Origin of the sequence: Sphaerotilus natans, from assembly GCF_900156335.1 — a bacterium.
Classification (GTDB): domain Bacteria; phylum Pseudomonadota; class Gammaproteobacteria; order Burkholderiales; family Burkholderiaceae_C; genus Sphaerotilus; species Sphaerotilus natans.
In genome coordinates, this window is the sequence record NZ_FTMZ01000010.1 from 1 (window position 1) to 57,671 (window position 57,671).

General features: G+C 70.4%; 42 protein-coding genes (1 of these 42 running past the window's edge). 18 read left to right on the forward strand and 24 right to left on the reverse strand.

The annotated features are described in order from the left end of the window. From BW996_RS10415 to BW996_RS10430, 4 genes are all read right to left on the reverse strand, one after another. Window positions 1–976: hypothetical protein (locus BW996_RS10415; protein ID WP_217694721.1), on the reverse strand; the 976-nt coding region annotated here is incomplete at its 3' end. Further along, window positions 930–2,294 (reverse strand): hypothetical protein, encoded by a 1,365-nt coding sequence (locus BW996_RS10420; protein WP_037485290.1) that lies wholly within the window; start codon window positions 2,292–2,294, stop codon window positions 930–932. The genes BW996_RS10415 and BW996_RS10420, both read right to left, overlap by 47 nt. A 13-nt stretch (window positions 2,295–2,307) precedes the next feature. Further along, on the reverse strand, window positions 2,308–3,624 hold the full coding sequence (locus tag BW996_RS10425) for a homoserine dehydrogenase (protein ID WP_037485293.1): 1,317 nt from the start codon (window positions 3,622–3,624) through the stop codon (window positions 2,308–2,310). A 113-nt stretch (window positions 3,625–3,737) separates the two neighbouring features. Continuing rightward, window positions 3,738–4,967 (reverse strand): pyridoxal phosphate-dependent aminotransferase, encoded by a 1,230-nt coding sequence (locus BW996_RS10430; RefSeq protein ID WP_037485296.1) that lies wholly within the window; start codon window positions 4,965–4,967, stop codon window positions 3,738–3,740. A gap of 129 nt (window positions 4,968–5,096) precedes the next feature. Here BW996_RS10430 and BW996_RS10435 point away from each other — a divergent pair, with 129 nt between their 5' ends. From BW996_RS10435 to BW996_RS10450, 4 genes are all read left to right on the forward strand, one after another. Then, a complete protein-coding gene (locus tag BW996_RS10435) occupies window positions 5,097–5,480 on the forward strand; it encodes an Mth938-like domain-containing protein (protein ID WP_037485300.1) in 384 nt (127 codons plus the stop codon). 104 nt (window positions 5,481–5,584) lie between these two features. Next, window positions 5,585–6,061, forward strand: a complete 477-nt coding sequence (locus BW996_RS10440) for a peroxiredoxin (protein ID WP_037485303.1) — start codon at window positions 5,585–5,587, stop codon at window positions 6,059–6,061. A gap of 170 nt (window positions 6,062–6,231) precedes the next feature. Beyond that, the gene (locus BW996_RS10445; RefSeq protein WP_037485304.1) at window positions 6,232–7,965 is read left to right on the forward strand and encodes a PhoH family protein; all 1,734 of its coding nucleotides are present in this window, start codon (window positions 6,232–6,234) and stop codon (window positions 7,963–7,965) included. Window positions 7,966–8,300: 335 nt separating this feature from the next. Then, a complete protein-coding gene (locus BW996_RS10450) occupies window positions 8,301–9,953 on the forward strand; it encodes a GGDEF domain-containing protein (protein WP_081838285.1) in 1,653 nt (550 codons plus the stop codon). A gap of 240 nt (window positions 9,954–10,193) precedes the next feature. Here the strand turns inward: BW996_RS10450 and argG are convergent, their stop codons facing one another. Further along, entirely contained in the window at window positions 10,194–11,537 is a 1,344-nt protein-coding gene (gene argG / locus BW996_RS10455; protein ID WP_037485308.1) for an argininosuccinate synthase, read from the reverse strand. 235 nt (window positions 11,538–11,772) lie between these two features. On the opposite strand from argG, the gene BW996_RS10460 reads away from it, so the two are divergent. Together BW996_RS10460 and BW996_RS22155 are read left to right on the forward strand one after the other, a co-directional pair. Beyond that, a complete protein-coding gene (locus BW996_RS10460; RefSeq protein WP_037485310.1) occupies window positions 11,773–13,053 on the forward strand; it encodes a putative Na+/H+ antiporter in 1,281 nt (426 codons plus the stop codon). Between the two features lie 81 nt (window positions 13,054–13,134). Further along, window positions 13,135–14,670: a subtype B tannase gene (locus tag BW996_RS22155; RefSeq protein WP_241462052.1), complete on the forward strand. Its 1,536-nt coding sequence runs from the start codon at window positions 13,135–13,137 to the stop codon at window positions 14,668–14,670. A gap of 79 nt (window positions 14,671–14,749) precedes the next feature. Here the strand turns inward: BW996_RS22155 and BW996_RS10470 are convergent, their stop codons facing one another. Continuing rightward, entirely contained in the window at window positions 14,750–15,424 is a 675-nt protein-coding gene (locus BW996_RS10470) for a DsbA family protein (RefSeq protein ID WP_037485312.1), read from the reverse strand. Then, complete coding sequence (locus BW996_RS10475) at window positions 15,421–15,843, reverse strand: disulfide bond formation protein B (RefSeq protein WP_037485314.1); 423 nt, start codon at window positions 15,841–15,843, stop codon at window positions 15,421–15,423. Before BW996_RS10475 ends, BW996_RS10470 begins: the two co-directional genes overlap by 4 nt. An 863-nt stretch (window positions 15,844–16,706) precedes the next feature. Between BW996_RS10475 and nirB the strand changes: the two genes are divergently transcribed. Both nirB and nirD read left to right on the forward strand, forming a co-directional pair. After that, window positions 16,707–19,244: a nitrite reductase large subunit NirB gene (gene nirB, locus BW996_RS10480; protein ID WP_037485316.1), complete on the forward strand. Its 2,538-nt coding sequence runs from the start codon at window positions 16,707–16,709 to the stop codon at window positions 19,242–19,244. Window positions 19,245–19,260: 16 nt separating this feature from the next. Next, window positions 19,261–19,602, forward strand: coding sequence for a nitrite reductase small subunit NirD (gene nirD / locus BW996_RS10485; RefSeq protein ID WP_037485318.1), 342 nt, complete (start codon window positions 19,261–19,263; stop codon window positions 19,600–19,602). 117 nt (window positions 19,603–19,719) lie between these two features. Here the strand turns inward: nirD and BW996_RS21285 are convergent, their stop codons facing one another. Beyond that, window positions 19,720–20,631, reverse strand: coding sequence for a hypothetical protein (locus BW996_RS21285; RefSeq protein ID WP_139330830.1), 912 nt, complete (start codon window positions 20,629–20,631; stop codon window positions 19,720–19,722). Window positions 20,632–20,925: 294 nt separating this feature from the next. On the opposite strand from BW996_RS21285, the gene BW996_RS10490 reads away from it, so the two are divergent. From BW996_RS10490 to BW996_RS10500, 3 genes are all read left to right on the forward strand, one after another. After that, window positions 20,926–22,404 carry an NAD-dependent succinate-semialdehyde dehydrogenase gene (locus BW996_RS10490; protein ID WP_037485320.1) on the forward strand — a complete coding sequence of 493 codons (1,479 nt, stop codon included), beginning with the start codon at window positions 20,926–20,928 and terminating at the stop codon, window positions 22,402–22,404. A 252-nt stretch (window positions 22,405–22,656) separates the two neighbouring features. Beyond that, window positions 22,657–26,343 carry a response regulator gene (locus tag BW996_RS10495; protein WP_076458882.1) on the forward strand — a complete coding sequence of 1,229 codons (3,687 nt, stop codon included), beginning with the start codon at window positions 22,657–22,659 and terminating at the stop codon, window positions 26,341–26,343. After that, complete coding sequence (locus BW996_RS10500; protein ID WP_083701047.1) at window positions 26,340–28,469, forward strand: putative bifunctional diguanylate cyclase/phosphodiesterase; 2,130 nt, start codon at window positions 26,340–26,342, stop codon at window positions 28,467–28,469. The genes BW996_RS10495 and BW996_RS10500 overlap by 4 nt, the downstream gene beginning before the upstream one ends. Window positions 28,470–28,478: 9 nt before the next feature. On the opposite strand, the gene BW996_RS10505 is transcribed toward BW996_RS10500, so the two are convergent. Then, window positions 28,479–29,420, reverse strand: a complete 942-nt coding sequence (locus BW996_RS10505; RefSeq protein ID WP_037479058.1) for a GGDEF domain-containing protein — start codon at window positions 29,418–29,420, stop codon at window positions 28,479–28,481. A gap of 243 nt (window positions 29,421–29,663) precedes the next feature. On the opposite strand from BW996_RS10505, the gene BW996_RS10510 reads away from it, so the two are divergent. Continuing rightward, the gene (locus BW996_RS10510) at window positions 29,664–30,122 is read left to right on the forward strand and encodes a YeeE/YedE family protein (RefSeq protein WP_037479075.1); all 459 of its coding nucleotides are present in this window, start codon (window positions 29,664–29,666) and stop codon (window positions 30,120–30,122) included. Window positions 30,123–30,135: 13 nt separating this feature from the next. Next, on the forward strand, window positions 30,136–30,579 hold the full coding sequence (locus BW996_RS10515; RefSeq protein ID WP_139330831.1) for a DUF6691 family protein: 444 nt from the start codon (window positions 30,136–30,138) through the stop codon (window positions 30,577–30,579). Between the two features lie 4 nt (window positions 30,580–30,583). Here the strand turns inward: BW996_RS10515 and BW996_RS10520 are convergent, their stop codons facing one another. Continuing rightward, a complete protein-coding gene (locus tag BW996_RS10520) occupies window positions 30,584–31,717 on the reverse strand; it encodes an aminotransferase class V-fold PLP-dependent enzyme (RefSeq protein WP_037479055.1) in 1,134 nt (377 codons plus the stop codon). 133 nt (window positions 31,718–31,850) lie between these two features. Here BW996_RS10520 and BW996_RS10525 point away from each other — a divergent pair, with 133 nt between their 5' ends. Continuing rightward, entirely contained in the window at window positions 31,851–32,180 is a 330-nt protein-coding gene (locus BW996_RS10525; protein WP_037479052.1) for a DUF2322 family protein, read from the forward strand. Window positions 32,181–32,185: 5 nt separating this feature from the next. On the opposite strand, the gene BW996_RS10530 is transcribed toward BW996_RS10525, so the two are convergent. Both BW996_RS10530 and BW996_RS22400 read right to left on the reverse strand, forming a co-directional pair. After that, window positions 32,186–33,877 (reverse strand): putative bifunctional diguanylate cyclase/phosphodiesterase, encoded by a 1,692-nt coding sequence (locus tag BW996_RS10530; protein WP_051631644.1) that lies wholly within the window; start codon window positions 33,875–33,877, stop codon window positions 32,186–32,188. Between the two features lie 220 nt (window positions 33,878–34,097). Beyond that, window positions 34,098–34,736: an ABC transporter ATP-binding protein gene (locus BW996_RS22400; RefSeq protein ID WP_175619112.1), complete on the reverse strand. Its 639-nt coding sequence runs from the start codon at window positions 34,734–34,736 to the stop codon at window positions 34,098–34,100. A gap of 94 nt (window positions 34,737–34,830) precedes the next feature. On the opposite strand from BW996_RS22400, the gene BW996_RS10540 reads away from it, so the two are divergent. Continuing rightward, window positions 34,831–37,068 (forward strand): helicase-related protein, encoded by a 2,238-nt coding sequence (locus tag BW996_RS10540; protein WP_081837984.1) that lies wholly within the window; start codon window positions 34,831–34,833, stop codon window positions 37,066–37,068. 6 nt (window positions 37,069–37,074) lie between these two features. Here BW996_RS10540 and BW996_RS10545 read toward each other — a convergent pair whose 3' ends face one another. Next, entirely contained in the window at window positions 37,075–38,793 is a 1,719-nt protein-coding gene (locus BW996_RS10545) for an alpha/beta hydrolase family protein (protein ID WP_037479046.1), read from the reverse strand. Between the two features lie 173 nt (window positions 38,794–38,966). Here BW996_RS10545 and BW996_RS10550 point away from each other — a divergent pair, with 173 nt between their 5' ends. Further along, on the forward strand, window positions 38,967–39,941 hold the full coding sequence (locus tag BW996_RS10550; RefSeq protein ID WP_051631646.1) for a 5'-nucleotidase: 975 nt from the start codon (window positions 38,967–38,969) through the stop codon (window positions 39,939–39,941). Here the strand turns inward: BW996_RS10550 and BW996_RS10555 are convergent. The 6 genes from BW996_RS10555 to BW996_RS10580 all read right to left on the reverse strand — a co-directional run bounded on the left by BW996_RS10555 (window position 39,901) and on the right by BW996_RS10580 (window position 46,461). Beyond that, window positions 39,901–40,398, reverse strand: coding sequence for a CreA family protein (locus tag BW996_RS10555; RefSeq protein WP_037479061.1), 498 nt, complete (start codon window positions 40,396–40,398; stop codon window positions 39,901–39,903). The two genes, BW996_RS10550 and BW996_RS10555, sit on opposite strands and share 41 nt — an antisense overlap. A gap of 8 nt (window positions 40,399–40,406) precedes the next feature. Next, a complete protein-coding gene (locus tag BW996_RS10560; RefSeq protein WP_076458884.1) occupies window positions 40,407–41,201 on the reverse strand; it encodes a histidine kinase in 795 nt (264 codons plus the stop codon). Between the two features lie 154 nt (window positions 41,202–41,355). Then, a complete protein-coding gene (locus BW996_RS10565) occupies window positions 41,356–43,335 on the reverse strand; it encodes a B12-binding domain-containing radical SAM protein (RefSeq protein WP_037484805.1) in 1,980 nt (659 codons plus the stop codon). A gap of 102 nt (window positions 43,336–43,437) precedes the next feature. Continuing rightward, complete coding sequence (locus tag BW996_RS10570; protein ID WP_037484803.1) at window positions 43,438–43,812, reverse strand: response regulator; 375 nt, start codon at window positions 43,810–43,812, stop codon at window positions 43,438–43,440. Between the two features lie 320 nt (window positions 43,813–44,132). Then, window positions 44,133–45,518, reverse strand: coding sequence for an FAD-dependent monooxygenase (locus tag BW996_RS10575; RefSeq protein WP_037484801.1), 1,386 nt, complete (start codon window positions 45,516–45,518; stop codon window positions 44,133–44,135). A 100-nt stretch (window positions 45,519–45,618) separates the two neighbouring features. Further along, window positions 45,619–46,461 carry an HDOD domain-containing protein gene (locus BW996_RS10580; protein WP_051632211.1) on the reverse strand — a complete coding sequence of 281 codons (843 nt, stop codon included), beginning with the start codon at window positions 46,459–46,461 and terminating at the stop codon, window positions 45,619–45,621. 328 nt (window positions 46,462–46,789) lie between these two features. Here BW996_RS10580 and BW996_RS10585 point away from each other — a divergent pair, with 328 nt between their 5' ends. Continuing rightward, window positions 46,790–47,626: a hypothetical protein gene (locus BW996_RS10585; protein ID WP_037484799.1), complete on the forward strand. Its 837-nt coding sequence runs from the start codon at window positions 46,790–46,792 to the stop codon at window positions 47,624–47,626. A gap of 109 nt (window positions 47,627–47,735) precedes the next feature. Here BW996_RS10585 and BW996_RS22475 read toward each other — a convergent pair whose 3' ends face one another. From BW996_RS22475 to BW996_RS10610, 5 genes are read right to left on the reverse strand one after another with little or no spacing between them, the layout of a single operon-like run. Beyond that, window positions 47,736–49,913 (reverse strand): putative bifunctional diguanylate cyclase/phosphodiesterase, encoded by a 2,178-nt coding sequence (locus BW996_RS22475; RefSeq protein ID WP_076458885.1) that lies wholly within the window; start codon window positions 49,911–49,913, stop codon window positions 47,736–47,738. A gap of 52 nt (window positions 49,914–49,965) precedes the next feature. Continuing rightward, window positions 49,966–50,838, reverse strand: a complete 873-nt coding sequence (asd, locus tag BW996_RS10595; protein ID WP_037484797.1) for an archaetidylserine decarboxylase — start codon at window positions 50,836–50,838, stop codon at window positions 49,966–49,968. Window positions 50,839–50,884: 46 nt separating this feature from the next. Further along, window positions 50,885–53,782 (reverse strand): Hsp70 family protein, encoded by a 2,898-nt coding sequence (locus BW996_RS10600; RefSeq protein WP_037484795.1) that lies wholly within the window; start codon window positions 53,780–53,782, stop codon window positions 50,885–50,887. 4 nt (window positions 53,783–53,786) lie between these two features. Next, entirely contained in the window at window positions 53,787–55,646 is a 1,860-nt protein-coding gene (locus BW996_RS10605) for an Hsp70 family protein (protein ID WP_037484793.1), read from the reverse strand. Next, on the reverse strand, window positions 55,643–56,239 hold the full coding sequence (locus BW996_RS10610) for a DUF2760 domain-containing protein (protein WP_037484791.1): 597 nt from the start codon (window positions 56,237–56,239) through the stop codon (window positions 55,643–55,645). The genes BW996_RS10605 and BW996_RS10610 overlap by 4 nt, the downstream gene beginning before the upstream one ends. Before the next feature lie 194 nt (window positions 56,240–56,433). Between BW996_RS10610 and BW996_RS10615 the strand changes: the two genes are divergently transcribed. Further along, window positions 56,434–57,671 carry the 5' portion of an Ig-like domain-containing protein gene (locus BW996_RS10615; RefSeq protein ID WP_139330834.1) on the forward strand. 805 nt of this gene lie beyond the right edge of the window, so the window shows 1,238 of its 2,043 coding nt (coding positions 1–1,238); its start codon is at window positions 56,434–56,436; the stop codon falls past the right edge of the window.

Consider the following 57,671-nt stretch of genomic DNA (forward strand, 5'->3'; position numbering starts at 1 on the left):
CCCGCAGCGCCTCCGGCGTCCCGCCCAGCCTCTCCACCAGCTCCCGGCGAATCCCGAGGCTTTCCCGGTACGCCCCTTCCGCGCCCGTCCAGTCGCCCTGCGCCTGCGCCACCGCGCCCACCTTGTTGAGCGACACCGACACGTCTCGTAGATGCAGAGGCTGGTCCGACTCAGCCTGAGCACGCCATCTCGACACGCTCAACAACTCTTGCGCCACCATGCTGGCCTGATCCAGGCGGCCGTATTGCAGACAGACGTCCAGTGCCCGCCCGCCATCCCACAGCGCGATGTCCCAGAGCCGGGGATGATCGGGCCGTAGCTCGTAAGCGGACAAGCCATCGAAATTGAGGCGCCACTGATCAACCCAGTACCCCAGCGCGGCTTCAACCTCTGCCGCGGCTTCCGGCGTCAGCGGCTGATCGACCGCTTCGACAGCCTGGTCGATGCCGTCGGGTCGAATCACTGGCAGCGCTGCCGCCAGCTCGGTGGATTGCAGCCGGATGTGCCACAGGTCGGGCGCCAGACGGGCCATGTCGGCCACGCCCCCCGCCGGCAGCAGCAGGATCAGCGGCGCATGGTGCTCGGCCTCCAGGATGCTGCGCCGTTCGTTGAGTCGCAGCAGCAGTTCGCGCCGCTCGGCGTCCCAGAGGGCGCGACCGGCGCCGCGATGCGCTTCCAGCCAGTACGCTCCGGTGTCAACCGACTCGGGAACGCCGAGCAGCGTCTTGAGCGACAGCTCGGCAAACTGCTCCGGATGAGGCGACGAGATGACGACCAGTCGACGCTGCTGACCACGCAGGTGTTCGGCCAGACGTGCCTTCAGCGCATCGGCCAGCGCCGGCGTGCGCACGCTGTAGACCAGCAACCCGAAGCCGTGCAGCAGCCGCAGACGGCGTTCCAGCAGCTGCCAGGCCTGCTGCGCCGCAGCCTCAAGCGGCGGCAGTGCCCGTGTCGGAGGCAGCGGCGCGGACGTCATGACCCGAGGCCCCGACCTTGTCGATCAGCGGCCACAGCAGCGGATTGAGGTCGAGCCACTCGACACCGTTGCGGTAGTTCAGCACCGCACGGATGTCGAAGAAGCGCGCCACGGTCGGCCAGTCGCTGCGCTTGGGCAGGTCAAGCGCGTTCTCGGCCCCGATCCCGTGCAGCAGCGCGTACTCGTCGCGGGTCACCATGCTCTCGAACTCGACGCGGTGCTTGTCGATCACCATCGCGATGATCGGGTCGTCGGCCTGGAGCGGCAGCCGGTCCAGCGCGAAGTAGCCCTGATCGAGCGCGTCGAGCAGGAAGCGCCGCAGCAGCTGCCGCAGATCGCCGCCCGAACGCAGCGCCAGCAAGTCGAGCGCCTCCGGGCTGATCAGCTCGGCCCAGCGTCCAAAGCGCTTCTCCAGAACGCGGCGCATGGTCTGCAGCCCCTGCTCGCGCGGTTGCCGCCGCGCCTTGGCCGGCGGCTCGCAGACCCGCACCGACGCCAGCATCGACAGGCTGACGTACTGGCCAACATTCGTCAGGTAGGGCAGATACGGCGGCACCGCATAGACCACCTGCAGCTCGGGCAGGCGCAGATGATCCCGATCGGCGTCGAACAGCTTGACGACGCGGTTGAACATGTCCGCCGCCGCATCGTCACCGACACCGCGCAGGCGCTCCAGCGAGTCGACAAGCAGCACCACCTTGTCCACCTGGAAGCGCTGCCGCACCGCCACGGCCATCTCCCGGATGTACTCGCGGCACTGCGCCATCGTGCGCTCCTCGCGGGCCAGGTCGAAGTCGCGGATGTGCTGCAGGATGCTCTGCTGCAGTCGCTTGAACTCGGCCTTGGCGCCGCCCAGCGTCAGGCTGGTGATCTGGACATCCGACTGCAGCCACTGTCCGAAGCGGCTGGCCACCGATTCGCTGCGGAAGTCGGCCCCGAAGGCATCCCCGGCACTCAGTCGATCGGCAAAGGCCAGTGCCGTCACCAGCAGCAGGTCGATCGTGCGGATCGGGTGACTCTCGCCGATGTACTCCAGCACATCGACGACGAAGGCCTTCGTGCGCGGCAGGCCGTTGAGCTCGACCGCCAGCCGACGCAGCTCCGTGCTCTTGCCGGTGCCGCGCTGACCGCTGAAGTAGTAGAGCTGCGAGCCGGTCGTGCGACGGATCGATCGCGCCAGGGTGAGGACGACATCCTCGGCCCCCGTTCCGTGAAGCCCCGGCACATAGCGCGAATCGGTGGCGTCGAGCGCACCGGGGTCGTTCTGCAGGATGGTGGCCAGCTCGTCCAGCAGCACTTCACGGGGATCGATCGTCATGGCCGCCTCCCGCTCAGGCCAGCTCTTCCTTGCGCAGCGACACGATCGGCGCCAGCACCGTCGGCAGCGCCTGCATCTGCGCCAGCGCGGCGCGCATCGCGCCCTCGGCGGTCTCGTGCGTCAGGATGATGACGTCGGTCTGGTTCTCGCCGTCATTCGACTCGCGCTGCAGCACCGCATCGATCGAGATGTCGGAGGCCGCCAGGATCGAGGTGATCGCCGACAGCACGCCCTTCTGGTCGGCCACGCGCAGGCGCAGGTAGAAGGCGGTGCGCACCTGGTCGATCGGCAGCACCGGCGTGTCGCGCAGCTCGCCCGCCTGGAAGGCCAGGTGCGGCACGCGGTGGTCCGGGTCGGCGGTGTGCAGGCGGGTGATGTCGACCAGATCGGCGATCACGGCCGAGGCGGTCGGCTCGGAGCCGGCGCCCTTGCCGTAGTACAGCGTCGTGCCCACGGCGTCGCCCTGCACCATCACCGCGTTCATCGCGCCCTCGACGTTGGCGATCAGGCGCTTGGCCGGCACCAGCGTCGGGTGCACGCGCAGCTCGATGCCGCCGACGTCGTCGCGGCGCTTGGCGATGCCCAGCAGCTTGATGCGGTAGCCGAGCTGCTCGGCGTAGCGGATGTCCACGGCCGACAGCTTGGTGATGCCCTCGACGTGCGCCTTGTCGAACTGCACCGGGATGCCGAAGGCCAGCGCGCTCATCAGCGTGGCCTTGTGCGCGGCGTCCACGCCCTCGATGTCGAAGGTCGGGTCAGCCTCGGCGTAGCCCAGGCGCTGCGCCTCCTTCAGCACGACGTCGAAGTCCAGGCCCTTGTCGCGCATCTCCGACAGGATGAAGTTGGTCGTGCCGTTGATGATGCCGGCCACCCACTGCACCTGGTTGGCGGTCAGACCTTCACGCAGCGCCTTGATGATCGGGATGCCGCCGGCCACCGCCGCCTCGAAGGCCACCATCACGCCACGGGCGCTGGCGGCGGCGAAGATCTCGGTGCCGTGCACCGCCAGCAGCGCCTTGTTGGCGGTGACCACATGCTTGCCGGCGTTGATGGCCTCTAGCACCAGCGCGCGGGCGATGCCGTAGCCGCCGATCAGCTCGATGACGATGTCGATCTCGGGATTGGCGATGATCTCGCGCGCATCGGCCACGACACGGGCCTGGTCGCCGACGATCTCGCGGGCGCGCTCGACGTTCAGGTCCGCCACCATCGTGATCTCGATGCCGCGGCCCGCACGGCGGCGAATCTCTTCCTGGTTGCGAGTGAGCACGTTGAAGGTGCCGCTACCGACAGTACCGATGCCCAGCAGGCCGACTTGGATGGGTTTCATGCGAACGGGTGGCGCTTGTGACTGCGCCGTCTCTTGGGTGAGAAACTGCACCGGAGTTCCGACGGTGCAGGCGAGAGAGAAACGGAAAACGGGAAGTGGAAACCGCAGCCGGCTCAGCCGGCGTGCCGCCGACGGTAGCCGTCGAGGAAGCGGGCGATGCGCCCGATCGCGTCGGTCAGGTCGTCGGAATTCGGCAGGAAGACGAGACGGAAATGGTCCGGCGTCGGCCAGTTGAAGCCGGTGCCCTGCACGATCAGCACCTTCTCCTCGGCCAGCAGCTCGTAGGCGAACTGCTGGTCGTCCTGGATCGGGTACATCTTCGGGTCCAGGCGCGGGAACATGTAGAGCGCCGCCTTGGGCTTGACGCAGGTGACGCCCGGGATCTCGGTGAGCAGCCGGTGCGCCAGATCGCGCTGGCGGCACAGCCGTCCGCCCGGCGCCACCAGGTCCTTGATGCTCTGGTAGCCGCCCAAGGCGGTCTGGATCGCCAGCTGGCCCGGCGTGTTGGCGCACAGGCGCATCGAGGCCAGCATGTTCAGGCCCTCGATGTAGTCGCGCGCATGGCGCTTGTCGCCCGAGACCACCATCCAGCCGGCGCGGTAGCCGCAGGATCGGTAGTTCTTGGACAGGCCGTTGAAGGTCAGGATCAGCACGTCGTCGGCCAGCGAGGCGATGCTGGTGTGCACATTGCCGTCGAACAGCGTCTTGTCGTAGATCTCGTCGGCGAAGACGATCAGCTGATGCTGGCGGGCGATCTCGATCAGGGCCTGCAGCACCGGCTCCGGATAGAGCGCGCCGGTCGGGTTGTTCGGGTTGATGATCACCAGCGCCTTGGTGCGCGGCGTGATCTTGGCGCGGATGTCGTCCAGATCAGGCATCCACTCCGACGACTCGTCGCAGAGGTAGTGCACCGGGCGGCCACCCGAGAGCGCCACCACCGCGGTGTAGAGCGGATAGTCCGGCGAGGGGATCAGCACCTCGTCGCCGTCGTCGAGCAGCGCGTTCATCGCCATCGAGATCAGCTCGGAGGCGCCGTTGCCCAGGTAGACATCGTCGACGGTCACGCCGCGGATGCCCTTCTCCTGCGTGTAGTGCACGACCGACTTGCGCGGCGCGAACAGGCCCTTGGAGTCGGTGTAGCCGGCCGCGTGCGGCAGGTTGCGGATCATGTCCTGCACGATCTCGTCGGGCGGCTCCAGCCCGAACACCGCCAGGTTGCCGATGTTGAGCTTGATGATCTTGTGGCCCTCTTCCTCCATCTGGCGGGCCTTTTCCAGCACCGGGCCACGGATGTCGTAGCACACGTTGGCGAGCTTGCCGGACTTGGCGACGGTCTTGAGCACGAGGGATCCTGTTCGCGATTGAGATAAGGAGAGCGCCGGAGAAACGGTACGGGACGCAGGGGGACAGCCGGGGCGGCCATTGTCGGCCAAAGGCTAGAATTTAGCGCATCCCGCCCCTGCCGCCCTGCCGTGAAACTCCAGCCCGACCGACTCGATGGCGTCAACGCCATCTTCAGCACCGCCACCGACACCGTCTCGATCAACAACCAGAGCGAGCTGGTGCAGTGGCGCAGCAGCGTCATCGTGCCCTGGCGCGGCGAGGTGCTCGCCTGGCCGCGCACCCGCGTCGAGGAGCTGCAGCGCGAGGACTTCGACGCGCTGCTGGCGCTCAAGCCCGAGCTGGTGATCTTCGGCAGCGGCCGCACGCTGCGCTTCGTGCATCCGTCGATCACCCGCGGCCTGATCGAGGCGCGCATCGGCATCGAGTGCATGGACACCGCTGCCGCCTGCCGCACCTACAACGTGCTGGTCAGCGAGGGCCGGCGGGCCGTGGCGGCGCTGATCATCGGCTGAAATCCCCCGCCCGGACGAAGCCGGGCGCGTCAGGAAGCGCCTTGAACTGGCAGTATAATGATGGGCTTATCCCCATCAGGGATCCACAAGACTACAGAACTTGCATGACGCCCGCTCTCAACAAACCTCTGCCGGAATTTGAAGCGAATGCAACCGGTGGCGTGAAGTTCACCCCCCAGGCTTTCCTCGGCAAGACGGTGGTGCTGTATTTCTACCCGAAGGACAGCACACCCGGCTGCACCACCGAAGCGATGCAGTTCCGCGACCACCACAAGGACTTCGCCAACGCGGGCGCGGTGGTCTTTGGCGTGTCGCGCGACAACATGGCCTCGCACGACAAGTTCAAGCAGAACCTCGAGCTGCCCTTCGAGCTGATCGCCGACACCGAAGAGAAGCTCTGCCACATGTTCGGCGTCGTGAAGAACAAGATCATGTACGGCAAGAAGGTCAAGGGCATCGAGCGCTCGACCTTCCTGATCGACGCCGAAGGCCTGCTGCGCACCGAATGGCGCGGCATCAAGGTCGCCGGTCATGTCGAGGAGGTCCTGAAGGCTGTCCAGGAGCTGAAGAAGCCGGCCTGATCCGGATTGAACCGGATTGAGCCGGATTCGTACCATGACAGCGGGCCTTGGCGCCTGCAGCGTCCTGTGCATAATGGGTTCATGCGCGTAAGCCCTGAACCGCATTCCCCGATCGAGAAGCCGCCCAGCTTGCTGTGCGGCTTTTTCTTTTCACGTTGACGCTTTCGCCCATGCCTCTGCCCAAACCCCCTGCCAAGCGCGGCTCCGTCCTCGACCCTTCCGCCTTCGACGCCCAGTCGGCGCCGAAACCGTCACGACGCTCGCTGCCCAAGCCAGCCGCCGCCGAGGACAGCAGCGCACTCGAACTCCAGCCGCCGCAGCAGCCGGTGGCTGCGCCGCCGATCACCCCGGCAGTCGCCCTTGCGGCGCCGGTCGAGGCCAAGGCGCCTGCCTCAGCGGCCGCGCCGGTCAAGCCGGCACGCTCTCCCCGCTCCAAGGCCGCGGCCGCAGCCGCTGCGCCGACCCCGGCGGCCCGGCCACGTCGCAACCGCGCCAGCACCGGCGGCCCGGCCAAGCTCTTCGTGCTCGACACCAACGTGCTGATGCACGATCCGATGTCGCTGTTCCGCTTCGAGGAGCATGACGTCTACCTGCCGATGATCACGCTCGAGGAGCTCGACGGCCACAAGAAGGGCATGAGCGAGGTCTCGCGCAACGTGCGCCAGGTCAGCCGCGAGCTCGACGCGCTGGCCGCCAGCCAGGGCGAGGCCAAGGACTTCGATCCGGGCGCCGGCATCGCGCTGGCGCGCACCGGCCACCGCGAGGCCGGCGGCAAGCTGTTCTTCCAGACCACCTTCGTCGACTTCAAGCTGCCCGACGGCCTGCCCCAGGGCAAGGCCGACAACCAGATCCTCGGCGTGGTGCAGGCGCTGCGCACGCAGCAGCCCGAACGCGAGGTCGTGCTGGTGTCCAAGGACATCAACATGCGCATCAAGGCCCGCGCGCTGGGCCTGGCCGCCGAGGACTACCTCAACGACAAGACGCTGGAAGACGCCGACCTGCTCTACACCGGCGTGCTGCAGCTGCCCGGCGACTTCTGGGAGCGCCACGGCAAGACGATGGAGAGCTGGAGCCAGAGCGGCGCCACCTTCTACCGCTTCAGCGGCCCGCTGGTGCCCTCGCTGATGATCAACCAGTTCGTCTACCTGGAGAGCCCGGGCAACGCACCGCTCTACGCGCGCGTCACCGAGATCACCGGCAAGACCGCCGTCATCCGCACGCTCAAGGACTTCACCCACGCGAAGAACGCCGTCTGGGGCGTGACCGCGCGCAACCGCGAGCAGAACTTCGCGCTGAACCTGCTGACCGACCCCGACTGCGACTTCATCACGCTGACCGGCACCGCCGGCACCGGCAAGACGCTGATGACGCTGGCCGCCGCGCTCAGCCAGGTCCTGGACGAGCGCCGCTACACCGAGATCATCGTCACCCGCGTGACGGTGCCGGTGGGCGAGGACATCGGCTTCCTGCCCGGCAACGAGGAGGAGAAGATGAGCCCGTGGATGGGCGCGCTCGACGACAACCTCGAAGTCCTGGCGCGCGGCGACACCAGCGCCGGCGAATGGGGCCGGGCCGCGACCAACGACCTCGTGCGCAGCAAGATCAAGATCAAGAGCCTGAACTTCATGCGCGGGCGCACCTTCCTGAACAAGATCGTCATCATCGACGAGGCGCAGAACCTGACGCCGAAGCAGATGAAGACGCTGATCACCCGCGCCGGCCCCGGCACCAAGATCATCTGCCTGGGCAACCTGGCGCAGATCGACACGCCCTACCTGACCGAGGGCTCCTCGGGCCTGACCTTCGCGGTGGATCGCTTCAAGGGCTGGCCGCACGCGGGCCACATCACGCTGGCGCGCGGCGAGCGCTCGCGGCTGGCGGACTTCGCCTCCGAGGTGCTCTGACCGGTTCACGGGCTCGGCCGACGAGCCCGCCATCACCCTGCAGGGAGGTGCGATGCACCTCCCTTTTTCTTGGTCGCTTCATGACGTGTTGCACGACACACCGGCGTGCAGCACCGGTCTGCGGGCGTGAGATCGATCACTGCCGGAGGCCGCCAGCCCGTGTCAGGATGAAAGAAAGAGGTCGCGGCTGGCGTGATCAGGTACGAAAATGTTTACCATTCCGAGTGATCAAGCATCGCCACAGTCCATAACAGCAACAAGGCGTGATCCGGCTGAGGGGGGGCTCGCAAGAGCGGCCGAGGACGGATGATGCCGTTTCGAGCACATCACCACACATGCCATCCGGTCATGATGACCCGTCGGCGGCTTTGGCGCATCTTGCGCTGATCGCCGGCCATTGCAATCAGGCCGCAGCCCTGGCGCACGAGATGCTGGCCAGCGCCAAGCTGGGCGGCATGCTGCCGCGGCAGGCGGACGCCTTCCTGATCCTGGCTCGCGCCGAGCTTCACCGCGATCCGCCCTCGCCCGAACTGGCCCTGTCCCATGCCCGGCAAGCCGGGCACCTCTCTCATCTGGTCGGCGATGCGCGGCAGGAATCGGATGCGCTGGCCCTGGTCGCGCTGCTGCTGACCCGGCTGGGCCGCTTCGAGGAGGCGATCGAGAACGCGACGCTGGCGGTCCGGCTGGCCGAGAGCCTGCCAGACGGCGCGCATACCGCCGTCGCCTACCACCATCTTGGCCTGGCCACCCATGCTCGCGACAGCGACTACGCCCGCAGGGCGCTGCTGCGCAGCATCACGCTGGCGCAACAGCACTGTGGCGGCGAGACCGTCACCGCCCAGCCGCGCCTGCAGCTGCTGCTGGGCGAGCTCTACCGGCTGGAGCAATGCCGCCAATCGGGCCAGCCGGCGCAGGTCGACCCGATCGCGTTCGACATGCTGCAGGCGCTGCGCCAGATCCTGGCCAGCGGCGCCGAGGCGCCGGCGCTGACCCCCCAGCCGGGCGGAGCGCAGCTGGCCGCGCTGCTGCCGCTGATCGAGACCGGACTGGGCTCTTTCCTGGCATCCGGCGAGACGCTGCCCGCCGGGCTGGCACCGCTGCAGGATGCCACCCGCACGCCGCTTGACCCGATCCGACCGGAGAGCCTGCGCGGACTGGCGGCCTGGATCTTCGCGCGCCGTGCGCTCGAACGCGGCCAGCTTGCGCGGGCGAGCGACTGCATCGCAGAGCTTCTGGTGCACGCCCGGTCGCACAGCGACCAGCGTCTGGTGCAGACCGCCCACCACCTGCAGATCACCCTGCTCGAGCAGCAAGGCCGGCATGACGAGGCGCTGGCGGCCTTTCGCCGACTGCGCGCCGACCAGCTGCTGCAGGACCGAGAGAACATGACCTCGCGCGAGCGCACCGCCACGCTGCGCATGGCCTGGCGCCAGCAGTCGCAGGCGATCGCCGAGCTGCGCAGCAGCTCGCGCCAGTTCGAGCGACTCTCGCTGGAAGACCCGCTGACCGGTCTGGCCAACCGCCGCCAGGTCGAGCGCGTGACCGCGACGCTGCTGCAGCGCCTGCGCGACGAGCGCGAGCAGGCCGCGCCCTGGTGTCTGGTGATGATCGACATCGACCGCTTCAAGCAGATCAACGATCTGCATTCGCATGTCGTCGGCGACGAAGTGCTGCGCGCGATGGCACGGCTGCTGCGCCATGTGCTGCGCCAGCACGATCTGGCCGCCCGACTGGCCGGCGACGAGTTCATGCTGATCCTGCCCGACACCGACGAGAACACCGCCCGGCAGGTGGTCGAGCGCCTGCGCGCCGAGATCCTGCGCCACGACTGGCGCACGATCGCGCCCGGCCTGAGCGTCAGCGCCAGCCTGGGGCTGGCCGGCGCCCGCGCCGAGGACAGCCTGGCCACGCTGATGCAGCGCAGCGACCTGCTGATGTACGCCGACAAGGCGCGGCGCGGTCCGCCGCTTTTGCCGCCGTCGGCCTGAGCGGGGTCTGCTCGCATCGGGGAAGCTGCGCCGATGCGATGACGATCGCCACGTAGATGCCCGCCTCCGCGGGCATGACGGTGAGAGGCGCGGTGGCGCAGCGCGCCTGCTGCTGGCCGACGGGGCCAGGAAGACGAGCGCAGAAACGACCGGAAACGGCAAGAGGCCCCGCAGGGCCTCTCGTGTCGGCGCATCGCGCGGATGCGTCTCAGGCGGGCCCGACGGCCCGCGCGCTCACATTCAGGCGTCCTCGCCGCCGGTCAGCAGCGGCAGCGCGCCGCCGGCCGAGCCGCCCAGCAGGCCGGCCTTGCCGTACAGGCCCAGCTTGGCGCGGGTGTCGCTGATGTCGAGGTTGCGCATCGTCAGCTGGCCGATGCGGTGCAGCGGCGTGAACGCGGCGTCTTCCACCTTCTCCATCGACAGGCGCTCCGGCGCGTAGGTCAGGTTCGGGCTGTCGGTGTTCATGATGGTGTAGTCGTTGCCGCGGCGCAGCTCCAGCGTCACCTCGCCGGTGATCGCGCTGGCGACCCAGCGCTGGGCGGTCTCGCGCAGCATCATGGCTTGGCTGTCGAACCAGCGGCCGTGGTAGAGCAGCTTGCCCAGCACGCGGCCGTTGGCGCGGTACTGCGCCAGCGTGTCCTCGTTGTGGATGCCGGTGGCCAGGCGCTCGTAGCAGATGTGCAGCAGCGCCATGCCCGGGGCTTCGTAGATGCCGCGGCTCTTGGCCTCGATGATGCGGTTCTCGATCTGGTCGCACATGCCCAGGCCATGGCGGCCGCCGATGCGGTTGGCTTCCTCGAACAGGGCCACCGGGTCGGCGAAGGTCTGGCCGTTGATCGCCACCGGCACGCCTTCCTCGAAGCGCACGGTCACGGTCTCGCGCTTGACCTCGACGTCGTCACGCCAGAAGGCCACGCCCATGATCGGCTTGACGATGTGCATGCCGGCGTTCAGGAACTCCAGATCCTTGGCTTCGTGGGTCGCGCCTAGCATGTTCGAGTCGGTCGAATACGCCTTCTCGACCGACATCTTGTAGTCGAAGCCATTCTTGATGAGGTATTCGCTCATCTCCTTGCGGCCGCCCAGCTCGTCGATGAAGGTCTGGTCCAACCAGGGCTTGTAGATCTTGAGCAGCGGGTTGACCAGCAGGCCGTAGCGGTAGAAGCGCTCGATGTCGTTGCCCTTGTAGGTCGAGCCGTCGCCCCAGAGGTTGACGCCGTCCTGCTTCATCGCCGCCACCAGCATCGTGCCGGTCACGGCGCGGCCCAGCGGAGTGGTGTTGAAGTAGGTGGCACCGCCCGTGGTGATGTGGAAGGCACCGGCCTGGATGGCGGCGATGCCCTCGGCCACCAGCGCGGCGCGGCAGTCGATCAGGCGGGCGATCTCGGCGCCGTAGGCCAGGGCCTTGCGCGGGATGTCCTCGTAGTCGCTCTCGTCAGGCTGGCCAAGGTTGGCGGTGTAGGCGCAAGGAATGGCGCCCTTGGCGCGCATCCAGTGCACGGCGGCCGAGGTGTCGAGACCGCCCGAGAAGGCGATGCCGACCTTCTGGCCGGCGGGGAGGTTTTGCAGGATGGTGGCAGACATGGCGCTGTAGACGGTCGCGACGGCCGCGACGACGAAGAACGGAATGAATCCACGATTGTCGCAAACTTGGCGCCCGGATCGAAGCGCCCGCGCGCACGGCACGGATGCCCCGGGGCCAGCGCCGGTCGTGTCGGCCGGCTAGACTGCCATCGGGTGCCGGGCCGCAGGGGTCGTCAGGCAGGTATCACGCGAAGGTCGGGCCGCCTCGCGGGCCCTGCCCTTGGAGCGTCCGCGCATGACCCTGTCCGCGCCAGCCACCCCCGTCGAGCTGCTTGCCACCACCCTGTTCGCCCTCGCGCTGCTGCACACCTTTGCCGCCAAGCAGTTCGAGCGCCTGGCCCACCGCCACCCGCGCCACGAAGGCGTCTTCCATCTGCTCGGCGAGGTCGAGGTCGTCTTCGGCTTCTGGGCCATCGTGCTGGTGCTGACGATGGCGCTCAGTGCCGGCGGCGACACCGCGCTGCACTATGCGGAATCGCGCAACTACACCGAGCCGCTGTTCGTCTTCGTCGTCATGGTGATCGCCGGCTCGCGGCCGATCCTGGAGGCGGTGATGCGCACGGTGGCGGCACTGTCGGCGCGGGCCGGTCGGGACGCGGCGCCGCTGGCGGGCGCCTGGCTCGGGCTGGCGGCCGTGCCGCTGCTGGGCTCGCTGATCACCGAGCCGGCGGCGATGACCATCGCCGCGCTGCTGCTGGCCCCGCGCGTCTTCCGGCCGGACGTGCCAGAGCGGCTGAAGTATCTGGCCCTGGGCGTGCTGTTCGTCAACATCTCGATCGGCGGCACGCTGACCGCCTATGCCGCGCCGCCGGTGCTGATGGTCGCCGGCGTCTGGGGCTGGGACAGCGCCTTCATGCTGTCGACCTTCGGCTGGAAGGCAGCGGTGGCGGTGCTGATCAACGCCAGCGTGGCGGTGTGGATGCTGCGCCGGCACCTGATCGCACGGCCCGGCCTGCCCACGGACGAGCCGCCCGCCCGGCGCCCGGTGCCGTGGACGGTCACCGCGGTGCATGCCGCGCTGCTGGCCGGCGTGGTGCTGACCGCCCACCATCCGGTCGCCTTCCTCGGCCTCTTCCTGCTCTTCCTGGGCTTCACCCAGGCCTACGCGCGCCATCAGGACCCGCTGCTGATCAAGGAGGCGCTGCTGGTGGGCTTCTTCCTGGCCGGGCTGGTGGTGCTCGGCGGCCTGCAGCGCTGGTGGCTGCAGCCGCTGGTGTCGGGGCTGGAGCCGATGGCGCTCTTCTTCGGCGCGGTCAGCCTGACGGCGATCACCGACAACGCCGCGCTCACCTACCTGGGTGCCCAGATCTCCGGCATCAGCGAGGCCTCGAAATACATGCTGGTGGCCGGCGCGGTCGCCGGCGGCGGCCTGACGGTGATCGCCAACGCGCCCAACCCGGCCGGCGCGGCACTGCTGCGCCGTGGCTTCCTGGACGAGTCGATCGGCGCCGGCGGCCTGCTGGCCGGCGCACTCGGGCCGACGCTGGTGGCGATGGGCGCCTTCCTGCTGCTCTGAGCGGGCACGCGGCACCCCGCAGCAACCCTGCAGCAACACCGCTGCACACTGGCTGCACGATCGGCGGGCATCGTCAGGGGCATGATGATTCCCCGCCGCACCTTCACGATGTCGCTGCTGGCCGCCTCGCTGGCCGGCGCCTGCAGCTCCACGCCGATGACCCCGACGCCCTCGCCTGCCAGCCCGCCCCCGCCCTTCGACCCGAAGCGCGGCTACCAGCGCCGCGAGGTCAGCGCCGGCGGCCGCACCGTCGTCGTGCGCGCCTGGGAAGGCCTGGCCTATGTCAGCCGCCCGGTCGAGCCTGCGTGGCAGGTGATGAACCTCTACATCCCGGAAGCCTATTTCCAGGGCGGCCAGATCGACGGCCGCACGGCGCGCACTGCACCGATCTTCCTGCCCAACTCGATCGGCGGCTACATGCCGGCCAAGCCCGGCACGCCCGAGGGCCGCAACGGCCCGCCGCCGGCCCCCGGCCAGACCCCGCTGCCCTCGGCCATCGCGGTGGCGCTGACCCGCGGGCTGGTGGTGGCCTCGCCCGGCGCACGCGGTCGCACGCTGCAGGCCGCCGACGGCACCTGGACCGGCAAGGCGCCGGCGGCCATCATCGACCTGAAAGCGGCCGTGCGCTTCCTGCGCCACCATGACGCGGTGATGCCGGGCAACACCGCGCGCATCATCTCCAACGGCACCAGCGCCGGCGGTGCGCTGTCCGCGCTGCTGGGCGCCAGCGGCAACAGCCCGGACCACGAGGAGGCGCTGCGCGCGCTGGGTGCGGCCCCCGCACGCGACGACATCTTCGCCGTCTCCGCCTACTGCCCGATCACCAATCTGGAGAACGCCGACGCAGCCTACGAATGGCAGTTCGGCCACGCCCACGACTACCGCCGCATCGAGATGTCGATGCTGGACTACCAGATGCAGCGCCGCGAGGTGGCCGGCACCCTCACGGCCGACCAGATCGCGCTGGCCGACGCGCTGAAGGCGAGCTTTCCGGCCTACCTGAACACGCTGGACCTGCGCGACGCGGCGGGCCGGCCGCTGCGGCTCGACGCCGGTGGCCACGGCAGCTTCCGGGAGCATGTCAAGTCGCTGGTGATCGCCTCGGCGCAGCAGGCGCTCGACGCCGGCGCCGACCTGTCGTCGCGGCGCTGGCTGCGCATCGCCTCGGGACGGGTGGTCGATCTGGACTTCGACGCCTATGGGCTGGCGGCCACCCGCATGAAGCTGCCGCCCGCCTTCGACGGCGTGGCGCTGGACACCGGCGAGAACCAGCTCTTCGGCAGCAGCCGCCTCGACAAGCGCCACTTCACCGCGTTCTCGATGCAGCACAGCCGCGTCGTCGGCGCGCAGCAGGCCGACGAGCGCACCGTGCGCATGATGAATCCGATGCACTACATCGGCCGCAGCGCCGCCACCGTGGCCCCGCACTGGCGCATCCGCCACGGCACGATGGACCGCGACACCTCGCTGGCGGTGCCGGTCATGCTGGGCACGCTGCTGGCGCAGCACGGCATCGACGTGGATCTGGCCCTGCCCTGGGACCGCCCGCACAGCGGCGACTACGATCTGGACGCGCTCTTTGCCTGGATCGATCGGGTGACGGCAGCCCCGCGCTGAGCGCTGCAGACGCCGCAGGTGAAGTCGCTGATCGCGACACGGCGGGAGTGAAGCCGGGCCGGCCTCCCCTGAGGCGACTTCAGCGCCGAGTTCGTGCCACCTCCTGCGCGACCAGCGCTTCCAGCGCCTCGGGTCCGAATCGCTCCAGACCCTGGCCATTGACAAAGAAGGTCGGCGTGCGACGGATGCCGAGCGCCTCCAGGTCGGCCACGTCCTGGCGCAGGGCCTGCAGCGTCGTGGCGCTTCGGGCCTGCTCGGCCGCCTGCGCCATGTCCAGGCCGGCCTGCTGCGCGACCTGAACGGCCACCGACAGATCCGGCTGGGCATGGTCGGCCCACTGAGGCTGTGCAGCCAGCAGGGCCTCCAGCACCGGCTGCAGACGCCCTTGTGCCTGCGCCGCGAACAGCAGCGCCACCACCTGATCCGATCCGGCATGGAAAGGCGCATAGCGCAGCACCAGCCGGACCTCCTTCGGGTGACGCGCCAGGATCTCCTTGACCTTCGGATAGAAATAGCGGCAGCTCTCGCAGGCGGGATCGAAGAACTCGACCAGCGTGACCGGGGCATCGCGCGGGCCGATCACCGGCGAGTGCGGCCGCACCATGCGGTCATCCTGCTGGTGGACCCGGGCCTGCTGCTCGGCATGCGCCTGCGCGCGGTACCGGGCTGCACCCAGCACGAACGCCACGACGATCAGAATCAGGAGGCCGGCCACCAGCAGCGGGCGGCGGTGCGTGGAAAGGATGGAAGTCATCGGGCAGTCTTTCGCAGGAACAGGGGGGTGAGCGCCGCCAGGATCAGCAGGAAGGCCAGCAGGGACAGGCCCGGAATCGGGAGGCCGCCGAGGATCTCGAGCTTCTGGTCGGCGCAGGAGACGCCGGACTGGCAAGGCAGGCTGGCCGTGTCGATCCAGCCGGCCAGCAGCAGCAGGTGGATCGCGGCCGTCAACGCACCGCCGATCGCCAGGGCCAGTGCGTAGACGGCGCCCTGACGATCGCCGCGCAGGCAGGCCAGGGTCAGCACCAGGGCGATCGGGAACATGAAGATGCGCTGGTACCAGCACAGGACGCAGGGCGTCATCAGCATGACCTCCCCGATGAAGAGCGCGCCGGCCGTGGCCAGCGTCGCGACCAGCCAGGCGCTGCACAGGAGCAGCCAGTGGTATCGGTGCATGAGAATCTCCGCAGGACAGGGGCCGCCCGCCGCACGCGTGCAGGCACGAGCGCGCTGTCGCCACGGCGGAGGCGGCCGAAACAGGGTGTCGTCGTTCGGTCGTGACGGCGTCAGCCGTCGAGACGCGGATCACTCATGCCACTGGGGTCGTTCAGGGCGATCGCCCCGGAACGAGGTCAGCCGGAGCGGCTCGCCCGACGGTCGGTCCGTGGCACCGCCCCCCGTCACCAGCCGATGTTGGGCTGGCAGGACCCAGGAACAGCAGCATCCGCTGCCGGCATGCTCATGGCGGTCGTGCACGGCAGCGCATCCTGCGCAGTCGCTGGTGTCTGGCGCCTCGCAGGCCGACGCGGCCGACGCTGCGATACCCGCCCGCTCACCGGTCAGCGGCGACAGCACCGCAGCCCAGACCGGCTGCAGCGACATCAGGACCAACAGAAGAAGGGCAAGCCAACGGCGCATGACGGCGCGGATTCTATGTCCCCATCGTGGCGCACGCACCGCGGCCGTACCTGATTCCAGCCGAGCGCACGCACCACAAAAGTGCAAGACAGATCCATTCGATCGGGTTTCAGGCCCACGCCTCGGTAGAAAAGACAGGCACGCATCCTGCTTGTCACCGCTTGACGCAAGCAAGGTAGCTCCGGCATCCGCTACCCCCAGCCTCTGCCAACGACGGCAGGGTCGCGCGCGCCGCACGGACCGGGTCTGATCGGCTGATCGATCGCTGCCCCGCTGTCCGCGCCCTCTTCCCTTTCCCCTCTCTCTCCGTTTCCCGGTGCGCCTGCGCTCGTCCCTGAGCCGGCCTCCCGGACGGAACCTTCGACGGCCGGGTTCTTCCGGTCCGTCATCACGGAGACCGCATGAAGATCGTCGTCGTCGGCCACGGCATGGTGGGCCACAAGTTCCTGGAAAGCCTCCACGAGGCCGGTGTGAAGGATGCCGAAGTCACGGTGCTGTGCGAGGAGCCGCGCGCCGCCTATGACCGCGTCCATCTGTCGGAGTTCTTCTCCGGCAAGAGCGCGGACGACCTGTCGCTGGTCGCGCCCGGCTTCTTCGAGGAGAGCGGCTACACGCTGCGCCTGAAGTCGCGGGCGGTGAAGATCGAGCGCCGCGACCACACCGTCACCACCGCCGACGGCGAGGTGCTGCCCTACGACCGCCTGGTGCTGGCCACCGGCTCCTATCCCTTCGTGCCCAGCGTGCCGGGGCGCGACCGCGCCGACATCTTCGTCTACCGCACCATCGAGGATCTGGAAGGCATGAAGGCCTGCGGCGCGCGCTCCAAGAGCGGCGTGGTCGTCGGCGGCGGCCTGCTGGGGCTGGAGTGCGCCAAGGCGCTGCGCGACCTGGGCCTGCAGACGCATGTGGTCGAGTTCGCGCCGCGGCTGATGGCGGTGCAGGTCGACGAGGCCGGCGGCCGGGTGCTGCGCACCAAGATCGAGGAACTCGGCGTGCAGGTGCACACCGGGCGCAACACCGTCGAGATCGTCGACGGCGCCACCGCGCGCCACCGCATGGTCTTCGCCGACGGCACCTGGCTGGAGACCGACATGATCGTGTTCTCGGCCGGCATCCGCCCGCGCGACGAGCTGGCGCGCCAGAGCCTGCTGCCGGTGGGCGCGCGTGGCGGCGTCGCCATCGACAGCCAGTGTCGCACCGCCGACCCGGCCGTCTACGCGATCGGCGAATGCGCCGCCTGGAACGACCAGACCTTCGGCCTGGTCGCGCCCGGCTACGACATGGCCCGCGTGGTGGCCAAGCAGATCGCCGGCGACGCCTCGGCCGCCTTCACCGGCGCCGACATGAGCACCAAGCTCAAGCTGATGGGCGTGGACGTGGCCTCCATCGGCGACGCGCACGCCCGCACGCCGCACTGCAAGACCTTCAGCTACACCGACGAGATCCGCCAGATCTACAAGAAGATCGTCGTCAGCGCGGACGGCAAGCAGCTGCTGGGCGCGGTGCTGATCGGCGACGCGGCCGAGTACGGCACGCTGCTGCAGATGGCCCTGAACGGCATCGCGCTGCCGGCCGACCCGGAGTTCCTGATCCTGCCCTCGGGCGAAGGCAAGGAAAAGCCGGGCCTGGGCCCGGACGCGCTGCCGGACTCGGCGCAGATCTGCTCGTGCAACAACGTCACCAAGGGCCAGATCTGCGAGGCGGTGGGCAACGGCGCCACCACCATCGCGCTGCTGAAGTCGGGCTGCAAGGCCGGCGCCACCTGCGGCGGCTGCGTGCCGCTGGTCACGCAGGTGATGAAGTCGGAAATGGCCAAGCGCGGCATGGCGGTCAACAACCACCTCTGCGAGCACTTCGCCTATTCGCGCCAGGAGCTCTATCACCTGGTGCGCGTCGGCCAGATCAAGAGCTTCGAGGAGCTGCTGGAAAAGCATGGCAAGGGCCTGGGCTGCGACATCTGCAAGCCGGCCGCGGCCAGCGTGCTGGCCTCGGTCTGGAACGACTTCGTGCTCAAGCCCGAGCTGGCCGCGCTGCAGGATTCCAACGACTACTTCCTGGGCAATATCCAGAAGGACGGCACCTATTCGGTCGTGCCTCGCATGCCGGGTGGCGAGGTCACGCCCGACGGCCTGATCGCGGTGGGCACGGTGGCCAAGAAGTATGGCCTCTACACCAAGGTGACGGGCGGCGCCCGCGTCGACATGTTCGGCGCGCGGCTGGAGCAGCTGCCGCTGATCTGGGAGGAGCTGATCGCCGCCGGCTTCGAGTCGGGCCACGCCTATGGCAAGAGCCTGCGCACGGTGAAGTCCTGCGTGGGCAGCACCTGGTGCCGCTACGGCGTCGACGACTCGGTGGGTCTCGCCGTCGAGCTGGAGAACCGCTACAAGGGCCTGCGCGCGCCGCACAAGATCAAGTTCGGTGTCTCGGGCTGCACCCGCGAATGCGCCGAGGCCCAGGGCAAGGACGTCGGCGTGATCGCCACCGACAAGGGCTGGAACCTGTATGTCTGCGGCAACGGCGGCATGAAGCCGCGCCACGCCGAGCTGATCGCCTCCGATCTGAGCAAGGCCGAGCTGATCCGCCTGATCGACCGCTTCCTGATGTTCTATGTGCGCACTGCCGACCGCCTGCAGCGCACCAGCACCTGGCGCGACAACATGGAAGGCGGCCTGGACTACCTCAAGAGCGTGCTGATCGACGACAAGCTGGGCCTGGCCGCCGAGCTGGAGGCGCAGATGGCCCATGTGGTCAGCACCTACCAGTGCGAATGGAAGACCGCCGTGACCACGCCGGCCGTGCGCGCGCGCTTCAAGAGCTTCGTCAACAGCGACAAGGCCGACGAGCACATCGTCTTCGTCGAGGAGCGCGGCCAGATCCGTCCGGCCCGCCCCGAGGAGCGCGAGACCGCCGCCGCCGCCACCGACCGCACCCCCGCCTGAGCCCGGAAGCCCCGAGATGAGCATCGACACCCTGAACTGGACCGCCGTCTGCGCGGTCGACGAGATCGTTCCGAACACCGGCGTGTGCGCGCGGGTCGAGGGCCGCCATGTCGCGGTCTTCCGCGTCGGCGCCGACCGCTTCTTCGCCATCGACAACGTCGATCCGAAGTCCGGCGCCAGCGTGCTCTCGCGCGGCCTGGTCGGCAACCTGGGCGAGCAGATCGTCGTGGCCTCGCCGCTGTACAAGCAGCACTACGACCTGACCACCGGCGCCTGCCTGGAGCAGCCCGAGCTGTCGGTGCGCGCGCACGCAGTGCGGGTCGAGGACGGCCAGGTGCTGGTGACGCTGGCGAGTTGATTCGTCCGCGACGCGAATGCAAAAGCCGGCGGTGACGCCGGCTTTTTTCATGACTGGCCCGATTTCGAGTGGTCCGCTCAAAAGGCAACATCAAACCCGAATTGCGGCCAATAATTTTCAAGGCAGCAGTGGTCTGCCTCCATTAACGCACTTCCCATACAAGCCACCCCAGTTCATGACACCCATACCCGGTTGAAAAATCCCTGAATATCTTGAATATAGAAGCCGCTGCCGAGGCTCACGAGGCAGATCACGAGTGCCAACGATATAAGGCAAGGGAGCATCAGGAGCAAGAACAAGTGGCTGTATTGATGACCCTGCGTGCTTGGGCGCCCCAAAAAACTTTGCACTTACGTTTTCCGGCCGCACAAGGTCGAAAGCGACGTAGAAATTACCAGACTCCTCGAACACAGTAAAAGGATTTCTGTAGCGTAATCCCTTGCGACGCGAATTGACGGCAACCGGGTCCATTAGTGCCACACCTCTCAATTTCACAATTGGAATGTGAAGCTGTTGCTCGGAAGACAGTGATGCATCGTCAAAATCAATACCCACACGCTCAGGCGGATCACCCGACCATTGCACGAGCAAATCAGTGAGCAAGTCAACCATCGACTCTCTGGCATTTGGCTCCAAAAATGTGTCCAGAAACTTCTTATTGCGCAGAAGGAACATAGACGCATCAGCCTTGCTTTTAATTCGCATTTCCTGCACACGCAGCAAATTTGACAGTGCCATCGGAGCCTGAAATATTTTCACCAAATTTCTTCGCTGTACCTCTGTTGGCAAAAGCCTAATATAAACCCGTCCAGGAGCAGCATGGGATCGACCACTTTCACAAACTAGAGCGCCCCGATCCTGCTTTGCACATCCCGCCTCAACATCCATTCGCTTAATGCGACGCACAGTGCCAGTGGGGATCGGCACTAGGGCTTTGGGATGTGATTGAATTTTTTCTGCAGGTCGAGATGGTAACTTCTGTATTTCCTGTGCGCGAAAAACTCTAATCTTTCCGGGGCCAACTGACATCGCTACTCCCTGTAGTCGAAACGACCTTGTTTTTGAGCAAGGTCACTTTACATATCGTGGAATTCTTGCTGAATTAATGCCAACGTAGGCGCACAGCCTCCCCCCTCAAACAGGGGGATAAATAAGACAAAGTCTTCATCAAAAAATTCCGCTTTATGGGCCGCCGCTCTGTACCGGCCCCGCCCCCAGCACAGTGCGCGCGCGGACGCGCCGGCTGTGTCTGTGCGCGCCCGGGGACGCTGGCCTAAAGTGCGGGATCTCGACGACCCCTCACCCCTCCCGGAGTCTGCATCCATGACGCTGTCGCCCTCTCCCCTGGCCGCCCTGAAGGATCCCTCGCTGCTGAAGACCGATGCCCTGGTCAACGGCGAATGGGTCGCCGGCAGCAGCCGCTTCGACGTGACCGATCCGGCCACCGGCGCGAAGCTGGCCGACGTGCCGCGCCTGGGCGCCGCCGAGACCGAGGCCGCCATCGCCGCCGCCAACGCCGCCTGGCCGGCCTGGCGCGCCAAGACCGCCAAGGAGCGCGCCGCCATCCTGATGAAGTGGCACGCGCTGATGATCGAGAACGCCGACGACCTGGCGCGCATCATGACCGCCGAGCAGGGCAAGCCGCTGACGGAAGCCCGCGGCGAGGTGGTCTACGGCGCCAGCTTCATCGAGTGGTTCGCCGAGGAGGCCAAGCGCGTCTACGGCGAGACCATCCCGACCACCGACCCGAACAAGCGCTTCGTCATCCTGAAGCAGGCCATCGGCGTGTGCGCGGCGATCACGCCGTGGAACTTCCCGATCGCGATGATCACCCGCAAGGTCGCGCCGGCGCTGGCCGCGGGCTGCCCGGTCGTCATCAAGCCGGCCGAGCAGACGCCGCTGTCGGCGCTGGCCTGCGCCGAGCTGGCCCTGCGCGCTGGCCTGCCGGCCGGCGTGCTCAACATCGTCACCGGCGACGCCGACTCGTCGATCGAGATCGGCGGCGTGCTGTGCGCCTCCGACACCGTGCGCCACCTGAGCTTCACCGGCTCGACCGAGGTCGGCCGCATCCTGATGAAGCAGTGCGCGCCGACGATCAAGAAGATGTCGCTGGAGCTGGGCGGCAACGCGCCCTTCATCGTCTTCGACGACGCCGACATCGACTCGGCGGTCGAGGGCGCGATGATCTCCAAGTACCGCAACGCCGGCCAGACCTGCGTCTGCGCCAACCGCCTGTACGTGCAGGACAAGGTCTACGACCAGTTCGTCGAGAAGCTCGCCGCCAAGGTCGCCGCGATCCGGGTGGGCAACGGCTTCGAGGCCGGCGTCAGCCAGGGCCCGCTGATCGACGAGGGCGCCTTCGCCAAGGTCGAAAGCCATGTGGCCGACGCGCTGGCCAAGGGCGCGCGCCTGGTCACCGGCGGCCAGCGCATCGGCGAGCGCTTCTACACGCCCACCGTGCTGGCCGACGTGACCGCCGAGATGCTCTGCGCCACCGAGGAGACCTTCGGCCCGGTTGCGCCGATCTTCCGCTTCTCGACCGAGGCCGAGGTGGTGGCCGCCGCCAACGCGACCGAGTTCGGCCTGGCGAGCTACTTCTACAGCCGCGACATCGGCCGCATCTTCCGCGTCGGCGAGGCGCTGGAGTACGGCATGGTCGGCATCAACACCGGCCTGATCTCGGTGGCCGAGGTGCCCTTCGGCGGCGTCAAGCAGTCGGGCCTGGGCCGCGAGGGCTCGCACCACGGCATCGACGACTACGTCGAGGTCAAGTACCTCTGCATCAGCGACATCCTGCGCTGAACCCCGGGCCGCAAGGCGCCCGACCCCGCACCGGCCCTCGACCCGAGTCGGGGGCGGCGCAACCTGGCAGGCTCTATCATTTCGGGGCGCTGCCAGCCCCATCGGGAGACGCAAGCAAGAATGCACCGGGGATGCGGACCATCCCCGGCAGCCGAGTCGAGCGATTCCGTGTCCAATCCCGGCATCGGCCTGCTTGGCCCCACCGCGATTCCGGTTCACGCTCCCGACGAGATGCAGTCTTCTCCACGGTCCTTGCCCCTCCCGACGAACCCGCGCGCCCTCGGCGCGCTGGTGCTGATCCAGGCCCTGCTGCTGGCGGTGCCGATCGGCGCGGGCTGGTGGCATCTGGGCCTCGTGCGGCAGGAGGCGCTGACGCTGCGCGGGCAGACCCTGCTGCACGGCCTGGCCGATCCGGCCGGCAGCGATCCCGACCGCTTCGTGCGCCTGGCCATGGCCGCGCCCGATGTGCGCTATGCGCGGATCAGCAGCGGCAACGGCCGGGTGCTGGCGCAGGCCGGCGACGCGCGCGCGCTGCTGCCCACCTCGCCCGGCCAGGATGCGGCCGACGGCCTGATCCGGCTGGAGCGACGCCAGACCGGCGCCCAGCCGGGGCCGCGCGCCGAGCTGCGGCTGGAGATCGGCATGAGCGCCCAGCGCGACCGCGCCGCGCAGACCCGGCTGGCCTGGCAGGGCCTGGGGCTGGTGCTGCTGGAATCGCTGCTGGTCGGGGCGCTGCTGCGGCGGCGGCAGCAACGCCTGGCGCACGAAGACGTGGCCCATGCGGCCAGCGCGCCGCCCGCCCCCGCCGAGCTCGAGACGCTGCGGCAGGCCGAGCAGCGCCAGCGCCACATCCTCGCGCACATCCTGGACGGCATCCTGACGCTGGACGCGCACCAGCGCATCCGCCTGGTCAGCCCGGCGGCCGGGCGCATCCTGCACCGCGAGCCCGAGGCGCTCGGCGGCCTGTGGCTGGGCGAGCTGTTCGCCGAACCGGCCCGCGCGCTGATCGAGGACCTGCTGCGGCAGGACGACCCGATGGCGCTGGCCGAGCCGATGATCGTCGAGGCGCTGCTGCCCGAGGGGCGCGGCAGCGTGCCGCTGGAGCTGCGCCTGGCACGGCTCGACGGCCCAGGCCGCGAAACCGGTGCGGACCGCCATCTGCTGGTGATGCGCGACATGAGCGAGCAGCTCGCCGCGCAGGAGGCGCTGCGGCTGCGCGGGCGCATCATCGACGCGATCGGGGTCGGCATCGTCATCGCCGACGCACGCCTGCCCGACCAGCCGATCGTCTACACCAACGTCGCCTTCGAGCGCATGACCGGCTGGCGCTTCGCCGAGGTGGTCGGGCGCAACTGCCGGCTGCTGCAGGGCCCGGGCACCGACGCGCAGGCGGTGGCGCGGCTGCGCGAGGCGGTGCGCACCGGCAGCGACATCGAGGTGCTGCTGCTGAACTACACCCGCGAGGGGCGGCCCTTCTGGAACGAGCTGCGGGTGATGCCGATCCATGATGGCGCCGGACGGCCGACGCACTTCGTCGCGCTGCAGACCGACGTCAGCGCCCGCATCGCCTCGCAGCAGGCGATCGAGCGCAGCGAGGCCCGCCTGCGTCGGGTGCAGGACGCCAGCCATGACGGCATGGTGGTGGTGGACGCCGCCGGCCGGATCGAGTCGATCAACGCCGGTGCGGCGCGCATGTTCGGCTACCCCGAGCCGGCGCTGCTCGGCCACGGCTTCGACATGCTGGTGCCGGGCGCCTTCGCCGAGGCCGGGCTCGAAACAGCCGAGCGCGAGTTCGAGGCCCGCCACCGCGACGGCACCGGACGCTGGATCGCGCTGCGCTGGAGCCGCCTCGACGACCACGAGCGCCCCGACCCGGACGAGCTGCACTACCTCGGCGTGATCCACGACATTTCCGGACGCAAGCGCACCGAGCAGGAGCTGCGCCACGCCAAGGAGGCCGCCGAGGACGCCGCCAGCGCCAAGAGCGAGTTCCTGGCCAACATGAGCCACGAGATCCGCACGCCGATGCACGGCGTGCTCGGCGCCATCGAGATGCTGCAGGACACGCCGCTGTCGGGCCGCCAGGAGCGCTACCTCGACACCGCGCGCACCTCGGCCTCGATCCTGCTGGGCGTCATCGACGAGATTCTCGACTTCTCGCGGCTGGAGGCCGGCAAGCTGCGCATCGAGTCGATCGACTTCGACCTGCGCCGCACCGTCGAGGACGTGACCGCGATGCTGGCGCAGCGCGCGCATGCCAAGAAGCTCGAGCTGGCCTGCTTCATCGCGCCGGAGGTGCCCGAGACGGTGCGCGGCGATCCGATCCGGCTGCGCCAGGTGCTGGTCAACCTGGTCGGCAACGCGATCAAGTTCACCGAGCGCGGCGAGGTGGTGGTCAGCGTCGCGCTGGAGGACGGCATGCGGCTGCGGCTGGAGGTGCGCGACACCGGCATCGGCATCGCGCCGGACAAGCAGGCGCAGCTCTTCCAGCCCTTCACCCAGGCCGACAGCTCGACCAGCCGGCGCTTCGGCGGCAGCGGCCTGGGCCTGAGCATCGCGCGCCGGCTGGTCGAGCTGATGCAGGGCCAGATCGGCCTGGACAGCCGCGGCGAGGGCCAGGGCGCGCGCTTCTGGTTCACGCTGCCGCTGCAGGCGGCCCCGCAGGGCGCGGGCGGCGGCAGCGGCGGGCTGCGCGGGCGCGACTTCAGCGGCACGCGCATCCTGGTGGTCGACGACAACGCCACCAACCGGGTCATCCTGCACCGCTACCTCACCGCCTGGAGCAGCCAGTCCGGCAGTGCCTCCAGCGGCGAGGAGGCGCTGGCCAAGCTGCAGGACGCGGCCGCCTCGGGCCGCCCCTACGAGGTCGCGCTGCTGGACCTGAACATGCCCGAGATGGACGGCTACACCCTGGTGCGCGCCATCCAGGCCGATCCGCTGCTCGCGCCGATGCCGCTGATCATGCTGAGCTCGTCGATCCAGGACCCGCAGCGGCTCGAGGGCCTGCGGGTCGACATCTGGCTGGACAAGCCGGTGCGCCAGTCCGACCTGCATGACGCGATCGCCACCGTGCTGCAGCGCCGGCCGCTGCCCGCACCGAGCGGCCGGCGCGCGGGCCGGCGCGAGCCGGTGCAGTTCGCCGGCGAGCGGGTGCTGCTGGTCGAGGACAACGAGATCACCCGCGAGGTCGGCGCGCAGATGCTGCGCAAGCGTGGCCTGGAGGTCGGCCTGGCCGAGGACGGGCTCAAGGCGGTCGAGGCCATCCTGACCGGGGACTGGGACATCGTGCTGATGGACATCCAGATGCCCGGCATGGACGGCCATGACGCCACCCGGGCGGTGCGCCAGTGGGAGCTGCGACAGGACCGGCCGCGGCTGCCGATCATCGCGCTGACCGCGCACGCGCTGCCGGCCGACCGCGACAAGTGCCTGGCCGCCGGCATGGACGACCATGTGGTCAAGCCCTACAGCGCCGACACGCTGGCGGCGGCGATCGCGCGCTGGCTGCGGCCGTCGTCAAGCCGCGAGAGCGGCGCGCCGGTGCCCGCGCCGGCCGAGAGCGGCACCGAGCTGGATGCCGGCCGGCTGGCCGAGGTGCGCGCGCTGATGGGCGAGGCCTTCGATGCGCTGCTCGACAAGGCGCTGGAATCGCTGGCCGACGAGATCGCGCTGCTGCGCCAGGCCTGCGCGCACGACGACACGCAGGCCGCCGGCGAGCTGCTGCACCGGCTGAAGAACACCGCCGGCGACATCGGCGCGATGCGTCTGCACGCGCTGGCGGCCCGTCTCGAGAAGGAAAGTGCCGGCAGCGCCACGGCAGCGCAGGGCCGGCTGCCGGCGCCGCAGGACCTGGCGGCGCTGGAGCAGGCCACCGGCCGGGTCGGCCAGGCGCTGCACGCGCTGCGCGAGCGACCGCAGGACACAGGACGAGACCCATGAGCATGAACATCAATCCGCCGGGTCTGCTGCCCGGCAGCAGCGAGGCCGACTTCGGCGCCCGGGTGCTGATCGTCGACGACGAGGGCCTGACGCGGATGATGATCCGCCGGGTGCTCGAAGACTCCGGCTACCGGGTGCTCGAGGCCCAGGACGGCCAGACCGCCACCCGGCTGTGCGACGCCGAGCAGCCCGACCTGGTGCTGATGGACGTGCGCATGCCGGTGATGAACGGCTTCGATGCCTGCCGCGCGATCCGCCGCTCGCTGCGCAGCCGCCACACCCCGGTGCTGATGCTGACCGCGCTCGACGACGTGATGGCGGTGCGGCTGGCCTTCGAGGCCGGCGCGACCGACTTCATCACCAAGCCGATCAACTGGGCGCTGCTGTCGCAGCGGGTGCGCTATGCGCTGCGCACCGCCCGCACCGAGCGCGAGCTGCGCGAGAGCCAGCTCGCGCTGGCGCGGGCGCAGAAGATCGCGCGGCTGGCGCCGTGGCGGCTCGAGCTCGACGACGGCCGGCTGCACTGCTCGCGCGAGCTGCGCGACATGCTCGGCCTGCCCGGCACCGAGCCGGTGGCGATGCGCCGACTGCTGCGCCAGGTCGCCTTCGAGGACCGCAGCCAGCTGCTGGCCTTCGTGCGCCGGGTGCGCGACGGCCGCAGCGAGTCCGAGGTCGAGATCCGCCTGGACGGCAGCCTGCAGCCCTCGCGCCATCTCTTCCTGTCGGGCGACGCGATGCTCGACGAAGGCGGGCGCACCTGCGCGATCTTCGGCGTCGCCCAGGATGTGTCCGAGCGCCGCCAGGCCGAGGCCGAGCGCAGCTACCGCGCCCATTTCGACCCGCTCACCGGCCTGCCCAACCGGGTGCTGTTCCGCGACCGGGTCGCCACCGCGGCGGCGGCGGCGCAGCAGCGCCAGCAGCGCTTCGCGGTGCTCAACATCGATGTCGACGTGCTGCAGCGCACCCAGGCCTCGGTCGCGACCGACGCCAGCGAGCGCATCCTGCGCGCGGTGGCCCGCCGGCTCGAGTCGGTCATGCGCGAGCCCGACTCGCTGTGCCGGCTCGAGGGCGACACCTTCGCGATGCTGCTGACCGACATCGAGGCCGAGGCGCAGATCGCCGGCGCCACCCGGCGCCTGGTGGAAGCCTTCGCGGTGCCGCTGCAGGTCGACGACTGGGAGCTGCTGGCCAGCGTGCATGTCGGCGTGGCGATCTGGCCGGGCGACGGCCAGGAGGTCGACACGCTGCTGCAGCATTCCGGCGCGGCCCGCTCGCGCGCCCGCGAGGCGATCGGCTCGAGCTGCCACTTCTACACCGCCGACATGCACAACCGGGTCATCGACCGCCTCAACACCGAGGTGGCGCTGTACCGCGGCCTGGAGCGTGGCGAGTTCGAGCTGCACTACCAGCCCAAGGTCGACCTCGCCAGCGGCCGGGTCAGCGGGGTCGAGGCGCTGCTGCGCTGGAACCGCCCGGGCTGCGGGCTGCAGATGCCCGACCGCTTCATCGACATCCTCGAGCAGACCGGCCTGATCATGGACGCCGGCGACTGGGTGCTGCGCGAGGCCTGCGCGGCGGTGCGCCACCTGCCGCTGTCGCTGGCGGTCAATGTGTCGCCGCGACAGTTCCAGCACCCGCGCCTGGGCGAGCGGCTGATGCGCATCCTCGACGAGATCGGCTTTCCCGCCGACCGGCTCGAGCTGGAGGTCACCGAGCAGATCGTCGTCGAGGACGAGGAAGGCGCCATCGCCACGCTGAACGATCTGGCCAGCCGCGGCATCCGCATCGCGCTGGACGACTACGGCACCGGTTTTTCCTCGCTGCAGCGCCTCAAGCGCCTGCCGCTGCACACGCTGAAGATCGACAAGGACTTTGTGATCTCGCTGGAGACCAGCCGGGCCGACGCGGCCATCGTGCGCTCGACCATCGAGCTGTGCCACCAGCTCGACATCCATGTCGTCGCCGAGGGCGTCGAGAACGACCGGGCGATGGCGATGCTGCGCGGCTTCGGCTGCGACATCGGCCAGGGCTACGGCATCTGCCGGCCGCTGCCGCTGGCGCGGCTGACCGACTGGCTGGGCTCGGCGACCGTCAGCGCACTGGCGGGCGGGCGACCTGGCGGCTGATCCGTCGCATCAGTCGTCGTTGGCGGCGGCCACCTGGCCGCGCTCGCGGCGATCGGCAAAGCCCTGGCGGCCCAGGCCGCGCCGCGCCGCCGCCGCACCCAGCGCCAGCTTGAGCAGCTCGTCGGGCTGGCGGCCGTGCTCCGGATAGAGCGCCACGCCGGTGGAGACGGTCACCACGGTGGTCTGGCCGCTGACCATGAAAGGCTCGCGCAGCCCCTGCGCCAGCTTGGCGGCCACCCGCTCGCCATCGGCCGGCGTGTCGAGCCGGGTCAGCACCACGCCGAAGGCGTCGGGCGCCAGCGCCGAGACCACGTCGCTGGCACGCAGCACGCTGCGCAGCCGCACGGCCAGCTTGCGCCGCAGCGCCTGCGAGGCGGCCACGCCCAGCCGCGCCTCGGTGGTCGCCAGCCCCTCGATGCGCAGCACCAGCAGCGCCATCGGCGCGGGCTCGCGCTCGCGCAGCGCGCAGAGCTGGTGCAGCAGCTCCATCAGCTGGACGCGGTTGGGCAGCCCGGTGGCCAGGTCGATCGACCAAGCCCGGCGCAGCTCCTGCTCCTGGCGCTTGCGCTCGATGGCCATGCACAGGCTGCGGGCGATCTGGTCGCCGTCGTCGACCCCGCCCGGATGCAGGGCCTGGCGCGACAGCGGCAGCACGTCCTGAGCGCCAGCGCGCAGCAGCCGCACCATCAGCTCGCGGTTCGGCGTGGGCGTGCCGACCACCACCGCCGAGCCCAGCACCGCCTGCGTCCAGCAGGACCAGTGCGGCAGCGCCTCGGCCTGGGCATCGCTGTCGCAGCTGAACAGAATGGCCTCGGGCGCCGCTTCGGCGATGGCCGCCTGCGCCTGCTCGAGCGTGTCGCAGTGGCGCCAGATGCAGCGCCCGAAGTCGGTGTCGGACGCCAGCGCCGGTGCGGCGGAACCCACATGAAGAACGGAGATGGAGGCGGCCATGGAACGCTCGGGGGATGGATCGGGGCGATGATGCAGGAAACCTTGAGGGCCCAGCCCCCGAAATGGCGGGATATCGTCGTGCAAAACCGCACGGAATGCGCAACAAGAAGCGTATGGCCCAGCGCGCCAGGATCTTCGAGGTACCTGTCCGTTTTTTGGCGGTCTTCCTGCGCCCTTTATGCCCTTGAGGGTATATTCCGGCTCCATTTTCCTGTTCACAAGGAGTTTCGATTGAGCCTCGGACTGAGTCCCGACTGGGCCGCATTCACCCCCTGGAGCGCGCTGGCGGGCGGCGCGCTGATCGGTCTGGCGGCCGCGCTCCTGCTGCTGGGCAGCGGCCGCATCGCCGGCATTGCGGGGCTGGTGGGCCAGCCGCTGCGCGACCTGCTGCAGGGGCAGGCTGGCGGCTGGCTGGCGCGGCACCGGCTGCGGCTGCTGTTCGTGGCCGGCCTGCTGGTCGCGCCCTGGCTGTGGCGGCTGGCCGCGCCGCTGCCCCCGATGCGGCTCGATGTCGGCACGCCGGTGCTGATCATCGCCGGGCTGCTGGTGGGCTTCGGCGCGCGGCTGGGCAACGGCTGCACCAGCGGCCACGGCGTCTGTGGCCTGAGCCGGCTGTCGGCGCGCTCGCTGGTCAACGTGCTGTGCTTCATGGGCAGCGGCTTCGCGACGGTGTTCGTCGTGCGCCACCTGCTCGGCGGCTGAGGGAGAGGACGCGATGGACTGCAAGGACAGGAACTGCGGCGGCGTGGCCGCGCTGTCGAGCCTGCTGGCCGGGCTGGTGTTCGGCCTGGGGCTGATCGCCGCCGGCATGACCGACCCGATGAAGGTGCGCGCCTTCCTGGATCTGGCCGGCGCCTGGGATCCGAGTCTGGCGCTGGTGATGGGCGCGGCGATCGCGGTCGGCCTGCCCGCCACCCTGATCGCGCGCCGACGCGGGCGCAGCTGGAGCGGCGCGCCGATCGAGTGGCCGCCGTCGAACGCCATCGATGCCCGGCTGATCGGCGGCGGCGTGCTGTTCGGCATCGGCTGGGGCCTGGCCGGGCTGTGCCCGGGGCCGGCGCTGGTGGCGCTGGGCAGCGGCGGGAGCGAGGCGGCGATCTTCGTCGCCGCGATGCTGGGCGGCATGGCGCTGCACGCGCTGCTCGACCGCCCGCGCTGAAGGCTCAGCCGCCGATCCGATCGAGCGCCTGCTCCAGCCGCGCCACCGTGCCGTCGATGTCGGCGAGCTTGTCCAGCCCGAACAGGCCGATGCGGAAGCTGCGGAAGTCCGCCGGCTCGTCGCACTGCAGCGGCACGCCGGTGGCGGTCTGCAGCCCCTGCGCCAGGAAGGCGCGCGCCGACTGGATCTCGGGGTCGAGCGTGTGGCTGACCACCACGCCCGGCGCCTGGAAGCCCTCGGCGGCGACGCTGGGGAATCCGCGCGCCTGCAGCAGCGCCCGCACCCGCCGGCCCAGCTCGAGCTGACGCTCGCGCAGCGCGCCGAAGCCCTGGGCGCGTGTCTCCTCCATCGCCTCCAGGCAGCGCGCCAGCGCGTCGGTGGGCATGGTGGCGTGGTAGAGGTGGCCGCCGGCCTCGTAGGTCTCCATGATCTGCAGCCACTTCTTCAGGTCGCAGGCGAAGCTGGAGCTGGTGGTCTGGTCGATGCGTGCGCGCGCCGCCTCGCCGAGCATCACGAAGGCGCAGCAGGGCGAGCCGCTCCAGCCCTTCTGCGGCGCGCTGATCAGCACATCGACGCCGGTGGCGGCCATGTCCACCCACATCGCGCCGGAGGCGATGCAGTCGAGCACGAACAGGCCGCCGACCGCGTGCACCGCGTCGGCCACCGCCTTGAGGTAGCTGTCGGGCAGCATCATGCCGCTGGCGGTCTCGACATGCGGCGCGAAGACCACGCCGGGGCGCTGCGCCTCGATCGCGGCGAGCACCTCGCCCAGCGGCGCCGGCGCCCAGGCCGACTGCGCCGCGCCCGGCTCGACCGGGCGGGCCTTGAGCACCTGCACGCCCGCGGCGATGCCGCCCATCTCGAGGATCTGCGACCAGCGGAAGCTGAACCAGCCGTTGCGCAGCACCAGCACCGGCTGCTGGCCGGCGAACTGGCGCGCCACCGCCTCCATGCCGAAGGAGCCGCTGCCCGGCACGACGATGGCCGAGCGGGCCGCGTAGGCCTCCTTCAGCACCGCCGAGATGCCGCGCATCACGCGCTGGAAGCGCTGCGACATGTGGTTGAGCGCACGGTCGGTGTAGACCACCGAGTATTCGAGCAGGCCGTCAGGGTCGACGTGGGGCAGCAGGCCGGGCATGGGACAGGTCTCCGTTCGTGGTGCGTGGATCCGAGATTCCATTCAACCACAGTCCCGGCCGCGGGCCCGCACGGCCGGCGGCGCTAGACTCGCCACCCCCGGCCTGCAGGCCGCCCCTGGAATCCGCCCACCGATGAGCACCCCGACCTTCGCCGAGCAGCTCGCGCTGCTGCCCCCGATCGCCCACCTCGCCGCTGTCGAGCTGCTCGACGCCGCCGGCACGGTGGTGGCCACGCTGGCCAACCGCCCCGGCACCGCCGGCTCGGCCGCCGTCTACCACGCACTGGCCGCGCGCCACGGCGCCATCACGCCCGAGGCCGCCCGCGAAGGACTGGCGCTCTACGCCGAGCACACCGCCGACGCCCGCGCCTTTCCCGGCAAGCACCCCAACATCGACCGGCTGATCGACATCGAGGCCGGCCGTCTGGCACCGCTGACGGTGCGGCTGCAGCCCGCGGCCTGAGCCGGTCAGTGCACCGGCGGCCGCAATGAGGGCACGACCTGGGCACCGCCGCAGCCGCAGCGCTGGTGCACGAAGTCGAGGAACTGGGTGAAGGGCTGCGGGCGGCCGTAGCCGAAGCCCTGCACCGCGTCGCACTGCATGCGGCGCAGCATCTCCATTTCCTCGTCGGTCTCGGCGCCTTCGGCGACCACCTGCAGCTGCAGCGCGTGCGACAGCCGCACCAGGCTGTGCACGATGGTGCGGCTGCTGGTCTGGCTGACCATGTCATGCACGAAGGAGCGATCGATCTTCAGGGTGTGGACCGGAAAGCGCGCCAGGTAGGCGAAGGACGAGTAGCCGGTGCCGAAGTCGTCGATCGACAGCCGCACGCCCAGCGCCGACAGCGCCGCCAGCACCCGGGTGCTGACCTCGACATCGCGCATCAGCGCGTTCTCCGGGATCTCGATCTCGAGCAGCTCCGGCGGCACGCCGTGGCGCTCGATCGCGTGCTGCACGTTCTCCACCAGCAGCAGGTCGGCCAGCGACTCGACCGACAGGTTGATGCTGATCGGCAGCCGGTGGCCGCCGTCGATCAGCAGGCGCTGCAGCCGCATCACCTCGTCGATCACCCAGCGGTCGAGCTCGACCATCAGCTGGCATTCCTGCGCGATCGGCAGGAAGCTGGCCGGCGAGAGCGCGCCACGCACCGGATGCTGCCAGCGGATCAGCGCCTCCGCGCCGATGACCGCACGGTCGCGCAGCCGGCCCTTGGGCTGCAGCGCCAGGCTCAGCCAGCCGGCGCTGCCCGGCGCGGTGCCGCGCAGCACCGCGCGGAAATCCTGCTCCAGCTCGGCGCGCAGCCGCCCGGCGGCCTCCAGCTCGTCGTCGAACAGCGCCAGCGCCGTGGCGTCGCGCTTGGCCTGGCGCAGCGCCAGCGCAGCGCGGCGCAGCAGCAGCGGCGCCTCGTCGCCATGCGAGGGAAACAGCACGCCGCCGGCCAGGCTGCCCAGCACGAAGATCTGGTCGCGCAGCAGGATCGGCTGGGCGATGCGCGAGGCCATCGCCATCACCCGCTCGCGCAGCGTCGCCTCGTCGCAGGCCGGGCTGAGCAGCACGAACTCGACACCGGTGAGCCGGTAGAGCACCTCGCCCTCGAGCAGCGTGGCCTGCATGCGCGAGACCACCTCCATCAGCGCCAGATCGCCCAGGCCATGGCCCAGCGTGTCGTTGATCGCGTTGAAGCGGCGCAGCCCGATCAGCCCCAGACCGCCCTGGCCGCCCTGCGCCAGCCGCGTCTCGAGCTCGGCCAGCAGCGCGCGCTTGTTGTCGATGCCGGTCAGCGGATCGCGCAGCGCCTCGCGCGCCAGCTCGAACTGGCCGACGGTGTGCTCGTCGGCATCGTTGGCCAGCGCGACGATGTCGTCGCCGAACGGAAAGGCCCGCACCATCAGCCAGCGCCCGACCGCCTTCGAGAAGCCGATGCCCAGGCGCGGCCGGCGCTCGCGGCGGCAGGCCTCGATCACCCGGTGGAACAGCGAGCCCTCGAAGTCGGGCCGGACCGCAAACGGCGTCTGGCCGATCACGCGGGCGGCCGGCAGCCCGAGCCCGTGCAGATAGGCCGGGTTGCAGTGCCTGACCACCCAGTGCGCATCGACACGCACCACGCATTCGCCGATGCCCGAGAGCAGCACGTCCAGCGGCGAGGCGTCGGCGCTCATGTCGGCATCGGGCGCGATCAGCCCCCCGCCCCATCTCGTGTCTCGATCTTCATGCACTGGCAAGACTCCCCGGGCCACGACGGCCCCATGCCGTCCGTCGCTCTCTGCCGCCCCCCGCGACAGATGAGAACGGAATGCGCAAAACTCATCCTGTATCGGCGAGCCGGGGACGAGGTTGAGGTCGACGGAGGTCGGGAGCGGGTCGGGCGCAGGCCGTGTGTCAGTCCAGCGACAGTCGGGGCGCCGCGGCCGGCATCAGCCGGTCGTCATGGCCGGTCACGACGATCAGCTGTCCAGCGGGCACTTCCTGGTGACGGCGCAGCGTCTCGGCGAGGTGGCGCTGCGAGCGCGCGTCCAGCGCCGCGCCGGGGTCGTCGAGCAGCACCAGCGTCGCGCCCGAGGCCAGCGCGGCGGCCAGCCGCAGCTTGCGCCGGGTGCCGGTGGAGAGCATCTCCAGGCGCTTGTCCAGGTGCTCGTGCAGCGCGAAGCCGTCGAGCTGCGCGGCCAGCGCCGCCTCGCTCCAGCCCGGGCGGCCCTGGCGCTGCATCGCCAGATAGTCGCGCGCGACCAGGCCGTCATGCCGCTCGGACTGCGGATCGCACCAGAACAGCCGCTCGCGCAGCGCTGCCGCATCGACCGGATCGGTCGGGGCACCGATTTGGATGCGGCCCGCGTCCGGGCGCAGCTCGCCGGCGATCAGCCGCAGCAGCGCGCTCTTGCCGCGGCCCTCGTCGCCGATCACGCCCAGCACGCCGGCGCCGGCGTGGAGCTGCAGACCGGCAAACAGCGGCTCGGCGCCGTCGAAGGGCGCGCGCCAGTGCAGGCCATCGACCCGCAGCAGCGGCGGCTGCGCGGGCACGGAATCGAAAGGGATGGGAAAGACGGGCATGGCCAGGATTATCGAGTCGGGACCGAGCGGTTAGAGTTCGGCCCCTGACCGTTCCGGAATCCTCATGGCCACGACAACAACAACACCTCGCCCGCTGCCCCAGCCGCGCCACGCCGCGCGCATCCCCGCCCACATCGACCCGCTGGCGCTCGACCGCATCCGCCTGGCCGGCTATGTGCTGCCGCAGGTGGTGCGCCCGGCCGACATGCTCGAGGAAGGCACGCCCGAGCCGGAAGCGGCGATGGACCGCCTCGGCCTGATCCTGCTGCAGCGCGGCGCCGCCGGCCAGCGCCCGAGCCGCTGGATCGACCCGGCGCTGATCGAGGAGGCGCTGCGCCACCTCGACGCCGTGGGCAGCGGCCAGACCCTGCGCCCGCTGATGACCGAGCGCGCCGCGGTGCTTGACGGCCTGGGCGTGAGCCGCCGGCTCGGCGCCTGGGAGCGCGAGGCGCGCCAGGGCCTGACGCTGCCGGCGGGCGACATGCGGCTCACCGTCGCCTATGGCCAGGCGGTGCCGGCCGAGGCAGTCTGGGACTTCTTCCGCAGCGGCGACCGCCCGGCGCTGATCCAGCGCCTGTCCGCCCTGCCCGGCCACCCGCAGGCGGCCGAGCTGACGACGCAGCTCGACGCGCTGGTCGAGCGCGCCTGCGCCTTCGCCGACGACCAGCTCGGCTCGCTGGAGGCGGCGCTGCAGGCCGAATGCGCGCAGCCCCAGGCCGCCGAGACGCTGATCGCTGCCTGCCAGCGCGCCTTCGAGCGCTGGGTGCACCGCGTCCACGAGCAGGACACGCTCGAGGACCTGAACGACGAGCTCGCCTTCCAGGGCTACCCCGACAGCTTCGGCCAGGCGCGGCGCCTGCAGCGCCAGGTCACGCTCTTCGTCGGCCCGCCCAACAGCGGCAAGACCTACCAGGCCTTCGAGCGCCTGGCGCAGGCAGCCAAGGGCGCCTATCTCGCGCCGCTGCGCCTGCTCGCGCTGGAGGGCCGCGACCGGCTGGCTGCGCGCGGCGTGCCCTGCTCGCTGCGCACCGGCGAGGAGAACGTGCCGGCGGCCGACGCGCGCGTCATCTCCAGCACCATCGAGATGGTCGACACCAACACGCCCATCGAGGTCGCGGTGATCGACGAGGCGCAGATGATCTTCGACCCCAGCCGCGGCTGGGCCTGGACGCAGGCCATCGTCGGCGTGCCGGCCAAGGAGCTGCTGATCATCTGCTCGGACTACGCGGTGGAGGCGCTGCGCAATCTGCTGGGCCTGTGCGGCGAGCAGGTCACGGTGCGCCGCTTCGAGCGCAAGCAGCAGGTCGAGCTGCTGCCCGCGCCGGTGTCGCTGCACGCGCTGAAGAAGGGCGACGCGGTGGTGGCCTTCAGCCGCCGCGACGTGCTGATGCTGCGCGACCAGGCCTCGGCCGACGGCACGCCGGTGTCGGTGATCTACGGCGCCCTGCCGCCGGAGGTGCGCCGGCGCGAGGCCGAGCGCTTCGCGCAGGGCGAGTCGCAGATCCTGATCGCCACCGACGCCATCGGCATGGGCCTGAACCTGCCGGTGCGCCGGGTGCTGTTCAGCACGCTGACCAAGTTCGACGGCCAGGGCGACCGCTCGCTCACCGAGTCCGAGGTGCACCAGATCGCCGGCCGCGCCGGGCGCTTCGGCATCCACGAGGAAGGCTTCGCCGGCGTGCTCAAGGAGGCCGAGCCGACCGCGATGAAGCAGCTGCGCCTGCTGATCCAGCGCTCGCCCAAGGCGCCGCGCCACTTCAAGGCGCCGGTGGCGCCGAACTGGTGGCACATCGAGACCATCGCCGAGCGCCTGGGCAAGAACAGCCTGGCCGAGGTGCTGCGGGTCTTCGTCGAGCAGCTCCAGCTCGACAACTCGCACTTCGCGGTGGCCGAGCTGGAGCAGATGCTGGAGCTCGCCGGCGAGATCGACCGCGTCGCGGCCAAGCTGCCGCTGCGCCAGCGCTTCACCTATGCGCAGGCGCCGGTCGACACCCGCACCGCCGGTCAGGTGGCGCAGTTCCTGGAATGGGTCGCGCACCATGCCCGCACCGGCCAGGCCGGCCCGGCCTGGTTCCTGAACGACACCGACGAGAACAGCCGCCTCGAGCGCATGGAGCAGGCGCTGCGCACCTGCACGCTGTGGCTGTGGCTGGACCTGCGCTTCCCCGGCGTCTACGGTGAGGTCGACGAGGTGATGGACCTGCGCGCGCGCCTGAACGACGGCATCGAGCGCGCGCTCAAGGCCAAGCGGCCGCTGTGGCAGAAGCGCGGCGGCCCCGGGGGCGGGGGCCGCCGCCGCTGAGTCGCTTCAGCGGCAGGTCTTGTCGGTCGGCTTGTTGTCCCGGCCGACGACCACGCCCTGGGCCAGCGAGAAGTAGGGATCGCAGGGCGGCGGCGTCTTCGCGGTGGTCACGGCCACCGTCGCGGAGGGCTCCTTCTCGTCACCGTCGATCACCGCACGCACGAAGTAGCGGTAGCTCGTCTGCGGCTCGAGCAGCGAGTCGGCGAAGAAGGGCTGCGTCGTCTCGCTGGCGGTCGCGCCGCCCTGGCCGCCGGTGCGGTAGACCTTGTAGCGGCTGGCGCCCTGGACCGGCTCCCAGCGCAGCAGCACCTGCGAGGCGGTCTCGTCGAGCACCTGCACCTCGGGACGGCTGGCGGTGGCCGGCACCCGCGCCAGCGTGCCGGTCAGCGAGGCGTCGGCCAACTGCTCGGCCATGCGCCAGACCGCGGCAATCTGCACGCCCTGGCTGGAGGCGAAGCTGCCCGTCGGCCACTGGCCCGACATCGCGCGCGCCGGCACGTCGTCGTTGTAGCCCCACCAGTCCCAGCAGCCCATCGGGTTGAACGGACGGCTCATGTCGTAGCTCGTCATCGCCTTGCCCAGGTTGCCCAGCGCATCGCGGGCCGCGCCCATCGGATTGACCGCGGCGCTGAGCGCGTTGCCGCTGACCGCATTGGTCGGCATCGCCTGCGGGTACAGCACGACGATGCGGTTCTGGTCGGCCCACTCGTTGACGCCGGCGTGGCGCGCGAAGTAGTCGCGCTGGCCGGTCACCTTGCCCATGTCGGTGGCGCTCTGCATGCAGCCGTGGAAGGCGATGTGCAGGCGGCAGGTGGTGCTGCCATCCTCGCAGGCCTTGGGCAGGTACAGATAGCCTTCCTGACCCATCGCGATCTCGTCGGTGGCCTTGACCGGCGTCTTGCCGTCGATCAGCTTCAGGTAGGGCATCTGGCCGAAGGCCATGAAGCGTCCGCCCGGCGTGGCGGTGCGGGTCAGCCGGCCGTAGAACATCTGCAGCGCCGAGCCGGCGGCGTCGTACGGATCACGCTGGGGCAGCGGGCAGCTGTTGATGAAGGCGCCGCCCTCGGTGTCGCAGGGATTGCAGTGGCTGCCGGTGCAGGCCGAGCTGATCTGCGCATGGCCGGCGTTGAGGTCGTCCTTGTGGAAGACCTGACTGGCGGGCAGGCGCGGCGTCATGCCCGAGGCGCTGCGGCCGTTCGGATGGCGGCCGGTGTACCAGCCCACCAGCGCCTGCGACACCGGCAGCTTGACGATGCCGTCGTTGTAGCCGTGGAAGACCCAGATCGCCTGATTGCGGATGCCGTCGATCTTGTCGATGCGGCGGTTCTTGGCCATGCGCTCGACATCGCGCTGCGCCTTGCCCTGGAAGGGGTAGGTGAAGGTGCCGTCCGAAGGATCGACCAGCCGGTCGGTGGCGGCCGGCTGCATCGCCGGATCACCCTGCATGCAGCGGCTGACCGCAGCCGTCGGCGAGCCGACATCGCCGTCGGTGGCGCACATGTAGGGCCCGCCTGCGGTGGCGGCCACGCCGCGCACCAGGCTCGACTTCACGACCCCCATCTGCACCGCCATGAAGGCGCCCGACGAGATGCCCGAGACCGTCGTCTCGGCCAGATCGATGCGCAGCTTGGGCAGCGCCTGCAGGCTCGCAGGATCGGCCGCCAGCGCGCTGCCCCCCAGGCACAGGCCGGTCAGCCCGACCACGATGTTCCATTCCAGCCTCATGTCATCTCCGTTGATGTTGCATTGCACAAAAACAGCGCAGAACCTACATGAGCCCTTAAATGAAAAAATTACATCTTGCTTTCCGGTACAAGAAAATGCCAAATCGTTCACGGAACATCGGTGTGATCGCGCCTGAAACACGGCGACGCGGCAATGGCATGATCACAGGCACCATGCCCTACTCGCTCACCGACAAGCTCGTCATCGGCATCTCCTCGCGGGCGCTCTTCGACCTGGAGCACGAGAACCGGCTCTTCGATGCCCAGGGCGTCGAGGCCTTCTCCTGCTACCAGCGCGAGCACGAGGACGAGCCGCTGCGCCCCGGCACCGCCTTCCCGCTGGTGCAGGCGCTGCTGGGCCTGAACGCGCTGCTGCCGGAGCGCCGCATCGAGGTGGTGGTGATCTCGCGCAACTCGCCCGACACCGGCCTGCGCGCCTTCAACGCGATCGAGGCGCACGGCCTGGCGATCGAGCGCGCGGCCTTCACCGGCGGCGCGCGCTCGCTGGTGGGCTACCTGAAGGCCTTCGACGTCGATCTCTTCCTGTCGCGCAATCCCGGCGACGTGCAGGAGGCGATCGACCACGGCGTAGCCGCAGCGCTGCTCTACGACCCGCCGGCGGACTTCCGCGCGCCGGCCGGCCAGATCCGCATCGCCTTCGACGGCGACGCGGTGCTGTTCTCGCCCGAGTCCGAGCGCATCTACAAGACGCAGGGGCTGGAGGCCTTCATCGCCCACGAGCGGCTGCACCGCCATGACGCGATGGCCGAGGGCCCGTTCGCCAAGCTGCTGATGCGGCTCTCAGCGCTGCAGCGCGAGTTCGCCGCCGGCACCTGCCCGGTGCGCATCGCCATCGTGACCGCCCGCAGCAGCCCGGCGCATGCACGCGTGATCCACACGCTGCGCGACTGGGGCGTGAATGTCGACGAAGCCTTCTTCCTGGGCGGTGCGCCGAAGGAAACGGTGCTGGCCGCCTTCGGCGCGCAGATGTTCTTCGACGACCAGGACAGCCATGTGCGCCCGGCCTCGGGGCATGTGCCGGCGGGCATCGTGCCTTATGCGGGCGGGCGGCTGCTGCCGCAGGAGGCGGCCTCGCCGGCGGCGACGCTCACTTCACCGGAATCGCCTTGCCCACCGGCACCGCAGTGATGCTGTTCTTCGGCGAGCCCTCGATCAGCTTGTCGGAGTAGGTCATGTAGACCAGCGACTGGCGCTTGGCATCGACGATGCGCACGATCTGCAGGCTCTTGAACAGGATGGACAGCCGGGCGCTGAAGACCTCCTCCTGCTTGGGCAGCGCCTCCTTGATGCGGATCTCGCCCACCTGGCGGCAGGCGATCGAGGCATCCGACTTGTCGGTGGCCAGACCGACCGCGCCGGTGATGCCGCCGGCCTTGGCCCGCGAGACGAAGCAGGTCACGCCCTCGACCTTGGGGTCGTCATAGGCCTCGACGATGATCTTGTGGTTCGGCCCGATCAGCTTGAAGACGGTGGAGACCTCGCCGAGCAGCTCGGCGCGGGCGGGGGCTGCCAGCAGCAGAGCGGCGGCGGCCAGCGCGCAGGTCCGCAGCAGCGGGCGGCAGCGGGGAGAAACGGTCGGCTTCATCAGGTTCATCATGACGGTCGCTGGACGGCGATGCTCGATTCGGAGCCTCGATTGTGCGGCCGGATCATGGCAACCCAGGGGCGGCGGGGACAAGGCGGCCGACGCGCAGCCGCCAGGGTTCGTCGTCGAGCACCGCATGCAGGCCGAGCGATGAGGCCAGGTGACGCACCGCCTCGGCATCGAGGCAGGCGCGGGCAGGCGCGGGCAGGCGCGGGCAGGTCCGGCAGAGCGGGCATCGGCGGGGGCACCGATCCGGTCTCGGGCCGGGGTTCGGTGCGCACGCTCAGCACCGCGGCCTCGCCCTCGGGACGGGTCGCCAGGTGCAGGCACAGCCGCTGCCCCGACGCGCGCTGGTCCTGCGCATGGCACAGCAGGGCCAGCGTGCCCAGCAGCAGCGGCGCCAGCGGCAGCTCGGTGTCCTCGGCCTCGCAGTCGGTCTCGACGCTCACCTCCAGGCCGGCCAGTCGCAGCGGCTGCTCCATCAGCATCAGCGCCAGCCGGACGATCGCGCTGGCCGGCATGCGCTCGGTGTCCAGCGGATCCCAGCGGCGCAGCTCGCGCAGACCTCGGGTCAGATCGACCAGATGGCCATCGAGCTGCCGGACCCGACGCAGCCCGTCCTGCTGCGCCAGATCGGCCCGCTCCAGGCGCCGGCGCATCACCGCCAGCTCCATGCGTGCCACCGAGATCGGCCCGAGCAGGTCATGGCGCAGCGTCGGCAGCACCCGCATCAGGATCTCGTGACGCACGCCCGCAGCCACCCAGTCGGCGGCGATCGTCGGGGAAGTCCCTGTCTGATTCATGGGGACCAGGTCCTTTGCAGCAAGTCCAGCAGATGCGCCAGATCGGCCGGCTTGGCCAGCATGCGGAAAAATTCATGAGTCTTCGCATTCTCGACCCGAGTCTGGCGGCGTCGCATCCGGAAACGGCGTTGTCCTACACGGCCGCCGCCGGGCGTCACCCGCCGCGCGCCGCCAGCGCCTTGGCGATGCGCTGGCGCGACACCGTGGGCTTCGGCACCCGCCCGCGCAGCTTCGGGTGCTCGAACCAGGCGCGCACGTCCTGGTCCAGACCGATGCCGTGCATGTAGTTGTAGAGCGCCTTCTTCAGCCCGACGCCCAGCGCGTCGTGGTCGGTGCCGGTCGGATCCTGGAAGCCCACGTCGTTCTTCGCGAAGCCGCCGGGGGGCAGCGGCAGCAGCGTGACGCCGTACTCCTCGGGATTCAGGCCCACCGGCGAATGCACCGTGCAGGCGAAGCGGTGGAAGAAGCCGCTCTGGATGCAGCCGTGCTCGAACAGTTGCCGCACGTATTCGAGCGCGTCGACCGTGTCCTGCACCGTCTGCGTCGGGAAGCCGTACATCAGGTAGGCGTGCACCAGGATGCCCGCATCGCTGAAGCCCTTGGTCACGCGCGCGACCTGCTCGACCGACACGCCCTTCTTCATCAGCGCCAGCAGCCGGTCGGAGGCCACCTCCAGCCCGCCCGACATCGCGATGCAGCCGCTCTCACTCAGCAGCTCGGCCAGCTCCGGCGTGAAGGTCTTCTCGAAGCGGATGTTGCCCCACCAGGAAATCTGCACCCGCCGGCGCAGCAGCTCGGTGGCCAGCGCCTTGAGCGCCTTCGGGGGCGCGGCCTCGTCGACGAAGTGAAAGCCCGTCTGGCCGGTCTCGGCGACGATGCGCTCGATGCGATCGACCAGCTCGGTGGCCGAGGCCCCCTCGTAGCGCGAGATGTAGTCCAGCGAGACGTCGCAGAAGCTGCACTTCTTCCAGTAGCAGCCGTGCGCCACGGTGAGCTTGTTCCAGCGCCCGTCGCTCCAGAGCCGGTTCATCGGGTTGAGCATGTCGAGCAGCGACAGATACTTCTGCAGCGGCAGGCCGTCCCAGGTCGGCGTGCCGACCTCGGCGAAGGCGATGTCGGGCTCGGGGAAGCTGATGAAGCGCACCCGGGCGGTCTCGCCCTCGCCTTCGCGCACGAAGGCGCGCACCAGCCGCTCGCGCGAGCGCCGGCCCTGCACATGGTCGATCAGCGCCAGCAGCGGGCGCTCGCCGGCGTCGAGCGTGATGACATCGACGAAGTCGAACAGCCGCGGCTCGGCCAGCTCGCGCAGCTCGGTGTTGACGAAGCCGCCGCCCAGCGCGATGCACAGCGGCTCGCCACCCGCGGCGACCCGCTCGGCCGCCCAGGCGCGCGCGGCCGCGGCGATGCGCAGCGCCGCGTAGACCGCGCCCGGAAACGGCACCGACAGCAGCAGCAGGCGCGGCTGGTGGCGGATCAGCGCGGCGCGGGTCAGATCCGCCAGCAGCTCGTCGATCAGGTTGGGCGGCGCGGCCAGCGCCTCGGCCAGCGGATCGAAGCTGGGCTGGCTGGTGGCGAGCTTCTCGGCATAGCGCACGAACTCGAAGCGCGGATCCACCGCATCGCGCAGCACGTCGGCCAGGTCGTTCAGGTAGAGCGTGGCGAGGTGGCGCGCCTTGTCCTGCAGGCCCAGCGCCCCGAAGGCCCAGGCCAGCGGATCGCCGCCGTCGTCGTCGCCATAGGCGTCGATGGGGGCGAAGCGCGCGCCCTCGGGCAGGAACATGCGGCTGTTGATGCGGTGCGCCAGCGTGGGGTCGCGCCCCTGCAGGAAGGCGATGACGCGCTCGATCGTCGCCTCGTAGGCGTCGAAGGCCGCCAGGAAGTGCGCGACCTGCGGCGTGTGGCCGCGCCTGGGCGCCGGTGCCGCCTCGATGCGGCGGCGGATCTCGACCAGGCCCTCGCGGCTGAGCAGGCGCAGCACCAGCGCCAGCGCCAGGTCCTCCTGCACCGCATCGAAGCCGCGCGAGCGCAGGAAGCCGGTCAGGTAGGCGGTGGACGGGTACGGGGTGTTGAGCTGCGTCATCGGCGGGATGACGGACAGCACGCGCAGCGGCGCGAGATCAGCGGCAGGGGTCATGGCACCGGCGGGGTTCGGGCAGCGAGGCGCGACCGCCAGGGGCCGCGAAGGGCGCGATTGTGCCAGCGAGAACCCGCCCGTCCCGCGCAACGGAACAGCAGGTCAGCTGTTCGGCACGACCTGCCAGACCACCTTCAGCAGATCCGAGCCGTGGATCGGCTTCATCAGCCAGCCGGTGGCGCCCTGGGCCTTGGCCTGCTCGCGCTTGGCCTTCTGGCTTTCCGTCGAGAGCATCAGGATCGGGGTGAACTTCAGGACCTTGCGGGTTTCCCTGACCAGCTCGATGCCGTCCATGCGAGGCATATTGAGGTCGGAGATGATCAGGTCAGGCTTGAGTCCCGCCTTGATCTTGTCGAGTGCCGCCTTGCCGTCGATGGCAGTATCCACCTTGAAGCCACTCATCTCGAGAGATCCTTTCAGACTCATCAGCATGGTGGCAGAGTCATCGACGACCAGAATGCGCTTGTTGACTGACATCACGTCTCCTTGCCCGATACAGATAGGCATCAAGTTTGTCGTGGACAAATGTTGCCATTTTGTATCAGCAAGCTCAACCCGCCCGTCTTTTCTTTATTTTTATTTTTCAGCAAACGGTTTCAATGAATATCTCATTTCATTCACCTGGATATTCCACATCAGGACAATGTCAATGATTTGTCCAGCATTCCCCATCGGCAGATCAGGATGAAGCGAAGTGGCGCGGCCCACCATGAACGCCTCGTACCGAGAAATGGTTCACGCAACCTCCGACCCAAGAGACCCTGCCGGAAACCGCAGCCGAACAAATCATTTCCGTTTCAGGCGTCGACCAGCTGTCGCACGACCAGCGCCTTGACCATCGGCAAGCGCTCGGCCAGGTGCAGCGTGGCCTGGCGGGCCAGCCGCGCGGCCGGACGGTCGTCGGTGAACAGGCGCACGATGGCGTTGGTGCCGTGGAAGATCCAGCGCGCGGTGTGGCGATGCTCGCGGTCATAGGCCTCGAGCGCACGCGGATCGGCCGGATCGACCCGGCCGCCGCGGGCCCGGCGCGCGATCTGGCGCGCCAGCGTCTCGGCACTGTAGAGCCCGAGGTTGAAGCCGTGCGCAGTCACCGGATGCATGCCGACCGCGGCGTCGCCCACCAGCACGACGCGCTGCGACACCAGCCGCGGCGCCCAGGTCGCCACCAGCGGATACAGATGCCGGCGCGATTCCTCGCCGGGACCGGACCGGAGGCGGCCGAGCTGGCCATCCAGCCAGGGCTCGACGGTGGCGGCGTAGTCGGCCGCCGGCAGCATCATCCAGCGCTGCGCCAGCTCGCTCGGCGCGGTCACGACGAAGGACGAGCAGTGGCGCGGCAGCGCGCCGCCCTCGCCCGCCCCGTCCCCCGCATCCGGCGCATCGGCCAGCGGCAGCACCGCCAGCGTGTGGCCGTGGTGGAAGGCCTCGTGCGCGACCTGCTGGTGCGGTTGCTCGTGGCGCATGCGGCAGACGATGGCGCTGCGGCCGAAGTCGTGCAGGTCGGCGACCAGCCCGGCCATGCGCCGCACCGCCGACAGCCGCCCGTCAGCCGCCACCAGCAGCGAGGCGCGCAGCACCCGGGCCTGGCCCTGCGGCCCGACCAGGCGCACCGTCACGCCGTCATCGTCGCGCTGCATCGACTCCAGCCGATGGCCGGCCAGCACCTGGACGCCGGGCAGCGTCGCGCAGCCCTCCCACAGCACCCGGCGCAGCACGTTCTGCGACACCAGCGTGCCCAGATGCGTGCCGGCGTCGATCGGCGTCTGGGCCGCATCGCCCAGCGCACGCGGGGCCAGATCGGGCAGCCAGGGCAGCGCCTGCGGCAGCCAGCCCGGTCGCGGCAAGGCGGGCAGCGGCGGCAGGCCAACATGCGCATGCGAGGCGTCGAGCCGCAGCGCGGCCTGCGCGCCGCCGGTGCTGACCGAGGCGGCCTGCAACGGTGCGCGCGCCTGCGCAGGCAGCCGTTCCCACAAGCCCCACTGGCGCAGCAGCGCCTCGGTGCGGTGGGTCAGCGCCAGCTCGCGGCCATCGGGCGGCGGATCGGCCAGCTGGGCGGCGCCCTGGGGATCGGCCAGCACGATGCGCAGGCCCAGCGGCGCCAGCGCCAGCACGGTCGACAGCCCGGTCGGGCCGGCACCGGCGATCAGCACATCGACCTGCTCGGCAGCTTCGTTCGGATTCATGTCGGGTCTCGGCACAGGCAATCTGGGAGGCCAGATGGTGCCGAACCTGCTCCGGCCGGAGCTTGTCCGGGGTCAAGGAGGCCGGGTCTCAGTGCTCGTCTCAGTGCATCAGATCGTCGACCGATGCCACCGCGAGACGATGATCGGGCAGATGCGCCTGCAGCCAGTCCAGATCGAGCTTCAGGTGCTGGATCAGGTCCGGATGGGTGGACTGCAGCGCCTCGATCGGATCGAGCTCGCGCTCGCGGGCCTCGGCGATGACGCCGGCCAGCCGCAGCGCCGCCCCCATGCGCGAGAACGGCCGGATCTCCATCGGGTGGGAGGCCGCACCGAAGGCGGTCACCAGCGTGTTGGGGAAACGCCAGTGGCGCGCCAGCTCGGCGGTGATTTCCGGGTGCGCGCAGCCCAGCAGCGAGTGCTCGAAGCTGATGCGGCTGTCGATCTCCAGCGACAGGCGGCCGATGCGCTGCGTCATGTCGGGATCGACCATCATCATCAGCAGCTGGCCGGTACGCAGCATCAGGCCGCCCAGATAGGCGGCATCCTCGTCTTCGTTCAGCAAGCGCGCCAGAGGCTGCGCGTAGGCCGCAGTGGCCAGCGTGGTGCGCCAGAAGGCCAGACGATCAAAGCCGGGAATCGACGGGAACATGCCCACCATGCAGGCCGACAGCGCCAGATCGCGCAGCGTGCGCGTGCCCAGCGTCATCGCCGCCTCGTTGAGCGAGGTCACCGAGCGCGACGGGCTGTAGCGGGCCGAGTTCGCCAGCCGCAGCACCCGCGCCGACAGCGTCTGGTCACGACCGATCAGGCCGGCGAGCTCGTGCAGCGACAGGTCATCGCGGTCGAAGGACCGCAGCAGCTTGTTGGCCACCTCGGGCATGGCCGGGAGCGCACAGGCTTGCTGGACGAAGCGATCGGTGCGGGACGTGACGACAGCATTCATGGGCGGACCTCCTCGGGTCGGGAATGAGAACCTGCTCATCGGTCGGAAAATCCCTGTCTTGAACGAGGACAGACCCGCTTGTGAACAGCTGCGCGAAGGTGTAGCGGCCTCGGCGGATACCGACGCTTTCGGGCAGGCCAAGTGCGACCAGCGTCGGCAGGATGCGTGGTACGGGTTCGGTTTGTGCGGATTCGAAGTGCGAAAAGTGCCGCCATATCCGGCGATCGGGCTCGGGTCGCGCGAACAGAATCGGCCGTGACGATACGCGCCGACACGCGCACAAGACACCACAACAAGACCCATGACTGCCAACCGAGGACATGCTGCGATGAACGAGCGGATCCACCACATCTCTCCCTCGAGCCGCAAGCCCGACATGCCGATGGGGCCCGCTGCCTTCGACGACACGCTGGCGATGATTGCCCGCAAGGTGGGCGAACAGACGGTCCGCCTCGACCTGAACACCCAGGAGCTGCTCAAGCACCAGGACACCCTGGCCGAACAGCAGGCCGGCCTGGAGCATCTGGTCAACGACTACTACCAGCTGCGCGAGCAGAGCCAGGACGGCCACCGTCGCGTGGTGGCGCTGAACAAGGAAATCCAGGGCCTGCGCGAGACGCTGATGCGCCAGGTCGAGGAGACCCTGGCCTCCGGCACGGCCAGCCTCGATGCTCGGCTGCTGCAGTCCGGCGAGGAGACTGCGCGGTTGAAGGCGCAGATGACCGAGCAGATCGCCACGCTGACCAGCAAGGTCAGCGCGCTGGGCGATCAGCTCACCGTGCTGGGCGAGCGCAACGACGGCGTGATGACCGAGCTGGGCAACACCCGCCGCTCGCTGGCTCGTTATGTCGACACCAAGTTCGCGCAGCAGCAGACCGACCAGCAGAAGACCGCCGCCGACGTCGCCGAGATCGCCTTCGCGATCGACCGCGAGATCAGCGCGCGCAAGGCGGACCTGGAACAGATGGAGGCCGCGATCGCCAAGCAGCGCGAGCTGCTCGACATGCAGTCGCGCGACATCGACAACCGGCTGGGCCGTCTGCGCGACGACATGTCGACCCAGCGCGAAGAGGGTCAGTCGCGGCTGAAGATCGTCAATGTCGCACTGGCCGGCATGGGCGTGGCGGTCGTCGGACTGCTGGCACTGGTGCTGGTCACGATGTGATCGGCCGGCCCGACGGTGTCGGCGGCCAGCAGATCCCAGGCCGCGATGAACAGCGCCGCGATCGCCGGCCCCAGGTCAGCACTTGGGCGGCGATGGCCTGCCGTCCGGCTCAGGCTGGCGCCGCCGTCCGCCGTGCTGTCGTGCTGTCGGACGATGCCGACAGCGACGACACCGGGGCAGCAGTCGTCGGCCTGCCCCGAACCCAGTCCTGCAGCGCCATGGCATCCATCGGCCGGGCAAACAGATAGCCCTGCAGCACATCGCAGCCGGCTTCGGCCAGCACCTGGCGCTGCGCCTCGGTCTCGACCCCTTCGGCGACCACTTCCATGTCCAGCGCATGGGCCAGCTTCACCACCGACTCCAGCACCGCACGGGCCTGGCGGTCGACATCGACGCCGATCACCATGCTGCGGTCGATCTTCAGCTGCGAAGCCGGCAGTCGCCGCAGGTAGGACAGGCTGGAATAGCCCGTGCCGAAGTCGTCGATCGACACCCGCACGCCAGCCGCATCCAGCTCGTCGAGCACGCCGCAGCCATCCTGGATCGACTCCATCATCGCCGTCTCGGTCAGCTCGCAGACCAGCAGGGAGGGCTCCAGCCCGTGCCGCTCGAGTGTCGACAGGATGCGTCGGGCCAGATCGGGCTGGCGCAGCTGATGCGCCGACAGATTGATGGCCACCCGGCAGACCAGGCCCTGCGCCTGCCAGCTCGCCACCTGCTCGCAGGCCTGCTCGATGACCCAGTCGCCGATGCGCCCGATCAGGCCGAAGCGCTCGGCCACCGGAATGAAGACCGCCGGGCTGATCATGCCGCGCTCGGGGTGGCGCCAGCGCAGCAGCGCCTCCACGCCGTGCAAGGTGCCGCCCAAGGCCGACACCTTGGGCTGGAAATGCAGGGCCAGTTCACCACGCTGCAGCGCCTCGCGCAGATCCTGCTGCAGCTGCAGCTGATCGGCAGAAGCCCCCGAGGCCATGTGGGTGTCGTAGCACAGCGCACAGCTGCCACCGCTGCGCTTGGCGGCGTACATGGCCGCATCGGCACAGCCCAGCAGCGTGTCGCCGGAGCCATGCCGGGGCGCAAAGGCCATGCCGATCGAGCACGACAGCGTGACCTGCTGCTCGGGCAGCTGGAAGGGATGCTGCAGGTCGGCCAACAGCTGGCGGGCGATGCGCATCGCCCGCGCCTCGGACGCCTCGCCCTCGAGCAGCAGCACGAACTCGTCGCCCCCGAGACGCACCGCCAGGTCCACCGGCCGCAGCCGCCGACGGATGCGCCGCGCGGTCTTGCCCAGCAGTCGGTCGCCGGCCGCATGACCGAGCGAATCGTTGATCACCTTGAATCCATCGAGATCGATGAAGATCAGCGCAGCCTGCCCGCCTTCGGACCTGGCCTCGGCCGACAGACGTGCCAGCCGATCCTCCAGGCCCAGGCGATTGGCCAGGCCCGTCAGCGGATCGGTCAGGGTACGGCGGCGCAGCTCCTCGTTGGCGCTCTGCAGCTCGGCATTGGCCTCGGCCAGGGATTGCGACATCAGGCGCTCGCGGCGCTGCATCCGGGCATCGAAGATCGCGGTGCCCAGCGCCGCGCACAGGATCAGCACGGTGAACAGCAGCACCGCCAGCAGCAGGCCCCGGCCGCTCAGCGCATCCGCGCTCAGGCAGACCACGCCCTCGGGCAGCCGCGCGGCGGCCATCGCGGTGTAGTGCATGCCGCAGATCGCCGCGGCCATCACCAGCGCCGAGCGGACCTGCGCCAGCAGACGTGCCCGCCCGCGCAGCACGCGCTGCCGCAGGAACAGCGCCAACGCCGCCGCCGAGGCAATCAGCGCGATCAGCACCGAGGCTCCGACCAGCGGCCAGTCCCAGTCGATGCCCGGCTTCAGGTCGATCGCGGCCATGCCCAGGTAGTGCATCAAGACGATGCCGACCGTCATCACCAGCGAGGCCACCAGGTGCAGGCGCCGGTCCACCTGCCGGTGCGCGGCCACCGCCATCGCCACACCCGCGGCCACCAGCGCCGCCAGCCAGGACAGCGCGGTCAGGTCATGGCGATAGCCCAGCGGCAGCGGCGCGTCGAAGGCCAGCATGCCGACGAAGTGCATCGACCAGACGCCGGTGCCCATCGTGAGCGAGCCGCCCAGCCACCAGGCATGCGCCACCGCCCCGTCGAGGTCGCGCACCCGGCGCGAGAGCTCGAGCGACACATAGGACGCGAAGGTCGCCACCAGCACCGACAGCAGCACGGTGCCGGGGTGCCAGCCGACATCGAGGTAGGAGACGGCATCCATCGTCTCCCTTTGTCGGCTCGCCTGCGCCGGGATTGAGCGGGGCGAGCCCGGATCAGCGCGCGGCCATCGCCTCGCCCAGGCGGATCGCCCGGGTCGGGCGCCAGTCGGGATTGAAGCGCAGCGACGCCTGGCCGGCATGGGCCTTCGGGAACAGCATCACCACGGTCGAGCCGAGCAGGAAGCGGCCCATTTCCTCGCCCTGCTTCAGCAGGACCGGCGCCTGGCCCGGCGCGTCGTAGCGCCAGTCGCGCAGCGCGCCCGAGCGCGGCGGGTTGACGATGCCGTGCCAGACGGTGGCCATGCTGCCGACGATGGTCGCGCCCACCAGCACCAGCACGAACTCGCCCAGGCCGTCGCCGCGGTCGAAGACGCAGACCACCCGCTCGTTGCGCGCGAACAGACCCGGCACGCCGCGCGCCGTCGTCGGGTTGACCGAGAACAGCTCGCCCGGCACATGGATCATGCGCAGCAGCCGGCCGGCGCAGGGCATGTGGATGCGGTGGTAGTCGCGCGGGCTCAGGTACAGCGTCGCGAACAGGCCGTCGTCGAACCTGGCCGCCAGCTGCGCGTCGCCGCCGACCAGCGCGGTGGTCGAGTAGCGGTGGCCCTTGGCCTGGAAGACCTGGTCGCGCTCGATCGGGCCGAACTGGCTGATCGCGCCGTCGACCGGGCAGATCAGCTCGGCCGGGGCCAGCGGGCGCGCACCCGGCCTGAGCGCGCGGGTGAAGAAGTCGTTGAAGGTGGCGTAGGCGGCCGGATCCGGGTTCAGCGCCTCGCCCATGTCGACGCCGTAGCGGCGGATGAACCAGCGGATCACCGCGGTGGTGCGCGCGCCGGCCGCCCGGTTCGCCTGCCGGCCCGCCAGCTCGGTCAGCGCCTGCTTGGGCAGGAGGTACTGGGGCAGGACGGCAAGACGGTCGTTCATGGCGGACGCGGGACGGGAAGTCAGGAAGCGGAAAGGGGCATTCTAGTCAGTCCACCAGCACCAGCCCCGGCGGCAGCGACTCGCCGAAGAGCGCCTGCTCGTCGGCGGCGTCGAGCTGCACCACCTCGTCGACCATCCGGTACCAGCTCGGTGCCGCGCCCGATGCAGCCAGGCGGTCCAGCACCTGCGCGCGCCGCGCCGCATCCAGGTCGCGCACCCGGTCGCCGGTCAGGCGCGCGAGCTGCGCCGCCGCAAACGCGGCCATGCGCTGGCGGCGCCAGTCCAGCGCCAGCAGCGCGTCGATCCAGCGCGCGGCCACCTCGGCCGGCACCACGCCGTGCACGCTGCCGTGGAAAGGCTGGCGCGCGCCCAGCCGGCCCAGCGCCCACAGCCGCAGCGCATCGCGCTCGGGCGAGGCGTTCGCCACCGTCTCGCCCTGCAGCGGCGCCAGCAGCCAGTCGCCGACCTCGGCCTTGTGTTCGGGCGGGATGCGCTCCAGCGTCGCGCCCAGGCGCACCATGTCGTCGTGTCCGCCCTGGACCAGACCAGGCGGCTTCGGCGGCAGCGGCGCGCCGGGGTGCTCGGCCGCCTGCAGGTTGTAGCCGAAGTCGTCGAGCAGGCGCAGCTGCGCCGCCTCGTCCAGGCCGCCGGCCACCCGGCGCCACAGCGTCCACCACTGGATCGCCACCTGGGCATCGCGGTGCTCGACGCCAGCCTCGAAGATCGTCCAGAGCTGGCCCAGGCGCCAGCCGTCGAGCGGATCGCCAAAACCGGGACGCAGGCACCAGCCGGCCAGATTCAGCCACACCCGCTCATGGTCGGCCGAGCGGCGCCGGCCCCGGGCGCGCTGCCACAGCACGTCGAACAGGCGCCGGGCCAGCGGCCGTGCCCAGCCCTCGCGCGGTCCGAGCAGGCTTTCCAGCGTCTGGCGCAGCTGCTTGATCTCCTTCGGCGCCGGGCGGGACTCGCCTGCGCGGGCGCCGAACAGCCGCTCGATCGCCGCGATCGCCTCGGGCAGGCGCGGCGCGATCTGCGCGTCGGTCAGCGCCTGCGCCGGCTGCACTGCGTCGGCCGGGCCGCTGGTGCGCAGCTGGAAGTCCAGCGCCCAGCGCCGATGCGTGTCATCGACCGCCACCGCCTGCAGCGCCAGCACGCCGATCTCGCTGAGCTGCGCCTCCAGCCGCACGGTGACCGAGGCGCCGCGCGCGCTGCTGCCCTCGCCCGCCTCGATCACGGTGGCCACCGGCGGCAGCGGGTGGAGCGCCTCCGGGTCGAGGTCGAGCAGCGCGCCGGGCTCGGGCGGCGGGCCCGCCTCGCCGCGCAGCGAGGCCAGATGGAATCGCACCGGCTGGCCCAGGCGCAGCCGGAAGGTGCGCCCGTCGAGGGCCAGCGCCCGGCCGGCGTCGGTGCCGCGCGGCAGCAGGCAGACAGCGCGGCAGGCATCGCTTCGGCCCGCAGCGGGCGAGCGTGGGTCCCCGCCTTCGCGGGGACGACGGGAAGAAGCCGCCCCCGGCTCGTCGAGCAGCAGCACGACGGTGCGCGCCGCACCGCCACCGATGCACGGGCCGCGCCCCTGGCGGGCCAGCGCATGCGCCACCGCGCCGCGTGCGACCGCCACGTCCGGGTCGGCGTTCTGAAGCAGGCGCGGCGCGGCGCCCCCGCGCCAGTCGGCGAGCACCTCGACCAGCCGCGCCGCGAGCTGCCCGGCGCGGAAGACGCCGCCGTTGAGCAGCACCGCATCCGGCAGCGCCTCGCCCGGCAGCAGGCTGCGGCGCAGGAAGGCGGCCAGATGGCGGGTCACCGCCGCGTCGCTCGCATACGGCAGGCCGAACTCGACCAGCGCGGTGCGGGCGCGCTGCGGCTCGACCTCGAAGGGCACGCGCGGGAAGAAGCCGTCGACCAGCAGCGCCTGCACCTCGTCGCGGCCGAGCGTGACGCTGCGCGCGCCGCCCACCAGCTTCGCGCCGCCGCCCAGCAGCGTGACCGCCACCGACTCAGGGGCGGCCTCGGCCAGCAGCGTCTCCTTGGCGACGCGGCAGCGCGCCACCAGCTGCGACAGCCGCGCGCCCGACAGCGGCGGTGCCGCGCCGCCGCCCGACAAGCGGCGCTCGGCGAGGTGCGCCAGCGCCAGATCCATGTTGTCGCCACCGAGCATCAGGTGCTGGCCGACCGCGCGCCGGCGCAGCTTCGGCAGCGTGCCGGCCGGCGCATCGGCAGCGGGCGGCTCGACATCGATCAGCGTGAAGTCGCTGGTGCCGCCGCCCACGTCGCAGACCAGCACCCGGCGCACGCCCGCCAGCGCCTCGGCCAGGTGATCGCGGTGGCGCCAGACCCAGTCGCCGAAGGCCGCCTGCGGCTCCTCCAGCAGGACCGGCTCGGGCAGACCGGCCTCGCGCGCGGCCTGCAGCGTGAGCGCGCGCGCGGCCTCGTCGAAAGATGCCGGCAGCGTCAGCACCAGGCGCTGGCGCTCCAGCGGCGCGTCCGGGTGATGGCGGTTCCAGGCGGCGCGCACCTGCGCCAGATAGCTCGCGCTGGCGGTGACCGGCGAGACGCGCGCGACGCTGTCGTCGGCGCCCCAGGGCAGGATGGCCGCCAGCCGGTCGGCCTGCGGATGCGACAGCCAGCTCTTGGCGCTGGCCACCAGCCGGCCCGGCACCTCGCCGCCGCGCTGGCGCGCCAGCACGCCGATCAGCGCCGGCGGCTCGGTGGCGTCGCCGGCGGCGCGCTCGCCCCAGGGCAAGGCACTCTCGGACAGCTCGCCCGGCGCCGGGTGGTAGCGCACGCTGGGCAGCAGCGCCGGGCGCCCCAGCTCGCCCGGCGCGACCAACTGGTCGATGCCGAACAGCGTGATCTCGCCGGTCTCGCCACGCTCGCCCAGCGGCGCGCTGGCGACGACGGTGTGCGTCGTGCCCAGGTCGATGCCGACGACGAAGGCCGCCGCCATCGCCTCAGCCCTCGATCGGCTGGCCGCGCATGTCGAACTCGACCTTCCAGCGCTCGGTGCCGCCCACCGGCACCGCGGCCAGCTCCAGCGTGCCGGCCTCGGTCACGGCCGCGTGCAGCGTGACGGCCACCACCTCGCCGGGTGTGCGCCCCTGCGCGGGCAGCGTGGCCTGGATCTCGCCGGCCGGCACCAGCTCGTCCGGGCCCCAGAAGTCGAGCAGCACGCCGGCCGTGTCCTGGCGGCGCACCGTCGAGCCGAGGAAGCGGAAATGCACCGGCTCGCCGACCACCAGGCCGAACTGCGCGTCGATCGCGACGTCGGTGCCCTCCTCCATGCCGAAGGGCGCCACGCACAGCGCCTGGATCGGCGCCTCGAAGCCCGGCACCGCCGGCATCGAGGACTCGATCGCCACGTAGTACGCCTGCGCGGTGCCGCCACGGATGCGCACGCCGCGTCCCTGGCGCACATGGCCGTAGTAGGCCGCGCCGCGCGCCACCGCCAGGTCCAGATCGGCGCCGTCGAGCGCACGCGCCTCGGGCGCGCCTTCGCTGGCCAGCCAGGCGTTGATCGTCACCAGCAGCCGCTCGGCCAGGACGCCCGCGCGGAACACGCCGCCGTTGAACAGGATCGCGGTCGGGTGCAGGAAGCTGGCGGCTTCGGGCTGGCGCGCGGCCAGCTCCGGCAGCTCCGCCAGTGCCCCCACCTGCCGGCCCAGGAAGGCGGCCAGATGGCGGGTCACGGCTGCGTCCTGCGCATACGGCAGGCCCAGCTGCTGCAGGCCGATGCGCGGGCGCTGCACCGGGCGCGCCGCCGCCTCCACCTTCGGGAAGAAGCCTTCCAGGATGACCGCAGTCACGTCCTCGCGGCTCAGCTCGGTGCGGATCGAGCCGCCGATGAGCTTCGAGCCGCGGCTGGGCACCACCAGCGGCTGCGCGGGCGCGGCCGGGTCGGACAGCAGCACCTCCTTGGCGGCGCGGCAGGCCTGGGTGAGCGCGCGCATCTGCCAGGCGTCGAGCGTCTTGCCCTCGGCGGCGAGCCGGCGCGCGACGGTGTGCGCCAGCGCCAGGTCCATGTTGTCGCCGCCGAGCAGAATGTGGTCGCCCACCGCGATGCGGGTCAGCTCCAGGTTGCCCTCGATCTCGCGCACCGCGATCAGCGAGAAGTCGCTGGTGCCGCCGCCCACGTCCACCACCAGGATCACGTCGCCCGGCTTGACCGTCTTGCGCCAGCCACCCTGGCTGTTCTGGATCCAGCTGTAGAGCGCGGCCTGCGGCTCCTCGAGCAGCGTCACCGGGCCGAAGCCGGCCAGGCGCGCGGCCTCGGCGGTCAGCTCGCGCGCGGCCGGATCGAACGAGGCCGGCATCGTCACCGTGACCGACTGGCGCTCGAAGGGCGCGTCCGGGTGCGCATGGTTCCAGGCCTCGCGCAGGTGCGCGAGGTAGCGCCGCGAGGCCTCCAGCGGCGAGACGCGCTCGACCTCGGCCGGCGCGTCGGCCGGCAGGATCGGGCCGCGGCGGTCGACGCCGGGATGGCACAGCCAGCTCTTGGCGCTCGACACCAGCCGGATCGGCGTGGTGGCGCCGCGCGCGCGCGCCATCGTGCCCACCGAGGCGCCGGTCTCGGCGCCCCAGGGCAGCGACAGGTCGCCGGCGGCCAGCTCGTCCGGGTGCGGCAGGTAAAGGAAGGACGGCAGCAGCGGCAGCGCCTGCACCGCGCCCGGCGCCGTCACCTGCGGCACCGCCAGCACCTCGTGCACGGTCTTCTCGCCGTCGCTGGCGGCCAGATCGACATAGGCCAGCGCGCTGTGCGTGGTGCCCAGGTCGATGCCGATGCTGTAACGAATGTCCGGGTTGTCCTGGCTCACAGTTCCACCTCCGCCTGCGCCACGATCGACGCGTCATGTCCTTCGGCGAGCTGCGGCAGGCGCAGCTCGGTCACCTTCCAGCCGCGGTGGCTGAGCGTGCCGGTGAACGGCGCCTGGCCGACGACGTGGCCGGTCAGACGCACCTGCGCGGCGTCGAAGCCGGCCGGCAGCGTGATGCGCGCGCCCTCGTTCTCGGTGCGCACCGGCGCGAGCGTCAGATGCTCCTTCAGCACCTTGCGGCAGCCCTCGTGCACCAGCCGGGCGGCGGCGCCGATGTCGGCGTCGCCATAGGCCGTGATGTCTTCCTGCACGAAGTCGATCAGGCGCGCGTCGCGCTGCAGCAGGCCCAGCAGCTGCAGTGCCGCGTCCGGCGTGGCTTCCTTCAGCGTGATGATCTGCGGCGGCGGGGGGGGCGGCGGCGGCTCGACCGGCGCCGGTGCGGCCACCGGGGCCGGCGCGGGCGCGGGCGGCGTCACCACCACCGGCGGCTCGACCAGCCGGCGCGCCAGCTCGCCGCTGAACAGCACCGACAGCGCCAGCGACAGGCGGCGGAAGAAGGAAGGCGGAGGCGCGGAGCGGTCTGGGTTCGACATCGGGCGAGTCTGGTCTGGATCGGAACTTGATCTGGAAAATCCGGGGCAGCCCGGGGCTGCAGGCCGGGGATTCTATCGGTCCGGGAGCGCCCGCAGGCCCGGGCGGGGACATCCCGCGTGGCGCGGTGAAGAAGACGCTCAAGCCGGCATCTTCGCGGCCGATCGTGACGGAACCCCCACCCGAGGAGACCCCGATGTCAAGAATCCTGCGTTCCGGATGCGCCGTGCTGGCCAGTGCCGCCCTGCTGGGCCTGAGCGGCTGCGGCGGCGGTGGCGGCGGCGAAGAATCCGGCAGCACGCCGCCCGTGACGGCCAGCCCGGCCGCGGTCACGCTGTCGGGCACCGTGGCCACCGGCGCCGCCTTCGAGGGCGCGACGCTGGTCGTCACCGACCGCAGCGGCGCGGAAGTCGGCCGCATCGACGCGGTCGGCGCCGACGGCAGCTACACGCTGACGCTGGCGGCCGGCGCGCAGGCGCCCTTCGTCATCACCGCGACGCGCGACGAGCTGCGCCTGGTCAGCGTGCACGACAGCGCCCGCAGCGCCACCGTCAACGTGACCCCGGTGACGACGCTGATCGCCGCGCGGCTCAGCCCCTCGGGCGATCCGGACCGGCTGGCCGCCGAAGTCGCCGCCGGCAGCGCCCGCATCGACACGACGACGCTGGCGCCGCGCATCGAGGAGGTCCGCACGCTGCTGATGCCGCTGCTGCAGGCCACCGGCACGGCCGGAGACGACCTGCTGCGCGGCACGCTGCAGACCGACGGCCGCGGCCATGACCGCCTGCTCGACAGCCTGAAGATCACCATCACGCCCGACAGCAGCGGCAGCAGCAACATTCAGGTCACCGTGCGGCAGCAGACCGCCGAGGACAGCGAGCCCGCCAGCATCAGCTTCAACAGCGCCAGCAGCGCCACGCCGCCGGCGCTGCCGACGGTCGCGGCCGCCGATCTGGTGCCCGACGGCAGCTCCGCGCTGATCGCCGACCTGCTGGCGCGCGCCACCGCCTGCTACGCGCTGCCGCTGGAGAGCCGGGTCAGCCGCACGGACGCCGCGGCCGGCCCGGCCGACGTGCAGGCCGCCGCCTGCCGGGACCTCTTCGTCGATGCCGATCCGGCCGGCTATCTGCACAACGGCGCACGCGTGGGCCCGTCGGGCGCCTTCGGCGGCCTGTTCCGCGCCGGTGCGACCGGCCTGGTCTTCAGCCGTGGCAGCTACGAGTTCAGCCGCGTCAACGGCGACCTGATCGTCGGCTACACCACCACCGCGACCAGCGGCAGCACCGACACCGGCGCGCTGGTCGTGCGCCGCGTCAACGAAACCGGCTCCGGCCGGCCGGTGCTGCGCGTGATCGGCAACCAGTACGCGCATGACGGCGGCGTGGCCGCCTTCCACCAGCACCGGCGCTTCCTGTCGCTGGCGCAGTCGGGCTG

Coding starts and splice junctions, on each gene's coding strand:
- BW996_RS10420 (WP_037485290.1), bottom strand. CDS start 2,294: ATGACGATCGATCCCCGTGAAGTGCTGCTGGACGAGCTGGCCACCATC.
- BW996_RS10425 (WP_037485293.1), bottom strand. CDS start 3,624: ATGAAACCCATCCAAGTCGGCCTGCTGGGCATCGGTACTGTCGGTAGC.
- BW996_RS10440 (WP_037485303.1), top strand. CDS start 5,585: ATGACGCCCGCTCTCAACAAACCTCTGCCGGAATTTGAAGCGAATGCA.
- BW996_RS10445 (WP_037485304.1), top strand. CDS start 6,232: ATGCCTCTGCCCAAACCCCCTGCCAAGCGCGGCTCCGTCCTCGACCCT.
- BW996_RS10450 (WP_081838285.1), top strand. CDS start 8,301: ATGCCATCCGGTCATGATGACCCGTCGGCGGCTTTGGCGCATCTTGCG.
- argG (WP_037485308.1), bottom strand. CDS start 11,537: ATGTCTGCCACCATCCTGCAAAACCTCCCCGCCGGCCAGAAGGTCGGC.
- BW996_RS10460 (WP_037485310.1), top strand. CDS start 11,773: ATGACCCTGTCCGCGCCAGCCACCCCCGTCGAGCTGCTTGCCACCACC.
- BW996_RS22155 (WP_241462052.1), top strand. CDS start 13,135: ATGATGATTCCCCGCCGCACCTTCACGATGTCGCTGCTGGCCGCCTCG.
- BW996_RS10470 (WP_037485312.1), bottom strand. CDS start 15,424: ATGACTTCCATCCTTTCCACGCACCGCCGCCCGCTGCTGGTGGCCGGC.
- BW996_RS10475 (WP_037485314.1), bottom strand. CDS start 15,843: ATGCACCGATACCACTGGCTGCTCCTGTGCAGCGCCTGGCTGGTCGCG.
- nirB (WP_037485316.1), top strand. CDS start 16,707: ATGAAGATCGTCGTCGTCGGCCACGGCATGGTGGGCCACAAGTTCCTG.
- nirD (WP_037485318.1), top strand. CDS start 19,261: ATGAGCATCGACACCCTGAACTGGACCGCCGTCTGCGCGGTCGACGAG.
- BW996_RS21285 (WP_139330830.1), bottom strand. CDS start 20,631: ATGTCAGTTGGCCCCGGAAAGATTAGAGTTTTTCGCGCACAGGAAATA.
- BW996_RS10490 (WP_037485320.1), top strand. CDS start 20,926: ATGACGCTGTCGCCCTCTCCCCTGGCCGCCCTGAAGGATCCCTCGCTG.
- BW996_RS10500 (WP_083701047.1), top strand. CDS start 26,340: ATGAGCATGAACATCAATCCGCCGGGTCTGCTGCCCGGCAGCAGCGAG.
- BW996_RS10505 (WP_037479058.1), bottom strand. CDS start 29,420: ATGGCCGCCTCCATCTCCGTTCTTCATGTGGGTTCCGCCGCACCGGCG.
- BW996_RS10515 (WP_139330831.1), top strand. CDS start 30,136: ATGGACTGCAAGGACAGGAACTGCGGCGGCGTGGCCGCGCTGTCGAGC.
- BW996_RS10520 (WP_037479055.1), bottom strand. CDS start 31,717: ATGCCCGGCCTGCTGCCCCACGTCGACCCTGACGGCCTGCTCGAATAC.
- BW996_RS10525 (WP_037479052.1), top strand. CDS start 31,851: ATGAGCACCCCGACCTTCGCCGAGCAGCTCGCGCTGCTGCCCCCGATC.
- BW996_RS10530 (WP_051631644.1), bottom strand. CDS start 33,877: ATGAGCGCCGACGCCTCGCCGCTGGACGTGCTGCTCTCGGGCATCGGC.
- BW996_RS10540 (WP_081837984.1), top strand. CDS start 34,831: ATGGCCACGACAACAACAACACCTCGCCCGCTGCCCCAGCCGCGCCAC.
- BW996_RS10545 (WP_037479046.1), bottom strand. CDS start 38,793: ATGAGGCTGGAATGGAACATCGTGGTCGGGCTGACCGGCCTGTGCCTG.
- BW996_RS10550 (WP_051631646.1), top strand. CDS start 38,967: ATGCCCTACTCGCTCACCGACAAGCTCGTCATCGGCATCTCCTCGCGG.
- BW996_RS10555 (WP_037479061.1), bottom strand. CDS start 40,398: ATGAAGCCGACCGTTTCTCCCCGCTGCCGCCCGCTGCTGCGGACCTGC.
- BW996_RS10560 (WP_076458884.1), bottom strand. CDS start 41,201: ATGAATCAGACAGGGACTTCCCCGACGATCGCCGCCGACTGGGTGGCT.
- BW996_RS10565 (WP_037484805.1), bottom strand. CDS start 43,335: ATGACCCCTGCCGCTGATCTCGCGCCGCTGCGCGTGCTGTCCGTCATC.
- BW996_RS10570 (WP_037484803.1), bottom strand. CDS start 43,812: ATGTCAGTCAACAAGCGCATTCTGGTCGTCGATGACTCTGCCACCATG.
- BW996_RS10575 (WP_037484801.1), bottom strand. CDS start 45,518: ATGAATCCGAACGAAGCTGCCGAGCAGGTCGATGTGCTGATCGCCGGT.
- BW996_RS10580 (WP_051632211.1), bottom strand. CDS start 46,461: ATGAATGCTGTCGTCACGTCCCGCACCGATCGCTTCGTCCAGCAAGCC.
- BW996_RS10585 (WP_037484799.1), top strand. CDS start 46,790: ATGAACGAGCGGATCCACCACATCTCTCCCTCGAGCCGCAAGCCCGAC.
- BW996_RS22475 (WP_076458885.1), bottom strand. CDS start 49,913: ATGGATGCCGTCTCCTACCTCGATGTCGGCTGGCACCCCGGCACCGTG.
- asd (WP_037484797.1), bottom strand. CDS start 50,838: ATGAACGACCGTCTTGCCGTCCTGCCCCAGTACCTCCTGCCCAAGCAG.
- BW996_RS10600 (WP_037484795.1), bottom strand. CDS start 53,782: ATGGCGGCGGCCTTCGTCGTCGGCATCGACCTGGGCACGACGCACACC.
- BW996_RS10610 (WP_037484791.1), bottom strand. CDS start 56,239: ATGTCGAACCCAGACCGCTCCGCGCCTCCGCCTTCCTTCTTCCGCCGC.